We start from the raw sequence: 56,633 nt of genomic DNA, 5'->3' as shown, positions 1-56,633 counted from the left end.
GGTGGTCAGTGGCCGCCTTCGCCGTGACCCTCGCCGTCGGCGCCGTGTTCGCCGGTGCCGGCCCCGGAGCCCTCTTCGCCGTGGCCCTCGTCGCCGTGATGCTAGTTGTAGAAGGTCGGCTCGGCGTTACGTGCCACGTCCTGGCGCTCGAGCTCGGCGCCGCCGTCGACCGGGGCGTCGACGGTGGTCTGGCCGGCATCGACCCAGCGGCCGTCGGCCTCGCGCTTCTCGAACACGAACGTCAGCTCGGTCGTCAGACCCGCCGCGACCGTGTCACCGGTGTTGTCGAGCTCGACGCTGAGGCGCTTCTCGAACTCGGCGTTGGCGCCGACCGGGGTGCCGCCGCGCAGCGCCCCGTTGGGCGGGATGACGCGGTCATCGGCCTCAGCGCCCTCGATGAAGGTGACCTGCCCCTCCTCGGGGTTGATCCCCTTGAGGCGGTAGTAGACAAGCGGATCGGAGTTGGCGATGACGAACGCCAGCTCGAACGGTCCGCCGTCGCCGAAGACCGTCGATGCGTCGTTCTCGGGGTAGAGGATCTGCACGTCGCGGAGCTCGAGTTCGTCGTAGTTGACGTTCGCGCCGTTGATCGCGGGCAGCTGATTGGCGGTCTGCGAGATCTGACCCGCACCGCAGCCGGTGGTGCCGAGGGCGACGGCGATGCCGATCGCGGCAACCGCGGTCACCATGCGAGATGGCCGAACCGCCGACCGCCGCGCGGAAAGTGATAGCACTGACACCCGATCCTCCCAGGTCAAACGAAGCCGACATGCAGCGCGCGAAACCCTGCACTACGCAGCGTAGTGGGCGCGGTGCGGAAAAGTCCGGCCGGGTACCCGATTGGTCTGTCGCCGTCGCCGGCGCCACGGCCCCGCAGCGGTCGCCGGGTGGTCGTGCCCACGTCGTCCCAGGGGTCGGCGGGCGGTGCCGGGGAGCCCGGTCGACACCGTGGTGGGGCGTACCCCGCGCCAGGCCGACGGGGAGCTCCGGTGGGGTAGCGCACCCTCACCGCGCACCCCTCGCGACCTCGCAAGAGCCTGTCATGAAACCTGTTCACCGCGTTGACCTGCACCGTTGGGTGGGTGCCTCGGAACGCCCGTGCTAGACTGGCTTCACTCGAAAGGGGCAAGGAACATTGAATTTCAAAGTTGGCGACACCGTCGTTTACCCCCATCACGGTGCTGCCCGGGTCGAAGACATCGTGACCCGGACCATCAAGGGTGAGCAGATCGAATACCTTGTTCTCAAGGTTGCCGACGGTGACATGACCGTTCAGATTCCCTCGACGAAGCTCGAGTACGTGGGCGTTCGCGACGTCGTCGGGCAGGAAGGTCTCGATCAGGTCTTCCAGGTTCTGCGGGCCCCGCACACCGAGGAGCCGACCAACTGGGCGCGCCGGTTCAAGGCGAACCAGGAGAAGCTGATCTCGGGCGACATCATCAAGGTCGCCGAGATCGTCCGCGACCTCTGGCGTCGCGAACAGGATCGTGGGTTGTCGGCCGGTGAGAAGCGGATGCTGACCCGAGCCCGTCGCGTTCTGGTCGACGAGTTGTCACTCGCCCAGAACACCGACGACGAGAAGGCCACCAGCATGCTGGACGAGGTTCTCGCCGCCGCTTCCTGACCGCCGGTCGCACCTGGTTCAGGACTCTTCGTGACCCCTACGCCGGAGCTTTCCGGCGCAGAAGTCTGTGTCATCATCCCGGCCGCCGGGTCGGGAACCCGGCTCGGTGAGCCGGTGCCCAAGGCCTTCGTGGACGTGGGTGGACGGACGATCCTCGAGCGATGCGTCGACAACATCCCCGCCTCGCTGGGGGCGACCGTGGTCGTCGTGGTGCCCGCCGACCTCGTCGAGCGGGCATCGGCGTTGCTGACCGGCGTGCGCGTCGTCGCCGGTGGCGCTCACCGGTCGGATTCGGTGCGCGCCGGCATCGCCGCCGCCGGCCACGCCGGCATCCTGCTCGTGCACGACGCCGCGCGACCACTCACCCCCGCGCGGGTGTTCACCGACGTCGTCGCCGCGATCCGCGCCGGGCATCAGGCGGTCGTCCCCGCCGTTCCCGTCGTCGACACCCTCAAACAGGTCGAGCCCGGCCCGGCCGGTCTCGAACGCGTGACGCGGACCGTCGACCGCGAGGAGTTGCGCGCCGTACAGACCCCCCAGGGTTTCACCCGTGACGCCCTCCTCCGCGCGCACGCCGATGACGCCGGTATCGCGACCGACGACGCCGGCCTCGTCGAGACATGCGGAATCGATGTCCACCTCGTCCCCGGAGACCCGCTTGCCATGAAGATCACCACGCCCTGGGACCTGCGTATCGTGCGCGACATGGTCGGTGGGCGATGAGGGTCGGCATCGGTACCGATGCCCATCGCGTCGACGCGTCCGCCGAGTGCTGGATGGTCGGTCTGTATTTTCCCGACGAACCGGGGTGTGAAGGCCACTCCGACGGCGACGTCGGCGCCCACGCGCTGTGCGATGCGGTGCTGTCGGCGGCGGGTCTGGGTGACGTGGGTTCCGTGTTCGGCACCGGTCGCCCGGAGTGGGAGGGTGTCTCGGGAGTCCAGATGCTCTCGCACGTACGGACTCTCATCGAGGCCGACGGGCTCCGCGTGGTGAACGCGGCCGTACAGGTGGTGGGCAATCGGCCCAAGATCGGACCGCGCCGTGCGGAGGCGCAGCAGGTGCTGTCCGACGTGCTGGGCGGCCCGGTGTCGGTGTCGGCGACAACGACCGACGGCCTGGGCATGACCGGCCGCGGCGAGGGGATCGCCGCGGTGGCCACCGCGCTGCTGGACGCCGCGGGCTAACCCCCCGAGCTCAGCAGGATGTCGCAGGCCCGGCCGGTGGCCTCGGCCGGCGGGGTGAGACGCGCGGCGAGACCGGCCGCGCCCGCCGCCACCGCGGGATCGGTGAGGGGGGCCAGATCGTCCGGGCCGAACCGGGCGAGACGATTGCCCGCTCCGGCGCCGGCTCCGCGCAGGGCGGCCGCCCACATCGGCTGATCGGCGCTCAACCACGCGACCACCGACGGGATCCCGGCGCGCGCCACGGCCGCCGTGGTGCCGGCGCCACCGTGGTGAACGGCACCCCCGCACTGCGGCAACAGGAGCTCGTGGTCGACGGGCCCATCGATGTGCAGCAGCCGGTCGTGGTGTGGCAGCGGGTGTTCGGTGTGCCCGATGACGCGCAGGCCGCGGGCGAGCAGAGTGGACACGATGGCGGTGATCTGCTCGCTGCTGATCTTCATGCTGCCGAAACCGACATAGACGGGTGGTTCGCCTCCGCCGATCCAGTCCAGCGCGGCGGCCGTCGCGTCGTTCCCGGCCGCCATCGCACTCCGGGACGCTTTGTCGGGCAACAGGAATCCGACCAGCGGACGCTGCGCGCCCCACTCCTCGTCGAGACCGGGGAAGAGCGCGGCGTCGTAGGCCTGGATCTCCGGCACGCCCCGCGCGCGGAGTCGGCTTCCGAGTGGGCCTTTCGCGACCGGTAGGTCGAGTTCGTGGCGGAGTCGACGGTCCGCCCCGCGCACCGTCAGCCAATAGGTGCGGTCGGCGAGCAGCCACATCGCTCGCGAGACGGGCCGGGGGTAGCGGCGGTAGCGGACGTCGAGGCTCGCGTTGGGCCGCAGCGGACAGAAGTGCAACGGCACGAACGGGATTCCACGACTCTGTGCGATCGCCTCGCCGCGGTCCTGGGCGAGCGGACCGGTCACGAGCAGATCCGAGGAGTCGGCGAGCTCGCGCATCACGCGCTCGGAGGTCGCGCGCCCGTGTTCGGCGACCTCGCCGAGTGCACGCAGACGTACGCGCGGGTTCTTCGATTTGAGGCGTTCTTTCACCAGTGGGCTCGCGAGGAGCTCGGCGGTCGACGGTGCCAGCACCTCGGTCGGCAGACCCGTCGCGGCGGTCATGTCGACCAGATCCTCCGGTACGGCCAGACGTACCCCGTGTCCGCGCCGGGTGAGCTCGGCGCCGAGCGCGATCGCCGGCTGGATGTCACCCCGGCTGCCGTGGACCGCGAATGCGAACCTCATGCGCCCCAGGGCTTTCCCGAGATCCCCCAGGCGGCGAGCTCGTCGTCGACGAGGGACCGCAGGGACGCGGCGTCGGGGATGCGGACCGGGTCGAGGGAACTGACGCTGAACATCACGTGGCCGTCGTTGATCGCGAGCCAGCCGCTGACACCGCCTTTGCGGTCGCGCAACCGCACCGGGTCGCCGGTGGCGGTGATGGCCCGGATCGACAGTGCACCAGCGGTTCCGGTGCCGAGCGTCGCGAACTCGTCGGGGGCCTGGCCGACGTTCGACGCCAGGCACAGCGGTGTGGTCACCTTGGACGCCAGGCGCCGCGTGATCGACGGGCTCAGCGCCTGCAACACGACGGCTCGTTGCGCGACGGCGCCCGAGTTCGCGGCGAGTCTGCCGTAGGCGTCCTTGCATGCGGTGCGCACCGCGGTGAGGTCGTCGTAGCGCCCGGGGACGACCTCCACGAAAGCCGTTGCGCCCGAGCTGGCGTTGGCCCGCCGGTCGTCGAGCGTGCGGGAGGAGACCGGCAGCGAGACCGGGACGACGTCCCCCTCCGACACGCGGCCGCTGCGCTCGAGGATGCCGACCATCAGGGCGGCGAAGAGACTGTTGTCGGTGCCCCCGCGGGACTTCGCCGCCCCGGTGTAGTCCGCCTGCGGGATCAGGACCGTGACATTCGGCGCGGTCTCGGCGCCCGCGACGTCGGTGTCGGTGTCGGGTGTGGGCCGGCCGGTCACCCGCACGGGGGAGGGCGGCGGGGTGGACCGGCTCGCGCGCCAGATGCGCGCGGCGGTCGTGCCCGCGGTCCACAGCAGGTCCGCCGCATCGCGGACGTCGGAGACGAGGCCGGGTTCGGCGCCGGGCACGTAGTCGAGGCCGTGGATGGCCTCGATGACCGCGACCGCTCCGGTGCCGCCGTCGGCGATGACATGGGAGATGATCAGCGAGACCAGCACCGAGTCGTCGGCGGCCGCGCGGGCGACGACGAGCCGCCACGCCGGCCCGTTCTCGAAGTCGAGCGGGGCGTCCGCCTGTGCCCGCCCCCAGGCCTCCTCGTCGCCGGCCGGTACCGGTTCGGTCTGCACCGAGACCGCGCCTGCCTCCGGGGTGTACCGCCAGTACGCGCGGCCCGGTCCACGGTGTCGGGTGACGAGCCTGCTCAGGCGCCCATAACGCAACTTCTGGCCGAGTGCGGTGATGGTGTCGACGTCGACCGTGCCGGGGAACCGCCAGAGTGTCTGGTTCACGACGGGGAGGCCGAGGACGACGTCCATCCGGACGAACAGGTCGTCGTCGGCGGTCAGGCGGTCGACGGCCTCCGGTGCCGACGTGCGGTCGGGGCGGACCAGGGATGCAAAATTCATGCTTGCCTTGCCGTTGGTTGATCGGGTCAGGTGATTGCCGGTACGGACTCCGCACTCTTCACCGCAAGACGCGCACACTACCGGACGCCTCTCCGGGAAACACGAGAGGGAAACCGAGGTTCGGTAGGGGTTCTGACGATGAGATCTTTCACACCGAGTCAGGGACCAACGGGCGACTCCCGCGCGCCCAGCGGTCATTGCTACGGCAGAAAAGCGCTCCGGCGACCTCAAAACTAAGGGTCAGAGCCATACGAGCACGTTAGTCGGACCTACGGACGTTCGAGTTCGGGTTGTCGGCCGACTCTTGCCACCGCATAGCCTTCCATTCATTTTGCTCGCCAAACTATCAATCAAGGCGGATCCGGGTTACTGTCTTGACCGTTGATAAGGGCGTCCTAACCGCGTTGGTGCGATCGGCTGTGGTGTCTGGGTCTGCGGTGGTGTCGTTGAGGACGTCTACCGAGGTGCTCGAACGCGTGGCGAACACGGAGGAAGTTGTGGAATACACCGAGCTGACCGACTATTCGATGCCCGGCGGCACCGTCACCGCCTGGGAGCCGCAGGTCGACGCCACCGAGTGGCAGACGGACTCCCGACAGCTGTCCTACATGCACCTCGAACACGCCCGCCGGGCGGTCCGCGAGGGCTCGGAGTGGTACAGCCAGTGGATCGGCACCGCCTTCCGGATCGAGCATCCGCTCGACCGGGAAGCCCTCTCCCGCACCATCATCGCGTGGTATCGCCGGCACGAGGCATTCCGGACCTCGGTACGCGTCCACGAACCGGAGCATCCGCAGGGCGACCTGACCCGGATCACCATCTCGGCCGATTCGATCACCGTCCGCGAGCGCGACTTCGGGTCGGACCTGGCCGCCGACGAGGTCTCCGGCCTGGTCACCGACTACTTCAATCGCACGGTCACGCCGCTGAGCTGGCCGCACTGCATCGCCGTGACCGTGGAGCCGACCGGTGACGACACCGGGTTCCTGCTCGTGTTCGCGGCCGACCACACCGTGATGGACGCCTACACCCAGGTGTTCGCCATCCGCGAGCTCACCGCGCTCTACGCCGCCGAGGTGACCGGTGAACCCCACGCGCTGCACCAGTTCGGCAGCTACCTCGACTTCAGCGACGCCGAGCGTCGACTCGGTGAGCAGATCGACGCGAACAACGTCGCGGTCAGTCAGTGGCGGGACTTCTTCGACGACACCCCGACCGCCGTGCAGCCCGAACCCGTCCCGCGTTTCCCGCGGTTCGAGGTGCCGGCCGGGTCGCCGCGCACCATCGTGTCGGAACGCTTGCCGGACAACGGGTTCCAGGCGACCTTGTCGCACTGGCTGCTCGACGCCGCGGACACCAAGCGCTTCGACGCGGTGTGCAAGGGTGCCGGATCGTCGATGACGGCGGGGATCTACACCGCGCTGTCCATGACCTCGGCCGCGCTGTCGGGCAGTGCGGATCTGCGATTCATCGGCCCGGTGCACACCCGTAACGCCATCGAGTGGGGCGAAGCCGTCGGCTGGTTCGTCGGCATCATCCCCGTCGCGATCCGGCCCGGCCAGCCGGCGAAGTTCACCGACGCGCTGACGGCCGTGGCGGCGACCTCCGCGCAGTACAAGAGCGTGGGTGCGGCCCCGTTCGCGCCGGTGGCCGAACTCATCGGCGGCGACGTGACGCCGCCCGGCTTCGTGGTGTCCTACATCGACCTCCGTCATGCTGAGGGTGCGGCCGACTGGACACCTCGCCAGGCGCGCGTGCTGCGCAGCGCGACGCGCGACGCCGACGAGGTCTACTTCTGGATCAACCGGATTCCGACCGGGCTCAACGTGTCCGCGCGATTCCCCGCCGACGAGAACGCCGCCGCCGTCGAGGTCTTCCTCTCCACGTTCCGCGAGATCCTGACGACGATCGTCGCCGACGGTGACTGCGAGTACACCTACCGTGCGGTCGAATCCGTGCCGGCCGGAGCGCACACCGGAGGGTCGACGGCCGCACTCGGCAGCTGATGACCGGCGCCGTGCGGACCGTCTTCGCCACGCCCCGGTTCGGTGCGCCGGGCTCGGTGGTGGTCCCGCTGCGCGACCACCTGATCGGCGGTCGGACCGTCGAATGGGAACTGCGCGAAGCCGATCGAGTGGGCCGTGCCGCGCAGCAGTGGGGGAGCGGGGTCTCGTTCCTGCAGTCCGACCACCTGGCGACGATGGGCGACAAGCGGCGTCGCGGCGAGGTGCACACGGGATTCCTGCTCGCCGCCATGCGTTTCGACACCGTCCTCGACGAGGGTGCGATGGCCGCGGCGCTCACCGACTTCGTGCGTCGGCACGAAGAACTGCGCGCGCACTACCGCCCCGGACCGGACGGTCCCCAGCGGTGGGTGGCGCCGCCCGAGGAGTACGTGATCGAGGTCGCCGACACCGAATCCGTCATCGTGGCCGGGGCCGATCTCGGCACCTGGGTCGGGCGTCAGGCGTCGGAAAAGGCTCGCGCGGAACTGGTTCCGGGGTCCTGGTGGGCGGCGACCGTCGACGACGGCGGTTTCACCTTCTTCGTGGCCACGGATCACGCGCACGGCGACGGATATTCGTCGGTGCTCGCACTGACCGAGATCACCGCGCTCTACCGTGCACACTGCGCGGGGAGGACACCCACACCGCCGGCGCCGGGCGCGTTCGGCGAAGCCGTGCTCGCCGAACGGTCCGCGGCGGCCGCGCTCCCGCCCGACGACGAGCGGGTGGCGATGTGGCGAGAGGTGTTGCTGGCCAACGACGGTCGCGCACCGCGGTGCCCGCTCGACCTGGGCCTCACCGACGACGCCCCGGCCCCGGCGGTCGCGGTGGAGCAGTGGTTGCTCGATCCGGATGCGCTCGCGCGCTGCGACGCCCGACTGGACCGGACCGGCGAGGGATTCGCCGGTCTCCTGTACGCCACCCTGGCGGTGCGTCACCGCGAGATCACCGGGGAGTCGCGGTTCTTCGTCTCCACGGTGCTCGCCACCCGCGACGCCGGGACCGCGTGGACCCAGGGCTGGCTGTGCAACTTCGCCCCGATCGCAGTGGAGCTCCCCGCCGAGCCGACGCCCTTCGACGACGTGGTGCGCGCGGCCGGACGTAGCGTGCGCGCCGCGCGCCGCGCGAGTTCGGCGCCCGCACACGGGGTCCTGGCGTTGCTGGCCGCCGAAGGCGTCTTCCGGGGCCTGGACGGCAGCCCGTACATGGTGTCCTACACCGATCTGGCGCGACTACCGATCGGCGACGACCCGGCCCTGACGACGATGCAGACCTCGAGTGGCGTCGGCCCCACGCGCAACGCCAACCTGTGGTTCACGCGGACCCCCGCGGGCCTCGTCGTCCGGTGTCATCTCCCCGACAACGACGTGGCACGCACATCGGTCGCCGACCACCTCGCACGTGTCGGCGGCATCCTCGACGACTATGCGAGCGGGAGGCCCGAGCGGTGAAGCTCTCGAGTTCGGAGACCTGGGAGGTCGAGCCGGGGGAACTGATCCGATGGCTTCCGCTACCCGGCGGCTGCGCGGCGTCGTCGAGCGCGCCGGTGTCGGAGAACGAGCGATTCCACCTGGACTCGATCGCGCAGGGGCAACCCGGCTGGATCGCGCTCACGCTCGACTTCCCCGAGCGGCTCGAGCTCGCGCGCCTTGGCGAGGTGGTGTCCACCGTCATCGCGCGGCACGACGTCCTGCGCAGCCACTACGTGGCGACCGACACCGGATACCAGCGAGTGCTGCACGGCGGCGTCGACGTCAAGGAGGACTCGCACGAACCCGACGCCGGGCTCGGGCCCGCGGAGTTCGCGGCCGAACTGGCCGGACGGATCACCGCCACGTGCAACCCGTTCGAGCCGGTGCCGCACTTCCTGGCCGCCGTCCGCAGAGCGTCGAGCACGACCCTCGTCTGCGGGTTCGACCACTGCTACGTCGACGCGCGCTCGATGGCGCTGCTGTCCTCCGAGATCTGCGATCTGCTCGCCGGCGCGGCCCTCGCTCCCGCGGAGTCCGGGCTGGACGCGCTGCGTCGGGTCGCGGGCGACGAGGCGGCGGTGCCCCCCGACGACCCCCGACTGGGCGAGTGGGGACGATTCCTGGCCGCGACCGACTGGCAGGTCCCGGAGTTCCCCGTCGACCTCGGTGTCCCGGCGGGCGAATCCGTGGAGATGCGCACGATCGTCGAGACCCTGCTGCCGGGCGATACGGCGCGGGCGTTCAGTTCGGCGGTCCACCGACACGGCGGGCGGACGTACCCCGCGGTGCTCACCTGCGCGGCGATGGCCGTCAAGTCGCTCGGCGGGCCCGACGAGCTCGCCACCGTGGTGCCCACCGGCACCGGCGCGGGCCCCGGCTGTGTGGGCTGGTCGGTGGGCAACGCGCCCCTGCGGATCACCGGCGGCGACGATCTGTTCGGGGCGGCAGAGATCAACACGGCCCGGCTCGCCGCCGCCCTGCCGCTGGCCGAGATCGGGCTGACCCCGGTCTACCTCGCCTTCGGCAGCCGGCTCCGTCAGCGCCGGTCGGACGTCTTCATGATGTCCTACGTCGACTACACGCGACTGCCGAGTCCGCATCGGGGGGTACGGGCCGAACAGGTCTCCAGTGCCAAACCGACCGACACCGCGCAATGGTGGTTCTGGCGCGATGCGGACGGGATCCACGTCCGCGTGCGACATCCCGCCACCGAGCGGGCGGTCGCGGTCCTGTCCGCGACCATCGCGGAGATGAGGGCGACCGCCGCCGCCGTCGCCGCGGAGCCGGCCGGCCCGGTCGGCGTCCCCGGTGAGCGTGCGTGAGGTGCGCGCACCTGCGGCTCGGGCCGTCGGTGGCCAGGTCAGGGTCCGGTAGGATTGCCGGTCGTGACCCTGCGCCTGTATGACACCGACTCCCGAGAGGTGCGCGACTTCGTGCCGCTGCACCCAGGCCAGGCGTCGGTGTACCTGTGCGGGGCGACGGTCCAGGGAGTACCGCACATCGGACACGTCCGCAGCGGCATCGCCTTCGACATCCTGCGGCGCTGGCTGACGCACCAGGGCCTCGACGTGCTGTTCGTGCGCAACGTCACCGACATCGACGACAAGATCCTGCGGAAGGCCGCGGACGCGGGACGGCCGTGGTGGGAATGGGCGGCCACCCACGAGCGTGCGTTCGACGACGCCTACCGCGCGCTGGGGGTCCTGCCGCCGTCGGCCGAGCCGCGGGCCACGGGGTTCGTCACCCAGATGATCGAATACATGGAGCGACTGATCAGCCGCGGGCACGCCTACGTCGCCGACGGCAACGTGTACTTCGACGTCCTGAGCCTGCCGGAGTACGGGTCGCTGTCCGGACACCGGCTCGACGACGTGCATCAGGGCGAGAGCGCGGGGACCGGCAAACGCGATCCCCGCGACTTCACCCTGTGGAAGGCGGCCAAGCCCGACGAGCCGTCCTGGCCGACGCCCTGGGGCCCCGGCCGTCCCGGCTGGCACCTCGAGTGCTCGGCGATGGCCACCTCGCTGCTCGGCGCTGAGTTCGACATCCACTGCGGCGGGATGGATCTCATCTTCCCTCACCACGAGAACGAGATCGCGCAGGCACACGGTGCGGGAGATGCGTTCGCGCGCTACTGGTTACACAACGGCTGGGTCACCATGGGTGGCGAGAAGATGAGCAAGTCGCTGGGCAACGTGGTGTCGATCCCCGCGATGCTGCAACGGGTCCGGGCGGTCGAGCTCCGCTACTACCTCGGCAGCGCGCACTACCGGTCGATGCTGGAGTACTCGTCTGGCGCGCTCACCGAGGCCGCCGCCGGCTATCGGCGCGTCGAGTCGTTCGTGGCCCGGGTCGGCGCGCGCGTGGGCGAGGTGGTCGTCGGGGATGTCGACCCCGAATTCGCCGCCGCGCTCGACGACGACCTCGGCGTCCCGGCCGCACTCGCGGTCGTGCACAACGTGGTTCGGCAGGGCAACACCGCGTTGGAGTCCGGTGACGGAGCCGCCGCGCTGGCGGCGGCATCCACGGTCCGCGCGATGATGGGGATTCTGGGCGTCGACCCGCTGGACGACCGGTGGGCGGGTGCCGCCGACGAGTCGGCCACCACCTCCGCACTCGACGTGCTGGTACAGGCGGAATTGCAGCGACGCGCCGACGCGCGCGTCGCCAAGGACTGGGCGACCGCGGACGCGGTGCGGGATCGGCTGGCGCAGGCCGGTATCGAGGTCACCGACACCCCCGACGGTGCGCAATGGGCATTGAAGGGTGAGGCGTGATGGCAGGGAACTCCAAGCGCAGAGGCGCGATTCGCAAGGACGGCACCAAGAAGGGGCAGACCGTCGGCTCGGGTGGTCAGCGTCGCCGCGGCCTCGAGGCCCGTGGCGCGACACCGAAAGCAGTTGACCGGCCGTATCATCCGGCTCACAAGCGAGCCAAGGCGGCGTCGAAGTCGGCGGCCGGTCGCAGCGGGGCGCGGGCCCGGGACGAAGGTCCCGAGTATGTCCTCGGCCGCAATCCGGTTGTGGAATGCCTGCGCGCCGGCGTGCCGGCCACCGCGCTGTACATCGCCACCAACTCCGAGCCCGACGAGCGGGTCGCCGAGGCGGTGAAGATCGCCGGCGACTCGGCGATCTCCATCCTCGAGGTCGGCAAACCCGAACTCGATCGCCTGTCCACCAACGGAATGCACCAGGGCATCGCGCTGCAGGTGCCGGAGTTCGAGTACACCCACCCGGACGACCTGATGGCGGAGGCCAAGGCCAGCGGCACCCCGCCGCTGCTCGTCGCCCTCGACAACATCACCGATCCGCGCAACCTGGGCGCGGTGATCCGCTCGGTCGCGGCCTTCGGCGGGCACGGCGTGGTCATCCCCGCACGACGCAGCGCGAGCGTGACGGCCGTCGCCTGGCGGACCAGCGCCGGTGCCGCGGCGCGCCTGCCGGTCGCCCGCGCGACCAATCTGACTCGCACATTGAAGGATTGGGCCGACGCCGGGGCGCAACTGGTCGGTCTAGATGCAGACGGTGACGTCACCCTCGACGACTACGACGGCAGCGGCCCCACCGTGATCGTGGTCGGTTCGGAGGGCAAGGGGCTCTCCCGCCTCGTCCGCGAGAGCTGCGACTCGATCCTGTCCATTCCGATGGCCGGCGACGTCGAGAGCCTCAACGCCTCGGTCGCCGCGGGTGTGGTCCTCGCCGAGTTCGCCCGCCAGCGACGCGGCTAGGCAGCATCCCTCCCGGCCGGTCAGGCCGGTGGCGCGCCGATGACGATTCCGGCGGCGGTGAGTGCGTCGCGCACGGCCTGCGCGTGTCCGACCGCGCCCGGGGTGTCGCCATGGAGGCAGACCGATCCGGCGTCGACGTCGATCAGGGTTCCGTCGATCGCGCCGATCCGGCCCGTCGTGACGAGTTCGACCACCCGTCGCGCGATCTCGGCGCTGTCCGACAACACCGCGCCGTCGGTTCCGCGCGGCACGAGGGTGCCCTCCGGGGTGTAGGCGCGGTCGGCGAACGCCTCGGAGATGGTGTCGAGTCCCGCCCGTCGGGCGCGTGACAGCACCTCCGATCCCGGTAGCCCCATGACCGCCAATCCGGCGTCGACATCGCGGACCGCGGTGACCACGGCCTCGGCCTGCTGCTCGTGATGGACGATGGTGTTGTACAGCGCGCCATGCGGTTTGACGTAGGTGACGGCCCCGCCGACCGATCGGGCGAGGGCGTCGAGCGCGCCGATCTGGTACACCAGGTCGGCGACGAGGTCCGGAGTCGTCATCTCCATGAACCGGCGCCCGAAGCCGCTGCGATCGGGGTAGGACACCTGGGCGCCGATCCGGACCCCGGCGTCGACCGCGGCCCGGCAGGTGGCGAGCAACTGCGCGGGGGTGCCGGCGTGAAAGCCGCACGCCACGTTGGCGCTGGTGACGATCCCCAGCATCGCCGCGTCGTCGCCGATGCCTTCACCGAGGTCGGCGTTGAGGTCGATGCGTGCCGCGCCGGAACCCATGAGCGCATCGTAGTGGTGGCCGACCAGCGGGGACCGCCCGATCGGTGTGTGTGCGGCGGCGGGTAGACGAAGTCGTCGTTTCGTCTACGGTGGTGGGTATGGCATTACTCGACAGTAAGGTGACCATCCGTAACGGCGTGGTCGAGGGCGCCCGGGGGAAGCGGCTGCGCAAGGGGACCATCAGCTGGCGAGGCATCCCGTTCGCGGCACCGCCGGTGGCCCATCGCCGGTTCCGTGCACCGGAGCCCGCCCACGACTGGCCCGGCGTCCGCGACTGCACCAAGGTGGCCAAGGCGGCCATCCAGGAGAAGCGGTTCACGGCCATCGCACCGGGCAAGTTCGCGCCGATGGCCGAGGACTGCCTCACGCTGAACGTCTACTCGCCCGACGTCGCGTCGTCGACTCCGCGACCGGTGATGGTGTTCATCCACGGCGGTGCGTTCATCCTCGGCACGGCCGCCACCCCGCTCTACGACGGCGCCTTCCTCGCGCGTGCCCAGGACGTCGTCGTCGTCACCATCCAGTACCGGTTCGGTCCGTTCGGCTTCCTCGACCTCGGTCAGTTCGCCACCGAGGATCGTCCGTTCGACTCCAACGTCGGACTGCGTGACCAGATCGCGGCCCTGCAGTGGGTCCAGGACAACATCGAGGCGTTCGGCGGCGACGCGGAGAACGTCACGATCTTCGGCGAGAGCGCCGGCGGGTCGTCGGTGCTCTCGCTGCTGTCCGCCCCGTCGACGACCGGTCTCTATCACCAGGCCATCGCGCAGAGTCCCGCCCCGGAACTGATCGTCGAGCAGGACGCGGCGAAGATCTACGCGGACGAGTTCGTCCGGCTGTTGCGCGACCCGCAACGTCGGGCGACCTCTCTCGAACGGGACGAGCCGCCGGTCGACACGGTCCACGCCCAGCGTCTGCTCACCTCGCCCAACCCGGCGTTGCTGCTGGCGGCGGGGAACCGGCTGATGCGATTCGCCACCAAGACCGCCGGTGGTGCGATCCCGTTCGCGCCCGTCGTCGACGGCGATCTGCTGCCGCGGTCGCCGCTCGCCGCCGCCGCGGGTGGGCTCACGCAGCCGGTGCCGCTCGTGATCGGCAGCAACCGCGACGAGGGCAAGCTGTTCGCCAAACTCTGGAACGTCCTGCCCGACGCCGAACGCACCCTGATGCGCGTCGAGGACGAGGAGGTCCGGCGCGAGATCGCCTCGCACTACGAGGACGGGGACCGCGACCGCATCCGGCTGGCCGGCGACTCGATCTTCTGGGCACCGATGAGCGCCTTCGCCGACGGGCACAGCGCCGTCGCCCCGACCTACGTGTACCGCTACGACTACCAGACGAAGGTGCTCGAGGCCACGGGCTTCGGGGCCACGCACGCCACCGAGCTGTTCAGCGTGTTCGGTGCCTACCGGGCCCCGATGGGTGCCGGTCTCGCCCTTGCCGACTGGCCCGCCACCGGCCGGGTCACCAAGAACGTCCAGACCCGCTGGGGCGGGTTCGCCCGCACCGGCGACCCGGGTTTCGGCTGGCCCGCCTACACCACCGCCGACCGCAAGGTCCTCGTCCTCGACGACCCCGACCACGTCGAGGCCGACCCGGACACCCTGCGGCGCCAGGCGTGGTACCGGGTGCATTCGCCGGCCTAGGCGGCCGTCGTGCACAACGAGAGAACACTCCTCAGCATCCACATCTCTGCTCCCTGAGGTGCGAGCGAAGCGAGCCACGAAGGGCTTCGCAACGTGTCTCACCAGGCCCTTCGTGGCTCGTCGCTAACGCTCCTCACACCTCAGGGATCAAAGGGGCAATCGCTGACGCTCCTCACACCTCAGGGATCAAAGGGGCAATCGCTGACGCTCCTCACACCTCAGGGAGCAAAGGGCGCTATCGCTCCTCGCACCTCAGGGAGCAGAGGGTGCACCCCACAGACCAGCGGTTTGTTGTTCTTTCGGAGCGGGTCAGCCGAACTCCCAGACCGACGGGGGGGCGGCGGCCAGGAACGACAGGACGAGCGGGTTGAACAGCTCGGGCGATTCGACGGGCAGGATGTGGGTGCCCGGGATCACGGCCAGCCGGGCCGCCGGCAGCGTCCGCGACAGCTCGAGCGCGTGCTCGAGGCGGACGAGCCCGCGATCGCCGACCACCACCAGCGTCGGTACCTCGACGTGGGTGAATTCGCTGACCTCGCATTCCAGTTCGGCGGCGAGCATCCGGACCGCCTTGTCGAAGACTGTCTCGAAATGCTCGGGCCCGTCCGGTGACGTGGTGTCGTAGTAGATGCGCAGGTAGTCCATCGTCACCGGGTCGCGGCGAGACACCCGGGAGATGAACTCGTCGGCCATCCGGCCGGCACGGTTCAGGTATCCGCCGACGAACACCAGCCGATGGACGAGGTCCGGGCGGTCCCGGGCGACGAGCAGGGCGACGGTGCCGCCGTCGGCCCATCCCACCAGATTGGCCGGCCGGCGCACGACGGTCTCGAGATAGACGATCGTGCGTGCCACGATCCGGTCGAGGTGGAACTCGCCGGGGAGGTCGGGACTGTGACCGTGACCGGGCCGTTCGGGTACGAACACCTGCTGACCGGCGTCGAGGAAGGCGGGGATCTGCGTTCCCCACGTCGACGCCGACGCGAACAGCCCGTGGAGCAGGACCATCGGCGGGCCGTATGACTCGCCGGCGGTGAAGTGCCAGATCGTCGCGTCGGCGATGTCCACGTAGACGCCGCCGTCGACGCGTTCGCCGGCGTGAACCTGTCGCATCGCGCTCCCTCGAATCTCGCCGGACGTGTCGACCTGCAGGACATGGTCGCAGAGTCGGGTGCCGGTTCGGGGCATCGTTGGCGAATCGAGATGGCACGGATGACTCGCACCGGGCGGCCCACCGGTCCGATCGCGTGAAAATATGTGCCGAGCCGTGTCGTGGGATAGGTTCTCTTCGGGGCGCTAAGGGTCGGGACGGGGGTCACTCGAAGGGTGGCGAATGCACGTGTCCTGGAAAACCCGCGGCGAGTCGCGTTGTCGACGTAGCCGTGGGCCGGCGTTGTTGCTGGTGGGCCTGCTGTTGGCCGGCATCGCCTCGATCGGGGCGCCGTCGACACCGGCCGCGCAGGCGGCGCCGGGGGATCCGCCTGCGCCGCTGAACCTTCGCGATCTCGGTTCGTCGCCGACCATCGCGTTCCCGGGACAGCAGGGCGAGGTGAGTCTGTCCCTCGCGGTACCGCCGGATCTCGCCCCCACCGAATTGCGCGGCGTCACGCAGTATCCCGCTTTCGTCACCGGCGGCAACATCGACGTCCTGCAGGAAGGCCGGCTGATCTCGCGGACGCCGATCAATCCGGCTGTGAATTCGCCGATCTCGCTGTCGCTACGCGGCGTGCGGGTCGAACGCAACGCCGCCGACATCGTCCTGCGGACCTATCTGCGCACGGCCGGATCGTGTCTGTTCGACCCCGATTCGGGGTTGCGCATCCAGAACGCGACCGTCACATACGGTGGCCGGGAAGCCGCGCCGAACAGCGTCGCCGAGTTCCTGCCGCCGGTCCTGCGCAAGCTGACCATCTTCGTCCCCGACGACGTGCGGCCCGCCGAGGGCGCTGCGGCCGTGTCTCTCGCGACCGCCGTGATCGCGAATTACGGTGCGGCGACAGTGGAGATCGAGACGGACTCGCTGCCGCGCGGCGATGCCGCACCTGACGAGGAGATCGAACCGCTCGAGCGGCAGATCGTCATCAACTCGGCCCTGCCCGACGGACTCAGCCTGGGGCCGGGTGCAGGCTGGCCGGTGTTGCGGATCGGCGGCAGCGAGGACGACCTGGAGACCCAGGTCGAGTTCCTCACCTCTGATCTCTCGTCGATCGCCGTCAGCTCCGCGGCCGTGGCCGGACCGCCTTTTGCCGCACCGCAACTCGCGCCGGAGGTCACCACGCTCGCCGAACTGGGCGTGGGGGACCAGCGCGTCTCGGCGACCGGCTGGCCGACCATCTCGTTCGGGGTCGACCAGACGCGCCTGGGACGGCCGTCTCAGAACGTGCGAATGCAGCTGAAGGGCACCTACACCCCGATGGGCGGCCAGATCGCGGTGTCCGTCGGGGACCGGGTCATCGCCTCCTGGCCCGCCGACTCCTCCGGCAGCTACAACTCCTGGGTCGACATCCCCGCCGATCTGCTGACGCGTTTCACCGAGGTCACCGTCACCTACAACCACGGCGACGTCGGCGAGCAGTGTGGCGCGGGAGTGCGCAGTTCGCTGAGCCTGGACTCCTCCGGTGAGGTGCGATCCGAGGTCGCCGACCCACCGACACCATCCGGGTTCGCATCGTTGCCGCAGGCGTTGATGCCGCGGAACTCGTTGGCCTGGACCCGCGGTGACGTCGCCGACGTCGCCCGCGCGGTGGCGCTGATGTCGGGCCTGCAGCGACTGTCGGCGGTGCGTCTCGGAGTCGACGTCGTACCGCTCGACGACGCCATGTCGGCCTCGGCCCCCGCGGTCGTCATCGCCGCGGACGGCCAGGGATTGCCCGAGCTGTCGCTGCCGGTGACCGCCGACGGCGGCACGGTCTCGGTGCTCAATCCCGACGGCCGCCGCGCCGAGGTGCTGCTGTCGCCGACCGTGCGTTTCGGTTCGCTGCAGGTGGCCCGTGATGCCGGCCGGTCGGTGCTGGTCGCGACCTCGACGAACGACGCCGCTGATCTCGACGCCCTGCTCGACTGGCTGGCCGCCGATCCCGATCGCTGGCCGTCGCTGAACGGCGACGCCTTGTTGCAGGTGTCCGGCCAGGAGCCGGTGCTCGTGGTCGATGACGACGCGCAACAGCCGGAGTCGTCGACCGGCGACACGTCCTGGGTGGCGTTCGCGGTCGTCGGGGTCGGCAGCGTGGTGGTTGCGGCCGTCGCGGCGACCCTCATCCTGCGCCGTCGACGGCAACGGACCGCCGAGAGCTGACCGGCGTGCCCGAGGCTCCCGCGACGACCACGGCCCAGAACCCGGAACCGTCGACCCCGGATCCGGGGTCGGCCGGCACGACGAGTGCGGTCACCACACTCGTCGGGATCGTCACGCGCCGCAAACCCGAGACGCCGCACCCCGCATTCGTCGATCACCCGGAGTGGCTGGTGGCGGCCAGATGGTTGTTCCTGATCGGGTGCACGGCCCTGGGGTTCTGGAACACCATCGTCGCGATCGTCGACGAGTTGATGGCGCAGACGCTCATCCTCTACGTCCCGGTGCTGGTCGTCCTCGCGCTGATCGCCGTCATCGGGGTGTCGTGGCGCACCGTCGACGAACTGCCGATCTACGACCGGCAGACCGACGTCATCGTCGGCATCGTGGCGCTGATCCTCGCGCTGGCGATGAAGTATCTGGTCAACCCGCGCTATGCGCGCGCGTACCTCACCACCCACATGGATCTGCTCGCCCTGTGGTTGTTCGTCTTCGGCGCCGCGGTTCTGCTCTTCGGGCTGCGTCCGGTCGCCCGCTACCGGTGGGTGTGGCTGCTGTTGGTGCTCATCTTCCCGCCGCCGGTCCGCGCCGTCGTGCTGATCATGGGTGGGACGTCGCTCGCCGCCGGTTTCGTGGTGGTGCTGATGGCCGTCGCCGCGACCGCGATCGCGGTGGGTCGGACCTGGCGCCGAAAATTGGTCGCGGCGCTGCTGGCCGGTGCGGTGGGCCTGGTCGCGCTGTTCGTGCTCGACGCGCTCGGCGCGCCCCGGAACATCGTCGTGCCCTATCCGGGCCTGATCGCGGCCCTCGCGACGTCGGCCTACATGCTGGTCGACTATCGGCGGCGCGGCGGCCGGCAGTGGTCGCCGCCCGAGGCCGGCCAGATCAGTCCGCCGAAAGTCCCGTTCGTGGGCCGGCCGGGTCTGGTGGTGCTGCTCGTGGCGGTCCTGCTGGCGCTGTGCCCCACCCCGCCGGTGGGTAGCAACTACCAGAGCAATCGCTATCCGCAGCTCGGTATCGGTGAGCCGCTCGTGGTCCCGGTCGGCTGGCGGCAGGAGTCCCTGGGTGTCTACGGGTGGGTGTCACGCCTCTACGGGCCGGGGTCCGTGCTGATCCGCCAGGTCCTGGTGCAGACCCGCGGCAACCGCGCCTACGACAAGTTCGCGCGTCCCCGGCGGGTGGTCGTCGACAGCGTCGACAGCAGGCGGCCACTCGTCCTCGACGTCTACCCGGACATCTTCCGCTACGACCTGTCCAGCGAACGCACGAGCCTTCCGATCGAGGTGAACCTGTCGAACGGGGTCCGGGGTCGGGTGTGGAGTGTCGTCGACGACGAGCGCTACCTGACCTACACGGTGCTGTCCTGGCGGTGGAACAACGGCAACCGCACCCAGCAGGTCATGCTGTGGGCGGTCGACAACCACGAGCCCGAGGCCTACTTCCCGGAGCCGCGCATCACGATCCTCGCGAACATGAACTCGCTGATGACGATCCTCCTGCGGGGCAACTCGGTCCTGCTGGACACCGACCCGCAACTCAAGGACGAGGCCCTGCTCATCGGCTTGGCCGGGGAGCTCATCCGGGCCCAGCTCGGGGCCGCTCGGGGGGCCGGTGCATGAGCATCGACGAGGCCGGCCCCGGGCACGCCGCAGCCGCCGACAAGCCGGGGGTCGCGCGCAGCACGAGACCGACGCGTCCGGTGGCCGAACTGCTCGCCGACCCGGACTACCGGGCGCAGGCCCTCGAAGACGCCGTCAACCGTCTCCGCAACGCCGACGAGGACATGTCGGCCTCGGTGGCCTTCAGCCGGATTCAGAAGATCATCGGGTTCACGCTGCTCGGCATCATCGCCGTCGCGATGGTGATCGAACCGGTCGGGACCTGCGCCACCCTGGTCTCGATCGCCACGATCGGATACGTGGTGACCCTCGCCGACCGCCTGGTGATCTTCCGGCGGGGACTGGTCAACGGTGCCATCCGCGTCTCCGACGAGGACGCCCGGTCCATCCCCGACGACGAGTTGCCCGCCTACACCGTGTTCGTCCCGGCCTACGGCGAGCCGGAGGTGGTGGGTCAACTGGTGGCCGCGATGGAGACGATCGAGTACCCACGGGACAAGCTCCAGGTCCTGCTGCTGCTGGAAGAGGACGACGAGCCGACGATCGAGGCGGCGCGCGGGGTGGAGGAGAACGGGATCGTCACGGTCGTCCTGACACCCCCGGCGCAGCCGCGGACCAAACCGAAGGCCTGCAACTACGGCATGCACTTCGCCACCGGCGACATCGTCACCATCTTCGACGCCGAGGACAAACCCGACCCGCTGCAGCTGCGTCGGGCGGTGTACGTGCTGAACAACTCCGGCGACGACTCGGTGGTCTGCGTGCAGGGCAAGCTCAGCTTCCACAACGTGCGCGACAACATGCTGACCGAGTGGTTCACGGCCGACTACGGCATCTGGTTCGGCTTCCTGCTGCCGGGCATGATGGTCAGTCGCGCGCCGATCCCGTTGGGCGGCACGTCGAATCACTTCCGGCGCGATGTCCTCGACACGATCGGCGCCTGGGACCCCTACAACGTGACCGAGGACGCCGACCTCGGGGTCCGCATCGCCGACCACGGATACCGCACCCTGGTGCTCGACTCGGTCACGATGGAAGAGGCCAATGTCGATGCCATCAACTGGGTCCGCCAGCGTTCCCGTTGGTACAAGGGCTACATGCAGACGTGGCTCGTCCACATGCGGCACCCGGTCAAGCTCTGGCACATCCTCGGGCCCGTCGCGTTCGTGCGCTTCACGCTGCTGATCGCCGGGACCCCGGTGATCGCCTGCCTGAACATGGTGTTCTGGCTGATCCTGGCGCTGTGGATCGGCGGACAGCCACCGGTCGTCGCCGAGCTGTTCCCCGGACCCATCTACTACCTGTCGCTGATCTCGCTGCTGCTGGGCAACGGGGCAGCGCTGTACATGAACCTCGTCGCGATCCGCGAGGACGATCGCAGCGAACTGCTCGGTTCGGCCCTTCTCATCCCCCTGTACTGGCTGATGATGAGTGTCGCCGCCATCAAGGGCATGTGGCAGATCCTGGTCAATCCGTCGTACTGGGAGAAGACCTTTCACGGTCTGTCGACGAGCAGTTCGCCGGACACCGATCCCGACGGGCAGGAGCCGACGTGACCCGCCGTGTCCCGGCCTCGGTGCTCATCTTCCTCGCGACGTGGATCCCGTACCTCGTCATCGGGGTCTACCTCGTCAGCGAGGTGCAGCTGTTCTTCGGCGACGCGCTCTCGAGGGTGCAGTCGGCACAGAGCGTGCTGTTCAGTCGGACACCGCATCTCGCGGCGATCGGATTCATCTTCACCCCGCTGACCGCCATCGTCCAGCTGCCGCTGACCGCGCTCACCCCGTGGATCCCGGAGATGACGACGCAGGCGCTCTCGGCGGTGATCATGTCGTCGGCGTTCATGGCCGGATCGGTGGTGCAGGCGTCGGGGATCGCGCGCGACCAGGGCCTGCGTCCGCTCGTGGCAGGCACTTTCACGATCTTCTACGCGATCAATCCGATGATCGTCCTCTATGCCGCGAACGGGATGAGCGAGGCGCCGTACCTCTTCTTCTTGGCCTGGGCCACCCGTCGTCTGATCCGGTGGGTCTCCTCAGACGACGTCCACGAGCTCGTGGTGGCCGGGATCGCGCTCGGCCTGTCCTATTTCACCCGCTACGACGGCGGTGCCGCCGCATTGGCCGCGGCCTTCGTGGTCGGATGGGTGACCTACACACGCCGCGACCGCCGAAAACGGGTGTCGCGCACGCTCCTCGACATCACCCTGGTGGTGGCGCCCAGCGCCCTGGCCTTCCTCGCCTGGGCGGCGGCGGGCTGGCTCATCACGGGTGACGCGTTCGCGCAGTTCACCTCTGAATACGGCAACGCCGCGATCATCGCGCAGTCCGGCGGTAGCGGGTCGTCGACGACCGGGGATGCGATCGGGTTCTCCCTCACCGAGATCTTCATCCTCGCGCCACTGCTTCCGATACTCATTCTCGGAGTCATCGGGGTCCGTGCCCGACGTCATCGGCTTGCGGCGATGTTGCCCGCACTGCTGATCGTGGCCGTGCTGGCGTTTCAGGTCTTCGGTTACTCACGCGGTTCGACGTTCGGCTTTCTTCGGTTCTACATGACCGTGGTCCTGCTCGCCGCGGTCATCGCCCTGTTGTCTGTGCCCCTACGGCAGCAGGTTCCGATGCGTCGCGAGGGCAGGCATTCGGACATTCTGCCGCCCCGCCCCTATGCCTCGCGTTGGAGTAACAAGATCGCCGCGACGATCGTGATCGTCGTGGTCGCCACCGCGATCCCGGTCACCGCCGCCGGGATGACGTCACCCAAGTACGCGCCGCAGGAGTTCGCACTCGGATCGGTGGTCGATCCGCGCCCGGACTCGGTGGACCAGAAGTACCTCGGCGAGCAGCGCATCGTGCGGTCGTTCTCCACCGAGCGGGCGCTGGCGCAGTATCTCGACGGTCTGGACCTGCCCGACGGCGCGGTGTTGTGCGACACCGTGTACGGCTTCGCGGTGGTGGTCCAGTCCGAGCGGCCGCGCCAGTTCGTCATCCCGTCGGATCGCGACTTCGCGCAGCTGCTCAACGACCCGGTCGGCGGCGGTGTGCGCTACTTCCTCACCGTCCCACCGGAAGGTCGGGGACTCTCCGACGCGGTCAACCAGCGGTATCCGACCATCTACGAGAACGGCGCCCAGATCGGGGTTCTCGTCCTCGAGGCGCGCAACCAGGGCGCGGATCTGCCGGACTGGCGGCTGTATCAGCTGGTGTGAGCCCGAGCGGACCGTCGCACGCGGTCAGGAGGCGTACTCGCGCACCACATTCCAGGCCGGGTCATGCAACCCGATGTCGTACGTGCACTGCGCGCCGCGCGGATCCGGGACTAAGGACCACAGCAGCGTGCCGGCGACCCCGGCGTCGCGGTGGCGCGCGATGATGGTCTCGAACTGTTCGGCCCGGTTCGTGATCGAGCCACATGAGCCGGCGCGTATCCCGATCTCATTGACCACGAGCGGTTTTCCGAGCTCGCGAGCCTGCGCCAGTCGTGCGCGCAGATTGCTGCCCGCGGGCCCCGATTCGGGATCGACATCGGAGCGGTAGTCGTGGAAGTCGAGCACGTCGACGCCGGCCGAGCCCAGGACCTCGGCATAACCCGCGCCTGCGAGGCCGCACTGGTCGCCGCCCACCACTCCAGAGAAGATCGGACGGTCGGCGTCGTAGGCCCGGAGATGGGCGCCGGCGCGGTCGAAGAACGCGCGCAACACGGCCGTGGCATCGTCGGGACACGTTCGCGCCTCCCAGTTGCACGAGGCCGGACCGCATTCGCTCGCCTCGGGCTCCCCGACGAGTTCCCAGCCGGCGATCGACGGCTCGTCGTGCCAGCGGGTCACCGCGATCTCGACCCACTCCGCGTACGTCAGCCCGCCGACGATCTCCTGGCTCTGCCAACCGTCGACATAGAAGTCGCGTTCCTTGAACCGCTCGTCCTCGCAGTCGCCCGAGCCTCCGGTGAGGACCGGCAGGACCATCTGGTGATGCCGGGCCGCGGCCTGGAAGACCCGGTCGATCGGCCCGAAATCGATGAGCCCGCTGCGCTTGTCGACGGCGAAGACCGAGTACAGGTTGAATCGGGTCAGCGCGCGGGGCGGGAGTCTGTCGAAGTACCCGTCGGCATCGACCTGGGCGCCGCAGCCGCGGTTGACCGACCAGTCGGTGCTGAGCTGATACGCATTGAAACCCGCGGGCCACCAGGGTTTTCCGTCGAGTACCAGGCCGGTGGGAGTGGTCGAGGCCCGATGCGACTGGGTGATCTGGGGAGGTCCCGGATCGGGGGTGCGCGCACACCCCGCGAGGCACAGCACGACGACGGCGATCGCGGTGACGAACAACCCGACCGCCCGCTTGTGCGTGCGCCGGCGGACCACAAGGTGCAGGCTACCCGTCACCTAGGGTGTCGGTATGTCGACGGGGTTGCGCAGGGCGGGTGCGGGAGTGGCCGACGGAGGGCGGCGGCGGTGGCGCGCCGCGGCCGGCGCGCTGGCCGTCGCCGCGGTCCTGTCCGCGTGCGGGACAGACACGGTCGAGCCCGCAGCACCGGGTCCGACCACGATCGGCTCGAGCACGACGAGCCCGTCGCCCACCCCGTATTCATCGGGCCCGTACTCGCCCACCGAGAGCGCGCCGACGATCGTCTACCGCCCGCCGTACATCGAGCGGACCGAGTGGACCGACACCGACGTCGGTCCGAGCCTCTCGGTGTTCCCCACGAATTCCGGGCGCTACACCACCGACCCCGGCGCGATGGCCGCCGCGTGGGCGGAGGTCGTCGCTCTCGACCCCACCGCCGACACCCCCGGAATGCAGGCCCAGTTCGATTGCCACTGGCGGTTCGCCCGCATCGTCGAACCCGAGAAGCCCAGCTGGAACCTCGAACCCGGCCGGCCGGTCGTCGCCGAGGAGGACATGGTCGGCGCCGGCTGCAACCCCGGCTTCGCCGAGGAATGAAACGTACTGCGGTGTGAGCGAGGCGGCCCGGCAGTGGTTGTGTTCTGTCGGATCAGCGCGTGGAATGCACGCGGCGGTTGCCGATGATCCGGCACACGACGTAGATCGCGAACGAGATGATCGTGACGAAGACCGACACGGGCAGCTTGGGAGCGAGCGACATCAGCAGCCCGCCGACCGCCGCGACCTCGGCGAACACGACCGACAACACCAGCGTGCGCGTCGGATTCGACGTGACGCGGGCGGCGGCGGCGCCCGGGGTGATCATCAGCGACATCACCAGCAGCGCGCCGATGATCTGCACGCCCTGCGCGGCCGCCAGGCCCATGATGATCGCGAACACCACCGACAGGGTGCGGATGGGTACCCCCCGCGCCTGCGCGACCCGGGGATCGGTGGAGGCGAACAGCAGTGGCCGGTAGATGACGGCCAGCACGACGACGACGATGCCCGTGGTGATGGCGATCGCGACCAGGCCGTTGATGCCGACGCTCACGACCTGACCGGTCAGCAACGCGAAGCCGGTCCCGATCCGGCCGTACAAGGCCAGGAACAGGACGCCGATGCCGAGGCCGAACGCCATCACGACGCCGATCACCGAGTCGCGCTCCCGCGCCTTGTTGCCGAGGAAGCCGAACACCGCCGCGGCGATGACCGCGCCGATGACGCCGCCGAGGTTCACGCTGAACCCGATCAGCAGGGCCGCCGCGGCACCGGTCACCGACAGTTCGCTGGCGCCGTGCACCGCGAAGGACATCTGCCGGGCGACGATGAGCGGGCCCAGCAGGCCGCCCAGGAGGCCGAGCAGCACCATCGCGAGCAGTGCCTGCTGCATGAAGTCGTAACCCAGCAGGTCGATGGTGGTGGAGAAATCCCAGAGGTCGCTCAACGAACGGTCGACGGAGAGGTGGGTGACGCTCACGCCGGACCGCCTCGCCTCGCGACACCCGGTTCGCTGTCGGCGGCGCAGTGATGGGCGTCCTCGCCGCCGATCACGACCAGACGGCCGTTGACGCGCAGCACCTCGACGTCGCTGCCGTACAGCTCGCTCAACGTCTCCGTCGTCATCACCTCATGCGGCTCGCCGATGCGGAACCGGCCGTCGACGAGGTACAGGACCCGGTCGACAAAGGGCAGGATCGGGTTGATCTCGTGGGTCACGAACACGACGGCCGTCCCGGCGTCCCGGCGCCGGCGATCGATGAGGTCCACGACCACCTGCTGATTGGTCGGATCGAGACTGGCGAGCGGCTCGTCGCAGAGCAGCAGCGCGGGATCGCTCACCACCGCCTGGGCAACGCGTAGCCGTTGCTGCTCGCCGCCGGACAGGACGCCCAGCGGGGCGTCGGCGTACGGCAGGGCGTCCACCGAACCGAGCGCGGTGTCGACGAGTGCGCGTCGTCGTGCCCGGCCCCGCAGTCCGACACCCCAGCGGCCGCCGTCGACACCGAACCCGACGAGGTCCCGGCCGCGGATGGCCATCGGGTCGGCGTCGTCCTCGGCGTGCTGCTGGGGGATGTAGCCCACGGCGTCGGTGGTGGTCACGGTGCCGCGGTCGAGCGCGTACTGGTGCAACAGAACCCGCAGGAACGACGTCTTGCCGGAGCCGTTCGGCCCGAGGACCGCGACGAACTCACCCGGTTCGATCGTCAGGTCGAGGTCGTCCCAGAGAACCCGGTCGCCGAACGCGAGCCGGGCGCCGGTGAACTCCACGACCGGCCTGCCCGTGCCTGCCCCGGTCGAGTCGCCTGCCCCGGTCAATTGGAGCCGGAACCCAGCGCCGCGGTCAGGGCGTCGATCTGGGCGCCCTGCCACACGACGTAGTCGGTGACGCCGTCGGGCAGGGTCTCGGTGAACTCCACGACCGGGACGCCCGCGGAGCGCGCGACGTCGAGCATGGCCTGTGTCACCGGGTCCACGGCCTGGGTGTTGTAGATCAGCACCTTCGCCCGACGGTCGGCCAGGATGTCCTGCAGTGCCGCACGGTCGGCGGCCGCGGGTGACTGGCCCTCCTCGACGGCCTGGGTGAAACCGGCCGGCGCGATGTCGACGAGCCCGGCCTCGGTCAGCATGTAGCCCGCGAGCGGCTCGGTCTGGGCGACCTCGGTGTCGGCGTGCTGCTCCCGGATGGTGCTGAGCTTCGCGCGCAGACCGTCGATGCCGGTGGTGAAGGTCTCGGCGTTGGCGCGGTAGGACTCCGCGTTGCCCGGGTCCTTCTCGGCCAGTGCGTCGGCGACCTTGTCGGCCACCTGGGCGACGACGGGGAGGTCGTAGAAGACGTGCTCGTTCTGGTCGCCGTGCGCGTGGTCGTGAGCACCGTCGGAGTGATCGCCGGACGCGTGCTCGTCGCCGTGATCGCCACCGGCCTCGTCGGCATGCTCGTCGCTGCCGAGCAGGGCGTAGGCGTCGACCGCCGTCGCGTCCGAGTTGGCCGCCGCCTCCTCCATGTAGGAGTCGTAGTGGCCGCCGTTGAACACGAGGATGTCGGCATCGGCGATCGTCGCGGTGTCCGCTGCCGAGGGCTCGAACTCGTGCGGATCACCGTCGGCGTTGGTGTACAGCGCGGTCACCTCGGCGTTGTCGCCGGCGACCGCGGCCGCCACCGAACCCCAGACGTTCGTGGACGCGACCACGGTCGGGGGGCCGTCGGTCCCGCCGGAGTCGCTGGAGCAGGCGGACAACACCAGGGCGGCGGCGGACAGCACACCGGCCGTGGCCAGCAGGGATTTCTTCATCGACAACCTTCACGCAAATGACAATCGTTACCGAAAGCAGTCTAGGTGATCGCGGCGACGGGCGTGCAGGATGTCCGCAGGCCGGGGGACTCCTCGCCCGACACGGCGTTTCTCTATGGTGGAGACCATGACCTCGAGCCCGTCCCCGCGGCGTGTCGCGCTGATCTCCGTGCACACCTCGCCGCTGGCGCAGCCGGGCACCGGCGACGCCGGCGGGATGAACGTCTACGTCTGGCAGACCGCGACGCGGCTGGCCCGTCGGGGAGTCGAGGTCGAGATCTTCACCCGCGCGACGTCGTCGGCCGACCAGGCGTCGGTCGCCGCAGCGCCGGGGGTGACGGTGCGCAACGTCGTCGCCGGCCCGTTCGAGGGCCTCGACAAGCGCGACTTGCCCGCCCAGCTGTGTGCGTTCACGGCCGGGGTCCTGCGGGCCGAGGCCGCGCAGGCGCCCGGTCACTACGACGTCATCCACTCGCACTACTGGCTCTCCGGCCAGGTGGGGTGGCTCGCCCGCGACCGGTGGGGTGTCCCCCTGGTGCACACCGCGCACACCCTGGCCGCGGTCAAGAACGCATCGCTGGCCGACGGCGACACCGCCGAGCCGCAGCTACGGGTCATCGGGGAGCAGCAGGTGGTCGGGGAGGCCGATCGCCTGGTCGCGAACACCCAGACCGAGGCGACCGAATTGCTCTCGATGTACGGTGCCGCCGCCGACCGTATCGACGTGGTGACCCCGGGTGCCGATCTCGACTGTTACACACCGGGTTCCGTCGCGGCCGCCCGCGCGGAGCTCGGCCTGGACCCCGACGAGATGATCGTGACGTTCGTCGGGCGCATCCAACCGCTGAAGGCCCCGGACCTCCTCGTCGACGCGGTCGCGCCGCTCATCGGTGAGTCCGCCGCGACCGGGCGGAAGCTGCGGGTGCTCATCGTCGGCGGGCCGTCGGGGTCGGGGCTGCAACGGCCCACCGCGCTGATGGATCAGGTCGCCGAACTCGGGATCGCCGATTCGGTCACCTTCCTGCCGCCCCAGCCGTCGAACCGTCTGGTGCAGGTCTACCGGGCATCGGATGTGGTTGCCGTGCCCAGTCATTCGGAGAGTTTCGGACTGGTCGCGATCGAGGCGCAGGCCTGCGGGACGCCCGTCATCGCCGCGAATGTGGGTGGCCTCGGGGTGGCGGTCGACGACGGCCGGACCGGAGTGCTGGTCAACGGGCATCGGGTCGGGGACTGGACGAATGCGCTGGAAAAGCTTCTCGCGCAACCCGATCGACTCGTCGAGCTCGGACAGCACGCCCGCGCCCACGCCGAGCAGTTCTCCTGGGAACACACGGTCGATCAGCTTCTCGAGAGTTACGGCCGGGCTATGCGGTCGTTCGCCGCGCACCAGCGCCCGGCGTCGCCCGAGGTGTCCGCTACGGCCGCGGCCTCGGCGCGCCTCCGACGCCGCTGGCGTCGTCGGCGCAACCGGGTCACCGTCTGACGCTGCGCCGAAATCGCCCGCTGCGCAAGGGGTTCCCGATATCACCGACGAGAGGATGCCGTGAGTCGCAACGAGGTCGTCGACCTGCTGGAGAAGACGCTGGGCGAGAACGAGATCGCCTTCGCACGCAAGAGCGGCGGCGGGGCCGACGTCGATCACGTGGTCGTCGAGCTGCCCGGCGAACGCAAACTGAAGACCACCGTGCTGCTGACGGCGAGCGAGCACGGCGTCCGGGTGGAGGCCTTCGTGTGCCGCCGGCCCGACGAGAACCACGCCGGCGTGTACAAGTACCTGCTGAAGCGCAACCGCCGGCTGTACGGCGTCGCCTACACCATCGACAACACCGGTGACATCTACCTCGTCGGCCGGATCTCCGCCGACGGGTTGAGTTCCGGCGAGGTCGACCGGATCCTGGGGCAGGTCCTCGAGGCCGCGGACGGGGATTTCAACACCCTGCTCGAACTCGGGTTCCTGACCTCGATCCAGCGGGAGTGGGCGTGGCGGGTGTCCCGCGGCGAATCGCTGCGCAACCTGCTCGCCTTCGAGCACCTCATCGACAAGGAGTCCCTGCCGGAGGCGGGGAAGCCGCTCGAAGGCCGCTACGTACCGGGTGAGTCGGTCGTCGACGGTGCGCAGAGCGTCACCGAGGATCCGTCGACCGCCGAATCGGACGAATCGTAGACTCTCTCGAGAGAGGTCCACGTCACATCGTATCAACGTGCGTTGATACGATGTGGTCGAGAAATTCCCCAATGGAGGTGTCATGAGCTTCACGAGTCCGTTCCCCGACGTCGAGATCCCGGACGTGAGTGTGTTCGAGTTCCTGTTCGGCGCGGTGGCCGAGGAGGACCTCGCCCGTACCGCGCTGGTGGACCCGAAGTCGGGGGCGACGACCACCTATGCGCAGCTGATCTCGCAGATCGAGGCGGCGGCGGGCGCGTTGGCGTCGCGGGGGATCGGCGTGGGCGACGTGGTGGGCATCCTGTCGCCCAACATCCCGGCGTTCGCGACGGTGTTCCACGGGATTCTGCGGGCCGGCGGCACCGCGACGACGATCAACGCACTCTTCACCGGGCCCGAGATCGCCAAGCAGCTGCGGGATTCCGGCGCCAAGATGCTGGTGACCATCTCGCCGATGCTGGAGCAGGCCAAGGCCGCCGCCGACGAGGTCGGGCTGGCGGATGCCGACCTGATCGTCCTCGACGGCGAGGGCCAGGACGCCTCCGGCCACCCGAATGCGGCGGACCTCCTGGGCGCCGGACTGGCCGCACCGGAGGTGTCGTTCGATCCGGCCACGCACGTCGCGGTCCTGCCGTATTCCTCCGGTACCACCGGGAATCCGAAGGGCGTCGCGCTCTCGCATCGCAACCTGGTCGCCAATGTCGCGCAGATCCGACCGTTGCAGGGCATGGGCGCCGACGACGTGGTGATCGCGGTGCTGCCCTTCTTCCACATCTACGGGATGACGGTGCTGCTGAACGCGGCGCTGTACAACCGGGCGTCGCTGGTCGTGATGCCGCGGTTCGACCTCGTCGAGTTCCTCGAGAACATCCAGAACCACAAGGTCACCATGGCCTACATCGCACCGCCGGTGGCCGTGGCGCTGGCCAAGCACCCGATCATCGACAACTACGACCTGTCCTCGCTGCACACGATGATGTCGGGCGCGGCGCCGCTGGACGACGAGCTGGGCCAGGCCGTCGCCAAACGTCTCGACCTGCACATGCTGCAGGGCTACGGCATGAGTGAGCTGTCGCCGGTGAGTCACATCATCCCGGCCGACACACCCGGCCTGCTGGGTCAGCAGGACCCCCCGCTGTCCTCGACCGGGTGGGCGGTGCCGAACTCCGAGAACAAGATCGTCGACCCCGCATCGGGGGCGGAGATCGAGCTGCCGAGCGAGGGACTGTCCGAGCCGGGCGAGCTGTGGGTCAAGGGGCCGAACGTGATGCTGGGCTACCTCAACAACGATCAGGCGACCGCCGACACCATCGACGCCGACGGCTACCTGCACACCGGCGACATGGCGCAGGTCGATCCGACCGGCTGCGTCTACATCGTCGACCGGCTCAAGGAGCTCATCAAGTACAAGGGCTACCAGGTGCCGCCCGCCGAGCTCGAGGCGCTGCTGCTCACCAACGACAAGATCGCCGACGCCGCGGTCATCGGCGTGATCGAGGCGGAGTCGGGCGAGGAGATCCCCAAGGCCTTCGTGGTGCGCCAGCCCGATGCGGAGATCACCGCCGACGAGGTCATCGAGTTCGTGGCGTCGAAGGTGGCCCCGCACAAGAAGGTCCGGGCCGTCGAGTTCATCGAGACGATCCCCAAGTCGGCCTCGGGCAAGATCCTGCGCAAGGACCTCCGCAAGTAGTCTCTGCGGCATCCGTATGACGTTGTGCCCGGAAACCGGGCACAACGTCATACGGATTTTTGTGCGTCACGGGATCTCGTGGGGCGGGATGTCGTCGTAGGAGGCCGCTTCGGCGCCGGTTCGCTTCTGATGCCAGTAGGTGAACGCCCACAGCACGACGCCGAGCAGGAGTAGCCAGGCCGCGATCACGTACTGCTGGTTGTCGGCGCGGGCAAACGGGAGGGTGAGCGCCCCGGAGGTCACGGCGCCGAGCACCGCAACCGGCGTATAGGTGCGGAAGTGGTTGTGTCCCACGTGATCCTTGCGCAGCACCAGGACGGAGACGTTGACGACGGTGAACACCGCGAGCAGCAGCAGTGCGGTGGTGCCGCCGAGCAGTCCGACGATGGAACCCTTCGGGTCGGCGCTGACGTAGACCAGTAGGCACAGCGCGATGACGGTGGTGAACACGATCGCGGCGAACGGGGTACGGCGTCCGGGATGGACGTAGGCCAGGAACTTGGGCAGGACCCCCTGCTTGGCCATGCCGTACAGCAGCCGGCTGGCCATCATCATGTTGATCAGGGCCGTGTTGGCCACCGCGAACATCGAGATCCACGGCAACAGCTCGGTCATCGGGAAGTCCGGGGCGGCGGTCTGCACGACGTCGACGAGCGGCGTCTCGCTCTCGGCGAGCACACCCACGGGCACGATCGCGACCGCGAGGATCGCGATGAGCACGTACACCACCGCGGTGATCCCCAGACCACTGAGCATGACCTTGGGGAAGATCCTGGTCGGTTCCTTGCACTCCTCGGCCATGTTGACCGAATCCTCGAAGCCGACCAGTGCGAAGAACGCCAGCGCCGTCGCCGCCGACACCGCGATGAGGATGTTCCTCTCCTCCGGCGATTCGAAAACCACCACCGCATCCCAGTGATCGGCGTTGCCACCGAACACGAAGAACAAGGCGATGAAGATGACCAGCAGGAGACCCGTCAGCTCGACAAGGGTCAGGACCACGTTGGTGCCCACACCTTCGGCGACGCCGCGGAAGTTGATGAACATGACCAGCAGCAGGAAGCCGATCGCGATGAACAGCAGAGCGGGGTGCGTCGCATCCGGGGACTCGCCGCCGTTGATGCCGGTCAGCATGTTCACCGCGAACGCGCGCGACGCGGTGGTCGCCGAGGTGATACCCGAGCACATGACGGTGAACAGCACGATGAACGTGATGAAGTGGACCCCGAAAGCCTTGTGTACGTACAGCGCAGCGCCGGCGGCCTGGGGATACTTCGTCACCAGTTCCAGATAGGAGAACGCCGTCAGCGTCGCCACCGCGAAGGCGATCAGGAACGGCAGCCACGCCGCGCCGCCGACCTCGCCGGCGACCTGGCCGGTGAGTGCGTAGACGCCGGTGCCCAGGATGTCGCCGATGATAAAGAGCAACAACAGCTTCCAGCCCAACACGCGTTTGAGCTCGGGCTGCTTCTCCGCATTCTGGCCGGTCGCGCCGGCGTCTGTACTGGCTGTCATGCGCTAACGCTAGACCCGCCCATGGCCGTTCGCGCGGCGAATCGACCGGTTCATTACCATTTCGTCGTCGCCAGGTGCGCGCCGGGGTCCGGCCGGGGGTTCCGGCGCCGGTGAGGAGAGGGTGCGCACCGACTGTGGAAAACTATCGGCCATGAGCAACGGCACCCTGATCCTGATGCGGCACGGCGAGAGCGAATGGAATGCGTCCAACCAGTTCACCGGCTGGGTCGATGTGGCGCTCACCGACAAGGGCAGGGCCGAGGCCGAACGCGGGGGCGAGCTCCTCGTCGAGCACGACCTGCTGCCCGACGTCGTCTACACGTCGCTGCTGCGCCGCGCGATCACGACCGCGCACATCGCCCTCGACCGGGCCGACCGGCTCTGGATCCCGGTGATCCGCGACTGGCGCCTCAACGAGCGCCACTACGGCGCGCTGCAGGGCCTGAACAAGGCCGAGACCAAGGAGAAGTTCGGCGACGAGCAGTTCATGCTGTGGCGTCGCAGTTACGACACCCCGCCGCCGGCGATCGAACCCGATGCCGAATACAGCCAGGTGGGCGACGCGCGGTACGCCGATCTCCCCGAGGTGCCGCTGACCGAGTGCCTCAAGGACGTCGTCGAGCGGTTCATCCCGTACTACCTCGAGACGATCGTCGCCGACGTCCGGGCGGGGAAGAACGTGCTGCTCGCGGCACACGGCAACTCGCTGCGCGCGCTCGTCAAGCACCTCGACGGCATCTCCGACGACGACATCGCCGGACTGAACATCCCCACCGGCAACCCGCTTCGTTACGACCTCGACGACGACCTGAAACCGCTCAACCCGGGTGGTACCTACCTCGACCCCGAGGCGGCCGCCGCGGGTGCCGCCGCGGTGGCGGCCCAAGGGCAGAAGTAGTCGGCGGGGTCCGTTCGGACATCCAGACGTGACACGTTTCGCCATGGCGTCGACGGTGTGGCGCGCGCTACATTAGACGGCATGGCGGACATGGGCACCCTGCGAATCGAGCACTCACCTGCCCAGGAGCGGTACGAGGCGATCCTCGTCGCCGATTCCCAGGGCGACGACGAGATCGTCGGTTATCTCGACTACGTCTCCGAGCCCTACCAGGTGGTCATCACGCACACCGTTATCCGCGAGCAGTTCAGTGGTCACGGGTACGCGGGCCAATTGGTCCAGGCGGTCCTCGAGGACATCCGGCGCGGCGGCAAGCAGGTCGTGCCGGTCTGCTCGTACGTGCAGCGCTTCATCGAACGTCACCCCGAGTTCGCGGACATGGCGGTTCCGGTTCCGCAATGACCGGTCCGGACACGGCCGCCCCGGTACCGGGGAAGCGCGCCGCCGCGTCGGCAAGGACTCCGGCCAACTCCGCGTGAACAACTGTCGAACACCTTTGTCAGATGTGCGTTCGGTGTTGGTCGAGCCGTAAGCTGCCCCTGTGACCGCCGCAATCTTCGCCGCGACGATCGCGTTCGTACTCGCGCTCTGCCTCGGTGTCGTGATCGGTCGACGCACCCGGGACCGGGACCGGTCCCGAGGGTTCGCGTTCCTCGATCGCATCCCGCGTCGTTCCGCATCCACCGCCGCCGAATTCGTTCCCGAGGCGACCCTCGGTCCCCGTGAGGTGCCGGCCTCGGCCGAGGTCCGTGACTCCGACGTGCAGGCGACCACCGACGACGGCCGCATGACCAAGGCCGGTCTGTTGAGCATGGTCGTGCGTAACACCGAGACCGCCATCGCCGTGGTCGACGAGTTCCGCGACGTCGTGCTGTACAACCAGCGGGCCGTCGAACTCGGGCTCGTACGCGAGATGCTGCTGGCCGACCCGGTGTGGGAGGCCGTGAAGGAAGTGCTCGACACCGGCGTCGAACGGCGCTTCGAGTTCAGCCCGCCGATGTCGAGTCTCGGTTTCGTCTCTACCGGCCGGACGCCCCGGCCCAGTGTCGAGCACGTGCGCTGTCACGCGCGGATCGTCGCGCAGGACGAGGAACGCTATGTCGTCGCGTACGGACTCGACGACACCGAACACAAACGCGTGGAGGCCACCCGGCGCGACTTCGTCGCCAACGTCTCGCACGAGCTCAAGACCCCCGTCGGCGCGATCGGGCTGCTCGCCGAGGCGTTGCTCGAGTCGGCCGACGACACCGATTCGGTGCAGCACTTCGGTCGCCGCGTCGTCGGCGAGACCAAGCGCATGGGCAACATGGTGAGCGAGCTGCTGGCGTTGTCCCGACTCCAGGACGGCGTCACACCGGAGTTCACCTGCATCGATGTCGACTCGCTCATCGACGACGCGCTGACCGCGGCGACGCTCGCCGCCGAGGCGGCGGCCATCGAACTGCGCGCCGACGGTCCGATCGGCGTCATCATCCGCGGCGACCGTCCGCTGCTGCTCACCGCACTGAACAACCTCATCTCGAACGCCATCTCGTACTCGGCGTCGGACACTGTGGTCTCGATCAGCCGCCGCGTGATCAAGATCGACGGGCGGCCGATGGTCGCCATCGCGGTGACCGACCGGGGGATCGGGATCGAGCCGGAGGATCAGCAGCGGGTCTTCGAGCGGTTCTTCCGGGTCGACAAGGCCCGGTCCCGGATGACCGGCGGCACCGGACTCGGACTGGCCATCGTCAAGCACGTGGCCGCCAATCACGGCGGGACCATCAACCTGTGGAGCAAACCCGGCACCGGCTCGACCTTCACGCTGTGCATCCCGGAGGACCTGTCCGACGCCGGCTGGCCGCCGGCAGCCCAGCAGGCGCTGTCGGATCCCGATGCGCCGCCCCGCGCACTTCCCTCCGCGGAGGGTGACGACCCATCTGCCCGACCCACCGAAGGAAACAAGAGTTGACCCACGTTCTGATCGTCGAGGACGAGGAATCGCTGGCGGATCCGCTGGCCTTCCTGCTGCGCAAAGAGGGCTTCGAGGCCAGCGTCATCACCGATGGCGCGCAGGCGTTGCCGACCTTCGATCGGGTCAGTCCCGACATCGTGCTCCTCGATCTCATGCTGCCCGGGATGTCCGGAACCGAGATCTGCAAGGCCCTGCGCACCCGGTCGAACGTCCCGGTGATCATGGTGACCGCGCGCGACAGTGAGATCGACAAGGTCGTCGGCCTCGAACTCGGCGCGGACGACTATGTGACCAAGCCGTATTCGGCGCGCGAGCTGATCGCCCGCATCCGCGCGGTGCTGCGGCGCGGCGGGGAGGTGCCCGACGACGGTCTGGAGATCGGGATCCTGGAGGCCGGGCCGGTCCGGATGGACGTCGAGCGACACACCGTGTCGGTCAACGGAACGTCGATCACGCTGCCGCTCAAGGAGTTCGACCTCCTCGAGTATCTGCTGCGCAACTCCGGCCGCGTCCTGACCCGGGGTCAGCTCATCGACCGGGTGTGGGGCGTCGACTACGTCGGCGACACCAAGACACTCGACGTGCACGTCAAGCGCCTGCGCTCGAAGATCGAGCCCGACCCGGCGAATCCGAAGCACCTCATCACCGTCCGCGGCCTCGGGTACAAGCTCGAGGCGTGAGCCGGCCGGGCCGCGGCGCCCCGGGGACTACTCCGGGGGCTGCAGCTCGTATTTGACGTCGGTCTCGCGGCGCTCGGTCGCGGCCTGCGTCGCCGGGTGGATCGCGATGAGCCCCAGCCCGTTCCGGCGCCGGCAGGCCGCTGCCAGCGCCGCATAGGCGGCCTCGCCGAGCAGCGCGGTGAGCTCGGGTGCGTACGACTCCCACACCTGCTTGGCCCCGATGTGGACGTCGGGGGAACCCGAGCAGTACCACTTCAGATCGTGGCCACCCTCGCCCCAGCCACGCCGGTCGAATTCGGTGATCGTCGTCTGGAGCACCTGGGTGCCGTCGGGGCGTTCGATCCAGTCCTGCTCACGACGGATGGGCAGCTGCCAGCACACGTCGGGTTTGACCGTGAGCGGTTCGAGTCCCTTGCGCAGCGCCATCGAGTGCAGCGCGCATCCGACGCCGCCGGAGAAACCGGGTCGGTTCAGAAAGATGCACGCGCCCTTGTGGAGTCGCGTCTTCAAGGCGGGCTCGTCGTCGAGGTCGCTCTCCTCGAGGTACCCCTTCGGGCCGACCGGGTCCTTGCCGGAGCCCTTCTTGTAGAACTGCCAGTCCTCGGGCGTCAGCATCGCGACGCCGCGGGCGAGGGTCTTGCGATCGTCCTTATCGGACAGATACGCGCCGTGACTGCAGCACCCGTCGGTCTCCCGGCCCGGGAGGATGCCCTGACATGCGGGTGTGCCGAACACACACGTCCAGTGCGAGAGCAGCCAGGTGAGATCGGCCCGGATGACGTGCTCGGGGTCGGCGGGATCGGCGAATTCGTACCATTCGCGCGGAAAGTCGAGTTCGACCTCCGGCGCGGGATCGATGCGAGGCGCGGACGGCGAAATGGCGGTCACCTTTACACGGTAGCCGGGATCGGGCGATGCAGGCGGCTGCACTACCGTTGACCCGTGCGCTTAGGAGTCCTCGACGTGGGCAGCAACACAGTCCACCTCCTGGTGGTCGACGCCCATCGTGGCGGTCACCCCACCCCGATGAGTTCGACCAAGGCGGTCCTGCGCCTGGCCGAACAGATAGACGCCGACGGCCGGATGAGTGATCGCGCCGTCGCCAAGCTCATCGAGTCGATCGACGAATTCACCCACATCGCCCGGACGTCCGGTTGTGAGCAGATGATGGCGTTCGCGACGTCGGCCGTGCGCGATGCGACGAACTCCGACGACCTGCTCGACGAGATCGAGCAGCGGACCGGGGTGCGCGTGCTCGTGTTGTCGGGGCGCGACGAGGCCCGGTTGACGTCGCTGGCGGTGCGCCGCTGGCGTGGTTGGAGCGCCGGCCGCATCCTCGCTCTCGACATCGGCGGCGGCTCCCTGGAGATGTCCAACGGCGTCGACGAGGAACCCGACGTCGCGCTGTCACTGCCGCTGGGGGCCGGACGACTCACCCGCGAGTGGCTGCCCGACGATCCGCCGGACCGGCGGCGGGTCGGCGTGCTGCGCGACTGGCTCGACGCCGAGCTCCGCGCACCCGCGTCCCAGCTGCTCGCACCCGGTGCGCCGGATCTGTGCGTCGGGACGTCGAAGACCTTCCGGAGCCTGGCCCGGCTGACCGGCGCGGCGCCGTCGAGCGCCGGACCGCGGGTGCGCCGCGAACTGACGACGAGCGGGCTTCGTCAGCTCATCTCCTTCATCTCCCGCATGACCAAGGCCGATCGCGCCGAACTCGAGGGCGTCAGCTCGGATCGGGCGGGCCAGCTGGTCGCCGGAGCGCTGGTCGCCGAGGCGGCGATGCGCGCGTTGCAAGTCGATACACTGGAAATCTGTCCGTGGGCACTCCGGGAAGGTGTGATCCTGCGCCGACTCGACGCGGAGCAGGCCGACGCGCTGGAGCCGACACCGGTGCAGGGCGTTCGCGAGGGCGTCGGCTGACACCCTGGTAGACCCGGACCCAAACGTTCGAGAACGAGGACGGAGAGCCACTACATGCCGAAGGATTCGGAGCCCGAATCCCGACCCATCTCGGTGTCGGAACTTCTCGCCCGCTCGCAGGGGTCCCAGGGGGACTCGCCGGCACGTACCCGTGACGGCCGCGGCCGCCGACGCGCCGGCCGGGACGGATCGTTCTCGGTGTCCGAGCTGACCGGCGAGATCCCGAAGGTCGCCGACGCGGGAGAGGGTTCCGCGGCGCCCGCGGCCCGGCCCGAGCCCACTGCCCGGCCCGAGCCCACTGCCCGGCCCGAGCCGGCTGCCCCGCCAGCGAGCACCGCGCCTGCAAAGACGGCGGCCCCGGAGAAGGCAGCTCCGGAGAAGACTGCTGCGGAGAACGGTGCCCCGGAGCGGGACACGACCCCGCGGAACCGTCCGGCCGCGGCCGCCGCGCCGTTCCCGCGTTCGACGAACCCGGTCCCGCGCCGCCCGGCCGACGATCAGCCCGTCGTCGACCGGCCGCGCGCCGACCAGCAACACCAGGCACGGCCGGGTAACCGCACCGCCAGCGGGATGCCCGGTTACGGCCAGGGCGCCGTCCCGCCGATGTCGACGCGCGACTTCAGTTCCGAGGCGGTGGCACGTCGCCTCGGGCAGACGCCGCCGCGAGATTCCGCTCCCGTCGACCAGGAGTCGGCGAACGCCGTCACCGGCATCATCCCGGTGGTGGGTGAGAACGGGTCGGATCTTTCGGTCGTCGACTCCGACGACGTGGTCACCTACGACCTGACCGAGGTCGATGCGGGAACCGACGGCCCCCGCGAGCGCGGCGACGGCGGGTTCTCCGAGGTCATGGACTTCGACGCCTATCGCAACTTCGCCGACGTGGAGAGCGGGAACGACGGGCCGGGGGGCAAGGGCCGGTCCGGGGGCCCGGCCCGCAAGATCGGGGCGTCGAAGAAGACGGGGCCGTCGGGTGTCGTCGGGTTCGCGCGAAAGCTCTTCGGCGGCAAGAATCGGGACCGGAACGCCCCCGATCGCCACACCGACGACCACCCGGACGCACACACCGACGGCGACGAGTCGACGCACGACTGGGCAGCCACCGCGGCCGCCGCCGCGACCGCGGGTGGGACGACGGCGGCGATCGCCGCGGCGCACCCCGAGACCCATGACGCCGACGGTCGGTGGACCGGCTCGGACGAGACCGAGAGTCTCCAGACCGCAGGCCGCCCCACCGACGACCACCCGACCGAGGCCATCGAACCGATCGAGTCCACTTCCGAGGGCGACGAGGACCGGGTCGACCTGGTGAAGGAGCGCGAGCCGGAGGGTCCCGCCGAGCCCGAGGGCCCGGCGGAGTTCGATGCCCTGAACGACACCACGGACATCGACGAGACCTCCGATGACGACGCCGATCCCGACTCGGCAGCCGCCACGGCGGAGCACGCCGGCCAGGACGTCGTGCATTCGGCCGCGGACGCGGAGTCCGCCGAGCGGACCGGCACCGTCGACACACCGGCACCGGACGGTCGGGCGACCGACGACGCCGAGGAGTCGCCGGTGAAGGCCTGGCTGGTGTTGTTCGGACAGGCGATCGTCGGCCTCGCGGTCGGCGTCGGCCTGTTCTGGGGTTTCACCGAACTGTGGCGATGGAATCCGTACTTCGCGCTGGTGCTCGCGGTCCTGGTGATCTTCGGCATCGTGACGCTGTCGCATGTGGTCCGGCGCACCAAGGACCTGCCGACGACGCTGCTCGCGCTCGGCGTGGGTCTGCTGGTCACCATCGGGCCGCTGGTGTTGTTGGCCGCGTGAGCCGGTGTGAACCGATGAACCCGTCGGGAGCGGAGCGAAGCGGGCGGACCGGATGAGACCCGACCTCCCGCGTCCGTCCGCCGAGATCCCGATCGGTCTGTCGACGGCGTCGGTCTATCCCCAGAACACCGAGGCGGCCTTCGCCTACGCCGCCGAACTGGGCTTCGACGGCGTCGAGTTGATGGTGTGGGGTGACGCTCTGAGCCAGGACATCCGGCGGGTCGAGTACCTGTCGGACCACTACCAGGTTCCGGTGCTGTCGATCCACGCCCCGTGTCTGCTCATCACCCAGCGGGTGTGGGGACGCGACCCGGTCGTGAAGCTGGCCCGTGCGGTGGAGGCGGCCGAGGATCTCGGTGCGTCGACCGTCGTCGTGCATCCGCCGTTCCGGTGGCAGCGTGGCTACGTCGCCGCCTTCGACGATCTCGTCGACGAACTCGAGGCGGACAGCGGGGTCGCGGTCGCCGTTGAGAACATGTTCCCCATGCGCGCCGACCGGCTGTTCGGCGCAGGGGAGCCCTCGGTCCGGCGACTCAGCAAGCGCGGCGGTGGTCCCGGTCTGGCGGCATCGGCGTTCGGCAAGTCGATCGATCCGACCGATGACGGCTACGCGCACTACACGCTCGATCTCTCGCACACCGCGACCGCCGGCGTCGACGCCCTCGCTCTTCTCGACCGGATGGGCTCGCGCCTCAACCACCTGCATCTCGCCGACGGCAACGGTGCCGCCACCGACGAGCACCTGATCCCCGGTGACGGGGCGCAGCCTTGCGCCGAGGTGTGCCGGCGCATCGCGGCGAGCGACTTCGCCGGGGCGGTTGTGCTCGAGGTCACCACGGGGAGCGCGCGCACCAAACCCGAGCGCAGCGCGCTGCTGGCCCGTTCGCTAGATTTTGCGCGGCGGCATCTCAAACGGGAGCTGCACCCCGAGCCCACCGGCCAGTTGAGCAGCTGATTCGTCGGGGGACGGGTCTCCTCGACGAAGGCGGGACGATGACCAGCAAGATCACCCAGGTGCAGGAGCTGACCGAGGTCGACCGTGGCGGTCCGGACTCGATCACCCTGCGGGCGCACATCGACGAGACGTTCACGATCGGCCCCAAGGTGCACGGCGGCACGCTGCAGATGGTGGTCGCGAAGGCGGCCCGGACCGCGCTGACCGCGCTCACGCCGGACGGCGACCGGCTCGCCGAGTCGGCGGCCGCGATGATCCCGGTGGCGATCTCCAGCGACTACCTCACCGCTCCCGATGCCGCGGACGTCGACCTGGTGATCAGTGTGCGCAAGCGCGGACGCACCGTCACGGTCCTGTCGGTCGACGCCGTGCAACTCGGTCGGACCGTGGTGTCCTCGTCGGTGACGATGGCGCGTCCCGACAGCGGCCGGCCGCACCACTCCGGCCCCACGGTCCTCGACTCCGTGCCCGTGGAACCGTCGTCGACCGGCATCCCGCTCGACGGTTCGCCCATCGCCGAGGTCAACCACCTCGGCGCCGCCATCGACCTGGTCCTCGACTCGGAGACGTTCCCCGTCGTCCGCGGCGAGACCGGCGAGCCGCTCGTCCGCGGGTGGATTCGGCCGAAGGGCGTCGAACCCGACGAGTACTTCACGGTCCTGGTCGGAGACATCTCGCCCCCGGTCGTCATGAACCTGGCGCTGTTCGGGTGGGCGCCCACGGTGCAGCTGACCACCTACGTCCGGCGCCATCCCGCGCCCGGCTGGCTGCGTTTCGCCGCGACGAGTTCCGAGGTCGGCCCCGGGATGTTCGAGGAGGACCACCTCGTGGTGGACTCGACCGGGACCGTCGTCGCACAGTCCCGTCAGCTCGCCCTCATCCCCGCAGGAAGGTAGACATCCGTGTCCGAACGCATCGCCATCATCGGCGGAGGCAAGATCGGTGAGGCACTGCTCGCCGGTCTGATCGGTGCAGGCACCCCCACCAAGGACCTCGTCGTCGCCGAGCGGGTGGAGAGCCGCGCCGCCGAGATCGCCGAGGAGTACGGCGTGCTGGTCACCGACGTCAAGAGCGCGGCCGAGTCGGCGCAGTATGTGTTCCTGGCGATCAAGCCCGACGACGTCGACTCGATCCTGCGCATCCTCGCCTCGGCGGAGGACAATGCGGAATCCGAGCGAGTGACCGTGACCCTGGTGGCCGGCCTGCCCCTGTCGCGCTACGAGAGCGCGCTGCAGGCCGGGTCGCCCGTCATCCGGGTCATGCCCAACACCCCGATGCTCGTCAACGAGGCGATGTCGGCGGTCTCGGCCGGCCGGTACGTCGGCGACGAACAGCTGCAGGCGGTGGTCAAGATTCTGCAGACGGTCGGCCGGGTGACGGTTGTGCCGGAGAAGCAGATGGACGCGGTCACCGCGGTGTCCGGTTCCGGTCCGGCCTACGTTTTCCTGCTCGCCGAGGCGATGATCGACGCCGGCGTCGGCTTGGGGCTCACCCGTGCCCAGGCCTCGGAGATGGCGGTGCAGACCATTCGCGGCGCGGGCATCCTGCTGAGCGACTCGGGGCTGTCCGCGGTCGACCTGCGTGCGGCCGTCACCTCGCCCGGCGGAACCACCGCCGAGGCGATCCGGGAGTTCGAGGCCAACGGTCTGCGGCACGCGGTCTACCAGGCGACTCGTGCCTGCGCGGCCGCCAGCGCCCGCGGCGGACGTCGAGTGGAAGTCGAGGGTTTGGCGCAGGGACACGCCGTCACCGACACCCCATGAATTGTGGTCGAACGGCCGACAAACCCCAGCATGTTGGGGTCGAGTCACAGGAATCTCAGAAATACCGGTCTCTCACGTCGCTTTTTTCACATCTGCCACGCTAAGCTTCTTTAAGCACGTGCGTGTCTGATGTCCGCAGGAGGGGAAGCCTGCGGCCGCGACGCGTGCACCGGAGGTATGAGTGATCCATGGCACCTGCAGACACTCCTGGTGACAGGACAGGCGCAGTGAGCAACGCGGCTTCGGCGTCGCAGTTCCTCACCGTCGCCGAGGTTGCATCGTTGATGCGCGTTTCGAAGATGACCGTCTACCGTCTCGTCCACAACGGCGAACTGCCCGCGGTTCGGGTCGGACGCTCGTTCCGTGTGCACGCGAAAGCGGTCCACGACTACCTGGAGACGTCGTACTTCGACGCCGGCTGATCCGGCTTTCGCACCACGCCTGAACAGCAGTTTCTTCGAAAGGTCTCCGTGACCGGCCCACGCCGGTCACGGGGCCTTTTGCGTGTGGGCGTCCCCCGCCGCCGCTCGTCGCCCATCGCGATTTCCCGATCCGGCGTGCCGCCCGGTAGGCTCGGTGGTCGCGTACCTGGATGCGCCGGTGAGCCCTACGTGACGCACCGCCGCTCGTCGCTTCGCTCCCGGCGCCGTACCCGGCTGAAGTGCTGACCAGGGCCGAACAAGTACATCAGTGTCAATCGTGAGGAAGCGCCCCGATGGGTTCAGTGATCAAGAAGCGCCGCAAGCGCATGTCGAAGAAGAAGCACCGTAAGTTGCTGCGTCGGACCCGGGTGCAGCGTCGCAAACTCGGTAAATAGGCTTTTCTTCGGCATCAGGACCCGCTACGGCGGGTCCTTTTGTCGTCCCGGGCCTCCTCGGTGCGCCGGAACGCCCGACTGGCGATAGCCTCGGGGCATGGCCGAATCCACCTCCGCACCGCCCAGGGTGGTCCTGGTCACCGGGGCGTCGACCTTCCTCGGCGGCTACCTGGTGGCCCGTCTCGCGGCCAATCCGGACATCGAGAAGGTGCTCGCCGTGGACTCGCGGGTGCCGCGCAAGGATCTCCTCCGCCGGATGGGGCGAGCGGAGTTCCTCCGGGTGGACATCCGGCGTCCCACGATCGCGAAGGCGCTCGCCGCCTATGACGTGGACACGGTCGTCCACGCCGCGACGTCGATCGCCGACACCGCCCCGCACTCCGCTGCGATCAAGGAGTTCAACCTCGTCGGGGCGATGCAGGTGTGCGCGGCCTGCCAGCGCACACCATCGGTGAAGCGTCTCGTGCTGCGTTCCACCGCCATGGTGTACGGCGCGGGCAGCCGCGATCCGTCGCACTTCGCCGAGGAGACGCGCGCTCCCCGGGAGCCGAAGCGGGGATACGGTCGAGATCTACTCGACGTCGAGGGTTACGTCCGCGGTCTCGGCCGTCGTCGTCAGGACATCGACATCACCATCGTCCGCCCGCAGGCCATGTTGGGTCCGCGCATCACCACCCGGATGAGTTCGTACCTCTCCCTGCCGGTCGTGCCGACGGTGATCGGATTCCAGCCGCGACTGCAGTTCCTGCACGAGGAGGATGCGCTCGCGGCGATGGAGCACGTCACCCTCGCCGGGAAGGTCGGCACCTACAACATCTCGGGCGAGGGCGTGGTGACGCTCACGCAGGCGATCCGACGCGTCGGGCACATCGAACTGCCTGTTCCGAGCAGTCTGCTGGCGCCGATCGCGGGGGTGTTCCAGGACCTGCGGTCGGCGAAGCTGCGGTCGTCGCAGACGGAGTTCCTCACCTACGGCCGGGTGCTCGACACGACCCGCATGCGGACCGAACTCGGCTTCGTCCCGCGGTACACGACGCTGGAGACGTTGGACGACTTCATCGAACGCAGCGGGGTGACGCCGGTGATCGGGTCCGATTCGTGGAGATCGTTCGAGCGACGGGTCGTGTCGGCCGCCCACCAGTTGCAGTGAAATTCAGGGTCATGATGGCGGCGAAGTCGCCGTGAGCATGCGCAACGTGGGTGCAACCTCTAGACTTGGACGCCAGACCCACATCGCGCCCAGCGCTCCTACGCCGCGACTCGTTCGCCTCGGCGGTCCGAGTGCCGGCAGCAACCCGAGCCCAGACCCGGCCCGGATTTCGAACCCAGGACTCAGCTAGGGGTGAGCACTTTGGCAGGTGGCGGAGCGACAGATGCACGTACCGCGAAAGTCATTCAGCTCTACACATCGCCGACGGGTCCCGATGCCCGGGGTGTCCGGGAGTCGGGTCGCCGACGCCATCCGAGTCAGCAGGTCGGTCGTGAACGATCGAAAAGCGCGGCGGCGCAACGGGGATCGACGCTCGGACACCCCAACACCGATGGGTTCGGACGCGCGCCCGCGCAGGTGACCCCGATCAGCGACGAGATCACCCTTCCCGACGAGGTGCTGGGCGTCGAACATCGCGGTCCGTCGAAATCGAGTCCGCTGTTCAGCCTGGGCGGTCTGCGCGGCGCGGTCGCCGACACCCTCACCTCGACCGCCGGGTTCATCCGGGAACGGATGGCGGGGGAGTACGAGGTCGACGAGTTCGGATTCGATCCCCACTTCACCGAGTCGGTGTGGTTCCCGGCGATCCGGCAGGTCTACGAGAAGTGGTTCCGCGTCGAGGTCACCGGTGTGGAGAACCTGCCGCGCGAGGGAGGGGCGCTCCTGGTCGCCAACCACGCGGGCACCATCCCGGTCGACGCCGTGATCACCTCGCTGGCCGTGCGCGACAACCACCCGGAGGGCCGGTACCTGCGGGTCCTGGCCGCCGACATGGCCTTCGACACGCCGGGCGTCAGTGAGGTCGCGCGGCGGATCGGTGCGACGCTGGCGTGCAACTCCGACGCCGACCGTCTCCTGCGCGCGGGTGAGCTGACCGCGGTCTGGCCCGAGGGGTACAAGGGCATCGGCAAGCTGTACAAGGACCGCTACAAGCTCCAGCGGTTCGGCCGCGGCGGATTCGTGACGACCGCGCTGCGCAATGCTGCGCCGATCATCCCGGTGTCGATCGTCGGCTCCGAGGAGATCTACCCGATGCTCGCCGACCTCAAGCCGCTCGCCAAGATCCTCGGCCTGCCGTACTTCCCGGTGACCCCGCTGTTCCCGTGGCTCGGGCCGCTGGGCATGGTGCCGTTGCCGTCGAAGTGGCACATCCACTTCGGCCGGCCCATCGAGACCGGCTCCTACGACGAGGCGTCCGCCGACGACCCGATGGTGGTCTTCGATCTCACCGACCACGTGCGCGAAGAGATCCAGCAGACCCTCTTCCGGATGCTGAGCCGGCGCGGAAGCGTCTACTTCGGCTGAGCTCGGTGTCGCGCGGGGGCGTGGCGCGCGTTCGACGCCCGTTCCGGTCCGTCAGCTGATACTCATGGAGCATGCGTGCAGTCGTGTGCCGGCAGGGCGAGCTGACGGTCGAGGAGATCCCCACCCCGGAGCCCGGCAAGGGTCAGGTACTGCTCCGCGTTCTCCGCGCGGGCATCTGCGGTTCGGACCTGCACGCCCGGGTCCATGCCGATGCCACGGCGCAGGTGTCCGCCGAGGTCGGCTACGACGCATTCATGCGGTCCGGGCAGTCGGTGGTCATGGGACACGAGTTCGCCGGCGAGGTGGTCTCCTACGGGCCCGGTTGCCGTAAACGCTGGACTCCCGGGACCCCGGTGGTGTCGGTCCCGATGATCCGGCACGGCGCCGACGCCCACCTGACCGGACTGTCGGAGTCCGCGCCCGGCGGGTACGCCCAGTTCGTCCTGGTGTCGGAGGACATGACCTTCGAGATCCCGGAGAACCTGCCCGCCGAGCATGCTGCGCTGACCGAGCCGATGGCCGTCGCCCATCACGCGGCCCGACGCGGGGAGGTGGGACGCCGGGATGTCGCGGTCGTCGTGGGTTGCGGCCCGATCGGGCTGGCCGTCATCACGACGCTGAAGGCCGACGGAGTTCGCACGGTCATCGCGAGCGACCCGTCACCCGGCCGCCGGGTGCTGGCTCATCGCGTGGGGGCCGACATCGTCGTCGACCCGACGGTGTCGTCGCCGTTCGAGCGGTGTGCCGAGGTCGGCAAGTACATCACTCGCGCGCAGGATCTGCTGGGCGCGGCGTTCGACGCCATGCGGACGCTGCGGCGGATCCCCTTGGCGCCGTGGTCCTCGGTGTTCCGCATGGCCGACCGGCTGGGTGCCACGCCGAAGGGCCCTGTCGTCTTCGAATGTGTGGGGACGCCCGGGATGATCGAGCACGTCGTGACCGAGGCGCCGTTCCGGTCGCGGATCGTCGTGGTCGGGGTGTGCATGGAACCCGACACCTTCCGCCCGGCGATGGCGCTCAACAAGGAACACGAGTTGCGGTTCGTGTTCGCCTACGACCCCGCCGAGTTCCACGACACGCTGCACATGATGGCCGACGGCAAGGTCGACGTCGCACCGCTGATCACCGCGACGGTCGGTCTCGACGGCGTGGGAGCGGCGTTCGATGCCCTCGGCCGCGCCGAACACCACGCGAAGGTCCTCATCGACCCGATGAGTGAGGTGGACTCGCTGTAGGACCGGGGCGACACGGTGCGGTGGCCGAATCTAGTTGTCACAGTGGGTTGTTTACCGTGCGTCGAAGTCCGTCGACGGTGCGGCCCTGCCCGCTGGTTGAGCCGGCCCCGAGCCGCTAGGCGAGTCGCCCACCCCCGCTGGTTGAGCCGGCGCCCCCCTCCGCTGGTTGAGCCGGCAACGAGCCGCTAGGCGAGTCGCCGTGTCGAAACCACCTGGCGACCCGACGATCTCAGCCACCACCGACCCGGACGGCACCATACCGCAACGCCCAGCGCACATTTCGTCTACGACGATGTCATCTGCTGTGGAGACTCATCCAGGTTTTGTCGGTGGTCGGGTTTAGATTGGTTGGTAACAGCTCACCCAGCTCGGGGCGGGTGACGAAACCGGCGTCGGGGGGGCGTTGTGCGGGTGTGGACCGATCTACCGGGCGAGTACACCGCCGGGGTCGATCCTGCCCACGCCGCCGAGACCGACATGGTCATGTTGATGGCCGGCCTCGACGCCACCCGGCGCGGCGAGTCCTACCTTGCCTGGCACCGCTATCAGACGATCGCAGCGATGACCGACCGCCTGATCACCACCAGCGCGTCCGGGTTCGTCATGGACGGCCACGCCGACTGCGCGGCCCGCATCGCCCGCCAAGCCGGGGTGTCCCGCCGCCACGCCGAAACCCTCATCGACGAGGCCATCGCACTACGCGACCGGCTCCCCGAGGTAGCTGACACCCTGCGTGACGGGGTCCTGTCGCAATGGCAGATCCGGTTGGTCATCTCCCGCACCGAACTGATCCCCACCGATGACCCGATCACCCCCGCGTTGGATGCCGAGATCGCCGACACTGTGCGCCGCCGCACAGGTGTGTGGGATCGGGCCCGCCTGCGCGACATGGTCGACCGCCTGGTCTTCCGCCACGACCCCGACGCGGTACGCCAACGCCGCAAAGACGCCATGGACCAGCGTGGGGTATGGACCCACGAACTGCCCGACGGCACCGCCGAACTCACCGCCGTGATGTCGGCGGAAAACGTGCGGATCTCGGCCAAAGCCGTCGCCATCCTCGCCGACTCCGCCTGTAAGCGAGACGGCCGCACCCAGGGGATACGACGATCCGATGCGATGTTCGCGCTGTTGACCCGCACCAGCTTCGACTGCCAGTGCGACGATGAACAGCCGTGCACCGCCGACATCCCCGACCCGCAAAGTGTCCTCAACGCGGTCCGCGCTGAGGTCGTGATCCATGTGGTGACTGATGCCGCGACCCTGGCCGGGGCGCCCGGGGTGGGGTTTCTCGACGAGCACGGCATCATCAGCGATGAGCATGTCCGTGACCTCGCCGCCCGCCCCGACGCCACCCTGTCCCCGGTCACCCCCGCCCGCACCCAACCCACCTACGTCGCCGACACCGCCGATACCGACGATGCAGCACAGCGAACTGCCCATCGCCCCGCGCCGGCTAACACAGTCGAGTCGACTGTTCACGGCGGCACTGATGTCGAGGCAGCCGAACCCGGTGATGTCGGCGGGACCGGTGGCCTCGCCTCGGGCGTAGCGGTGGTGTATCCGGCAACCCATCCCGGCAACGGGTACCGGCCCACCACGGCGTGCGCCGACTTCGTACGCGTACGCGACGGCTACTGCACCGAACCCGGCTGCACCCGTTCAGCGTTCGCCTGCGATCTCGACCACGTCACCGAATACGACCACACCGACCCCGCCCGGGGTGGGGCGACGTCGAGTGAGAACCTCAACGCAAAATGTCGCCCCGGTCACCTGTTCAAGACCCACGGGGACTGGGTCGATGTGCAGTACCGCGACGACGACGGTCGCCTGGTCACCGAGTACGAGACCCCCGAAGGGGTCACTCTGCCCGGGGATGCCGAAACCCTCGAAGACACCTTCCCGAACCTTCGGCGGATCCGGTTCGAGCAAGCCGCCCAAGCCCCACCCACCCCGCGGGTGATCACCACCGACAACCCAGAGCGCACACACAGCCGACTGGACGCCAAACTGGCCCGCCGGCGACAAGAACGCGCCCGCAACAAGAAACGACGCGAGGCCGAACTCGAAGCCGACCGTCGCGACTTCCTCGAGAACCCGCCACCATTCTGACGGACTCGTCCTCTGAGATCAGCTAGATCTGGCCAAAACGGCGGAGCGCTTCCTCACGCTCGGCCTTGTGATCGACCATCGGCTCGGGATAGTCGTCGGCTTCGACGTCACCGACCCAGCGTCGGACGTACTCGCCGTCGGGATCGAACTTCTTGGCCTGCGCCTCGGGGTTGAACACCCGGAAGTACGGCGCCGCATCGGTTCCCGTACCGGCGGCCCACTGCCAGCCGTGGTTGTTCGACGCCATGTCACCGTCGATGAGCTGCTCGAGGAACCATTCCGCTCCCCACCACCACGGCAGGTGCAGGTCCTTGACGAGGAAGGACGCGGTCACCATGCGCACCCGATTGTGCATGTACCCGGTCTCCGCGAGCTGACGCATCCCGGCGTCGACGAGCGGAAAACCGGTACGCCCTGCCTTCCATGCGTCGAAACGCTCGTAGGCCTTCTTGTCGGTGTCGAGGTCGATGCCGTCGAACTGTCGATTCCAGTTGTGCCACAAGCTATGTGGCCAGTGGAACAGCACGTCGGCGTAGAAGTCGCGGAAGGCGAGTTCGCGTAGATACGCTTGCGGCCCCCTCGAGGCTCCGTCGCTGCGCTCCTTCGCACCTCGGGGAGCAGAACCAGACTTGCCGAGATCGGCGGCCATCGTGCGGGGATGGATGTTGCCGTACTTGAGATACGCCGACATCCGGCTGGTGCTGTCACCCGCGGGATCGTTGCGGCCGGAGTCGTAGTCGGCGAGACCGTCGTCGACGTACTCGGCCCACCGCTCGAGCGCCGCGTCCTCACCGGCGGGCAACGACAACCCGGTCGGCGACTTCGGTATCTTGATGCGCCCGGTCTTCGTCAGCTCGGACGGATCGACGATCTTCTTCGCAGGCACCGACGAGTCGGCGGGCGCACGCCAGCCGTGGTCACGCCACCGCTTGAAGTACGGGGTGAAGACCTTGTACGGCTCGCCGTCGTCTTTGGTGACACGACCGGGTGAGACGAGGTACGGCGACCCGGTGGCCACGAGCTCGATGTCGCCGAGCGCGTCGGCGACGGCCTCGTCGCGTCGGCGGCCGAACGGGGCGAAGTCCTCGGAGATGTGCACCCGTTCGGCGTCGACCGCCCGGGCCAGCTTCGGGATCTCGACCTCGGGTCGGCCCCGCACGACGAGCAGCTTGCCGTCGAGCTTGTCGTCCAGTTCCCGCAGGGAGTCGAACAGGAACGCGAGCCGCCGCTCGCCCGCGGACTTCTCCAGCCGCGGGTCCACCACGAAGCACACGAGGACCGACGAATCGGTCCTCGAGGCGGCCGCGGCGAGCGGCGGGAGGTCACTCAGGCGTAGATCGCGCCTGAGCCAGACCAGTTCGGTGGCGGACGTCAGCCCACTCCGAGCAGGTCGATGACGAACACGAGGGTCCGTCCCGAGAGACGGTGTCCGGCACCGGCCGAGCCGTAGGCCAGCTCGGGCGGAACCGTCAGCTGGCGGCGTCCGCCGACCTTCATCCCGGGGATGCCTTCCTGCCAGCCCGGGATCAACCGGTCCAGCGGGAAGTTGGCCGACTGGCCGCGATCCCACGACGAATCGAACTCTTCGCCCGTCTCGTAGTCGACCCCGACGTAGTGGACGTCGACGATGCCGCCGCGAGCGGCTTCCTCGCCCTCGCCGACGATGAGGTCGGAGATGGTGAGGTCGGCCGGCGGGGGTCCCGCCTGGAACTCGACCACTGGCTTCTCGGTGCTGGTCACTGGACTCTCCTTTGAGTCGGGTGTTCGGCGGTCAGGCGGTGCGTCGGAACGGTCGCTCAGCGATCGCCCATCTGCACGTAGTCGCGTTCGGTGTAGCCGGTGTAGAGCTGACGCGGACGGCCGATCTTGGTGGTCGGGTCCTCGTGCATCTCGCGCCAGTGCGCGATCCATCCCGGCAGGCGTCCCAGCGCGAACAGCACGGTGAACATGCGCGTCGGGAAGCCCATCGCACGGTAGATGACACCGGTGTAGAAATCCACGTTCGGGTACAGCTTGCGCTCGATGAAGTAGTCGTCGTTGAGGGCGACCTCTTCGAGACCCTTGGCGATGTCGAGCAGGTCGTCCTGCACGCCAAGCGATTCCAGGATCGTGTCGGCGGTCTTCTTCACGATGGCGGCGCGCGGGTCGTAGTTCTTGTAGACGCGGTGACCGAAGCCCATCAGCTTGACGCCGGCCTCCTTGTTCTTCACCCGCTTCATGAAGTCCTTGGTGTCGCCACCGTCGGCCCGGATGTCGTCGAGCATCTCGAGCACGGCCTGGTTGGCGCCGCCGTGCAGCGGGCCCCAGAGCGCGTTGATGCCGCCGGAGATCGACGTGAACAGGTTGGCCTGCGACGAGCCCACCAGGCGGACGGTCGAGGTGGAACAGTTCTGCTCGTGATCGGCATGCAGGATGAACAGCATGTCGAGGGCCTTGGCGACCTCGGGGTTGACCTCGTAGGGCTCCGCGGGGAAGCCGAAGGTCATCCGCAGGAAGTTCTCGACGAGGCTCAGCGAGTTGTCGGGATACAGGAACGGCTGTCCCGCCGACTTCTTGTACGCGTACGCCGCGATGGTCGGCAGCTTCGCGAGGAGGCGGATCGTCGACAGCTCGACCTGCTCGTCGTCCTTGGGATCGAGCGAGTCCTGGTAGTAGGCCGACAGCGCGTTGACCGCACTCGACAGCACCGGCATCGGGTGCGCGTTGCGGGGGAATCCGTCGAAGAAGCGCTTGAGATCCTCGTGCAGGAGGGTGTGGCGCTGGATCTTGGTGGTGAAGTCCTCGAGCTGCGACGGAGTCGGGAGCTCCCCGTAGATGAGCAGGTAGCTCACCTCGATGAAGGTCGACTTCTCGGCCAGCTGGTCGATCGGGATTCCGCGGTAGCGCAGGATGCCGGCGTCACCGTCGATGTAGGTGATGGCCGACTTGGTCGACGCGGTGTTCACGAAGCCACCGTCGAAGGTGGTCAGATTGGTCTCGGCCAGGAATTTGCCGAGCGCGACCGAGTCGGTGCCCTCGGTGGCCTTCAGGATCGGGAGCTCCAGCTGTCCACCGGGGTAGGTGAAGGTCGCTGAGGCCGTGTCGGACGCCTGGTCGGCTGGGACTGTTTCAGCAGACACACGAACCCCTTATTCAGATCAGAGATTTTTACAGTGACCGGGTAGGACACACAGGTACAACCTAGTCGCTTCTCAGCTCGCCCGCCCACGGAGGGTCGGCGCCGGGCCTCGAGACCGTCACCGCAGCCACGTGAGCTGCGAATTCAGCCGCTTCCCGCCACTGCTGGAGGGTCAGGGAACGCACTGCTCCGGGCGTGAGTCGACCACGCCGGTCCAGGTGATTGACGAGGCCCCCGAGCACGCTGTCCCCGGCGCCGATCGTGTCGACGACATCGACGGCCGGAGCCGGTGCGGTCACCTCACCGGCCGCGGTGCGAACGGTGATGCCCGCGGCTCCCGCCGTGGTGACCACCGCGGCGACGCCGTCGGCCAGCCAGTCTGTTGTCGAACTCCCCGCGGACCCCTTGTTGAGCCAGGCCGCGTCCTCGTCGGACAGTTTGACCACGTCCACCGACGACATCCAGCTCCGGAAGCGCCGTCGATAGGCCTCGGGGTCGGCGATGACCGCGGGCCGGATGTTCGGGTCCAACACCACGACTCGGCCCTCGGCCCGGCATCTGCGCATCAGGTTCTCGTACACCGTGGCACCGGGTTCCAGGACCAGCGAGAGGGTCCCGAAGGTCACCGCCGCGACGGTCGGCGGCAGTGCGCCGGGATCGTCGATCGCGCGATCTGCCGTGCCCTCCACGTAGAAGGAGTAGTGCGCCGAACCGTCGTCGGCGATGGTCGCCAGGGCCAACGAGGTGGGCTCGTCACGACGCTGGACCAACGCGGTTCCCACGCCGGCGGCCCGGAGTGCGTCGAGGACCGCATCGCCGTAGGTGTCGGTGGACACCGCGGACAGCAGTGAGACCGCACTCCCCAACCGTCCCAGCGTGATTGCCACATTGAACGGGCCACCACCGAGGGCGGGCTGCAACGGCGCCAGACCGCCGGCGGTCGTGTCGTGCCGGCCACCGCCCTGCTGTACGACATCGACGAGCGCCTCACCGCAGACGACGATCTCTCTCACTCTGCCTCCTCACGGCCCGCGCCGGGCACCCGCATCCGGCGTCTCGTCTCGAGTCTGCCATCGGGGCGTGGACACCTCGACGAGTTCGCGCGCCGGAACCTTGTGTCGCGCGGGGTAAGTTCGTTGGATGCACGAGCTGCCGGCGGGCCCCGACGCGGTGGTCCTCGACTTCTCGGCCGACGACTCACCGTCGGCCGCGGTACTCAGCGCGGTCGCGGCGCTCCGCGAAGCGATCCGGGGTGGTGAACTCCCCGAGGTCACCGACCTCGTGCCCAGCGCGCACACCGTCCTGGTCCAGGCCCGTCCCGGCCGCGGGCTGGACGAACTCGGTGTCCGCCGGGCGCTCCGGCGTCGGAAGCGCGCGGGCGATCCCGACATCCACAGCACCGACGAGATCGTCATCCCGGTCGTCTACGACGGTGCCGACCTCCCGGATGTCGCTGCGGCACTGGAGATGACGACCGACGAGGTGATCGGGCTGCACTGTCGCACCCGATGGCGCGTCCAGTTCATGGGCTTCGCACCGGGTTTCGGGTATCTCGTCGCCGACGACGAGGCAGCGCATCCGTTCGACGCCGTCGGCCGACGCCGGGAGGCCCGCACGAATGTTCCGGAGGGGTCGGTCGCGATTGCCGCCGGGTACAGCGCGGTGTACCCGAGGTCGAGTCCCGGCGGGTGGCAGTTGCTGGGCCGCACCCATGTTCGGCTGTGGGATGCCGGTGCCGATCCCCCCGCCCGGCTCGCTGCGGGCCGGGTGGTCCGCTTCGTCGACGCCGGACGCGACGACACATGACCTCGCTGACCGTTCTCGCGACGGGACCCCTCGCGACTGTTCAGGACCACGGCCGACCCGGCTACGCCGATCTCGGTGTCCCCGGTTCCGGCGGTGCTGATCGTGGGGCCCTCGCGCTGGCCAATCGCCTTGTGGGCAACGCGGAGTGGGCGGCAGTCGTCGAGACGACGATGGGCGGGTTCCGGGCACGCGTCGACGCCGACGTCCTGGTCGCGGTCACCGGGGCGGATACCGTGGTGCGCCACAACGGGGTCCCCGCGGGGCTCGCCGCGGCACTGGTGCTGCGCGCCGGTGACGAGCTGGCCCTCGACACCCCCGGTTGGGGGTTGCGCAACTACATCGCCGTGCGGGGTGGGATCGACGTCGAGCCCGTACTGGGTTCCCGGTCGACCGATACGCTGTCCGGGCTCGGACCGCCACCTCTCCGCACGGACGACCGTCTGCCCGTGGGCCATGCGGCGGGCGACTGGCCCACCGCTTTGTCCGCCCCCGCGGACCGCGACCACCCGCCTGTCGTCGTGCTGGAGTGCCACGAGGGTCCGCGGGCCGGGCATCTCGAGTCGCCGTCCGATCTGTTCGTCGGAACGTGGCTGGTCGGGTCCGACAGCAACCGGGTCGGGGTGCGGATCGACCGCGCGGAGGGGTCGGCGCAGCCGCTCCTCGCCCATCGCGCCGGCGCCGCCGAGCTCCGTTCGGAGGGGATCGCCCACGGGTCGGTCCAGGTCCCGCCCAGCGGCCGTCCGGTGATCTTCCTCGCCGATCACCCGGTCACCGGCGGCTACCCCGTGGTGGCGGTCCTCGCCGCGGGCGCGGTGGACCTGGCCGCGCAGCTTGTACCCGGATCGGAGATCCGATTTCGTCGGTGCTGATCGGAGATCCGATTCCGTCGATGCTGATCGCGCTGAATCCGACGTTTCGGATTCGACGGCCGCGGGAACGCATACGAGCGTCCCGATAGGAGGTACGAGCGTGAGTGATCCGTCTGTGAACGACTTGTCGACCGTGCAACTCGTCGAACGTCTGCAACAGCAGACGACGACCCTGGTGAAGACCGAACTGCAGCACGCCGTCGCGGAGATGAAGGGTAAGGGCACCCGCATCGGGGTGGGTGCGGGGATTTCCGGCGCGGGCACGCTGCTGGTGTTGTTCGGGCTCGGCACGCTGGTCGCGGCGGCCGTGCTCGGACTGGCAAACGCCGTGCCGGCGTGGCTGGCAGCGGTGATCGTCGGCGTCGTGCTGCTGGTCATCGGCGGGGCCGCCGCGGCGATCGGCGCCAAGCGCGCCAAATCCGCTGTGCCCCCGGCACCGGAGCGAACCGTCGAGAGTGTCCAGCGTGACGTGGCGACTGTGAAGGAGCACCTGTAGATGAGTGAGACACATCCCGACCAGAATCCGACCGACAATCCGCCGCCGATCGAACAACAGCGGGAGGAGCTGGCCGAGACGGTCGACGCTCTCGCGGCCAAGCTGGATGTCCCGGCACGGGTGAACGAGGCGGCGTCGAAAACCGCGCATACCGCGCAGGTGAAGGCCCAGGAGAACCAGACCGTGTTGATCGGTGCGGCCGTCGCCGCGGTGGTGGCGCTGGGCGCGTTCATCGTGATCCGCCGCCGTCGTCGCTGACCGGCCGTCGTCGCTGAGAGGCCGCCGTCGGGCGGTTGTAGTCGAGCCAAGAGCAAGGAGCTGTCATGAGTGCCGTATCGAAGGCGATGTACAAACCGATGTCCCTCGCGACCAGCGTGCTCGGCGGTATCGCCGCCGGCGCGGTGTTCGGGCAGATCTGGAAGCGGATCTCCGACGACGAGTCGGCGCCCGATCCCAAGGATCTCGAGCGCAGCAACACCGAGGTTCTCGTGGCCGCCGCGCTGCAAGGACTCGTGTTCGGTCTCGTTCGCGCCGCCGTCGACCGCGCCGGAGCGCGCGGGTACCGGGCGGTGACCCACGAGAATCCGGAGTGACTCCCGGTAGACCTCGGTTGACACCCGAGTGAGACGAACCTATCGTTTCGTCTCATGGCCGAGGTTCTGCACGCTTCCCAGGACACCTGTCCCGTCCACGCCCCGCG

At 69.0% G+C, this 56,633-nt stretch carries 51 protein-coding genes and 1 pseudogene; 37 read left to right on the top strand and 15 right to left on the bottom strand.

Annotated features, from left to right (window positions below; genetic code table 11):
• Window positions 1-5 precede the first annotated feature (5 nt).
• Window positions 6-689 (bottom strand): annotated as a pseudogene (locus tag M4D77_RS08920) (hypothetical protein).
• Between the two features lie 446 nt (window positions 690-1,135).
• Here M4D77_RS08920 and M4D77_RS08915 point away from each other — a divergent pair.
• From M4D77_RS08915 to ispF, 3 genes are read left to right on the top strand one after another with little or no spacing between them, the layout of a single operon-like run.
• Window positions 1,136-1,624 carry a CarD family transcriptional regulator gene (locus tag M4D77_RS08915; protein WP_004020903.1) on the top strand — a complete coding sequence of 163 codons (489 nt, stop codon included), beginning with the start codon at window positions 1,136-1,138 and terminating at the stop codon, window positions 1,622-1,624.
• A gap of 30 nt (window positions 1,625-1,654) precedes the next feature.
• Complete coding sequence (ispD, locus tag M4D77_RS08910; RefSeq protein WP_055475226.1) at window positions 1,655-2,347, top strand: 2-C-methyl-D-erythritol 4-phosphate cytidylyltransferase; 693 nt, start codon at window positions 1,655-1,657, stop codon at window positions 2,345-2,347.
• Window positions 2,344-2,811 (top strand): 2-C-methyl-D-erythritol 2,4-cyclodiphosphate synthase, encoded by a 468-nt coding sequence (gene ispF, locus M4D77_RS08905; RefSeq protein WP_055475225.1) that lies wholly within the window; start codon window positions 2,344-2,346, stop codon window positions 2,809-2,811. The genes ispD and ispF overlap by 4 nt, the downstream gene beginning before the upstream one ends.
• Here the strand turns inward: ispF and M4D77_RS08900 are convergent.
• Together M4D77_RS08900 and M4D77_RS08895 are read right to left on the bottom strand one after the other, a co-directional pair.
• Window positions 2,808-4,040 (bottom strand): nucleotide disphospho-sugar-binding domain-containing protein, encoded by a 1,233-nt coding sequence (locus M4D77_RS08900; protein ID WP_055475224.1) that lies wholly within the window; start codon window positions 4,038-4,040, stop codon window positions 2,808-2,810. The two genes, ispF and M4D77_RS08900, sit on opposite strands and share 4 nt — an antisense overlap.
• Window positions 4,037-5,395, bottom strand: a complete 1,359-nt coding sequence (locus M4D77_RS08895; RefSeq protein ID WP_055475223.1) for a hypothetical protein — start codon at window positions 5,393-5,395, stop codon at window positions 4,037-4,039. Before M4D77_RS08895 ends, M4D77_RS08900 begins: the two co-directional genes overlap by 4 nt.
• 497 nt (window positions 5,396-5,892) lie before the next feature.
• Here M4D77_RS08895 and M4D77_RS08890 point away from each other — a divergent pair, with 497 nt between their 5' ends.
• The 5 genes from M4D77_RS08890 (at window position 5,893) to rlmB (ending at window position 12,600) form a co-directional block, all read left to right on the top strand.
• Window positions 5,893-7,401: a condensation domain-containing protein gene (locus M4D77_RS08890; RefSeq protein ID WP_055475266.1), complete on the top strand. Its 1,509-nt coding sequence runs from the start codon at window positions 5,893-5,895 to the stop codon at window positions 7,399-7,401.
• Window positions 7,401-8,852, top strand: a complete 1,452-nt coding sequence (locus tag M4D77_RS08885) for an acyltransferase (protein ID WP_259936034.1) — start codon at window positions 7,401-7,403, stop codon at window positions 8,850-8,852. Before M4D77_RS08890 ends, M4D77_RS08885 begins: the two co-directional genes overlap by 1 nt.
• On the top strand, window positions 8,849-10,195 hold the full coding sequence (locus M4D77_RS08880; RefSeq protein ID WP_055475220.1) for a condensation protein: 1,347 nt from the start codon (window positions 8,849-8,851) through the stop codon (window positions 10,193-10,195). The genes M4D77_RS08885 and M4D77_RS08880 overlap by 4 nt, the downstream gene beginning before the upstream one ends.
• A gap of 63 nt (window positions 10,196-10,258) precedes the next feature.
• Window positions 10,259-11,650 (top strand): cysteine--tRNA ligase, encoded by a 1,392-nt coding sequence (cysS, locus tag M4D77_RS08875; RefSeq protein WP_259936033.1) that lies wholly within the window; start codon window positions 10,259-10,261, stop codon window positions 11,648-11,650.
• Window positions 11,650-12,600 carry a 23S rRNA (guanosine(2251)-2'-O)-methyltransferase RlmB gene (gene rlmB, locus M4D77_RS08870; RefSeq protein ID WP_055475218.1) on the top strand — a complete coding sequence of 317 codons (951 nt, stop codon included), beginning with the start codon at window positions 11,650-11,652 and terminating at the stop codon, window positions 12,598-12,600. Before cysS ends, rlmB begins: the two co-directional genes overlap by 1 nt.
• Before the next feature lie 20 nt (window positions 12,601-12,620).
• Here the strand turns inward: rlmB and M4D77_RS08865 are convergent, their stop codons facing one another.
• Window positions 12,621-13,379 (bottom strand): LamB/YcsF family protein, encoded by a 759-nt coding sequence (locus tag M4D77_RS08865; protein ID WP_055475217.1) that lies wholly within the window; start codon window positions 13,377-13,379, stop codon window positions 12,621-12,623.
• 98 nt (window positions 13,380-13,477) lie between these two features.
• Here M4D77_RS08865 and M4D77_RS08860 point away from each other — a divergent pair, with 98 nt between their 5' ends.
• Window positions 13,478-15,025: a carboxylesterase/lipase family protein gene (locus M4D77_RS08860; protein ID WP_259936032.1), complete on the top strand. Its 1,548-nt coding sequence runs from the start codon at window positions 13,478-13,480 to the stop codon at window positions 15,023-15,025.
• Window positions 15,026-15,334: 309 nt separating this feature from the next.
• Here M4D77_RS08860 and M4D77_RS08855 read toward each other — a convergent pair whose 3' ends face one another.
• Entirely contained in the window at window positions 15,335-16,138 is an 804-nt protein-coding gene (locus M4D77_RS08855; RefSeq protein ID WP_259936031.1) for an alpha/beta fold hydrolase, read from the bottom strand.
• A gap of 220 nt (window positions 16,139-16,358) precedes the next feature.
• Between M4D77_RS08855 and M4D77_RS08850 the strand changes: the two genes are divergently transcribed.
• From M4D77_RS08850 to M4D77_RS08835, 4 genes are read left to right on the top strand one after another with little or no spacing between them, the layout of a single operon-like run.
• Window positions 16,359-18,320: an LPXTG cell wall anchor domain-containing protein gene (locus tag M4D77_RS08850; RefSeq protein WP_211538463.1), complete on the top strand. Its 1,962-nt coding sequence runs from the start codon at window positions 16,359-16,361 to the stop codon at window positions 18,318-18,320.
• A 5-nt stretch (window positions 18,321-18,325) separates the two neighbouring features.
• Entirely contained in the window at window positions 18,326-19,936 is a 1,611-nt protein-coding gene (locus M4D77_RS08845; protein ID WP_259936030.1) for a hypothetical protein, read from the top strand.
• Window positions 19,933-21,492, top strand: coding sequence for a glycosyltransferase (locus M4D77_RS08840; RefSeq protein WP_068972197.1), 1,560 nt, complete (start codon window positions 19,933-19,935; stop codon window positions 21,490-21,492). The genes M4D77_RS08845 and M4D77_RS08840 overlap by 4 nt, the downstream gene beginning before the upstream one ends.
• Window positions 21,489-23,144 (top strand): glycosyltransferase family 39 protein, encoded by a 1,656-nt coding sequence (locus M4D77_RS08835; RefSeq protein ID WP_259936029.1) that lies wholly within the window; start codon window positions 21,489-21,491, stop codon window positions 23,142-23,144. Before M4D77_RS08840 ends, M4D77_RS08835 begins: the two co-directional genes overlap by 4 nt.
• 24 nt (window positions 23,145-23,168) lie before the next feature.
• On the opposite strand, the gene M4D77_RS08830 is transcribed toward M4D77_RS08835, so the two are convergent.
• Entirely contained in the window at window positions 23,169-24,317 is a 1,149-nt protein-coding gene (locus M4D77_RS08830; protein WP_078112999.1) for a beta-mannosidase, read from the bottom strand.
• A gap of 13 nt (window positions 24,318-24,330) precedes the next feature.
• Between M4D77_RS08830 and M4D77_RS08825 the strand changes: the two genes are divergently transcribed.
• On the top strand, window positions 24,331-24,876 hold the full coding sequence (locus tag M4D77_RS08825) for a DUF2599 domain-containing protein (RefSeq protein ID WP_065629188.1): 546 nt from the start codon (window positions 24,331-24,333) through the stop codon (window positions 24,874-24,876).
• Window positions 24,877-24,928: 52 nt separating this feature from the next.
• Here the strand turns inward: M4D77_RS08825 and M4D77_RS08820 are convergent, their stop codons facing one another.
• The 3 genes from M4D77_RS08820 to M4D77_RS08810 are packed head-to-tail and all read right to left on the bottom strand — an operon-like array spanning window position 24,929 to window position 27,611.
• On the bottom strand, window positions 24,929-25,798 hold the full coding sequence (locus tag M4D77_RS08820; RefSeq protein WP_065629189.1) for a metal ABC transporter permease: 870 nt from the start codon (window positions 25,796-25,798) through the stop codon (window positions 24,929-24,931).
• On the bottom strand, window positions 25,795-26,589 hold the full coding sequence (locus M4D77_RS08815; RefSeq protein ID WP_223259038.1) for a metal ABC transporter ATP-binding protein: 795 nt from the start codon (window positions 26,587-26,589) through the stop codon (window positions 25,795-25,797). Before M4D77_RS08815 ends, M4D77_RS08820 begins: the two co-directional genes overlap by 4 nt.
• Before the next feature lie 44 nt (window positions 26,590-26,633).
• Window positions 26,634-27,611: a metal ABC transporter solute-binding protein, Zn/Mn family gene (locus M4D77_RS08810; protein WP_259936028.1), complete on the bottom strand. Its 978-nt coding sequence runs from the start codon at window positions 27,609-27,611 to the stop codon at window positions 26,634-26,636.
• Window positions 27,612-27,738: 127 nt separating this feature from the next.
• Here M4D77_RS08810 and mshA point away from each other — a divergent pair, with 127 nt between their 5' ends.
• The 3 genes from mshA to M4D77_RS08795 all read left to right on the top strand — a co-directional run bounded on the left by mshA (window position 27,739) and on the right by M4D77_RS08795 (window position 31,465).
• Window positions 27,739-29,094, top strand: a complete 1,356-nt coding sequence (mshA, locus tag M4D77_RS08805; RefSeq protein ID WP_078113068.1) for a D-inositol-3-phosphate glycosyltransferase — start codon at window positions 27,739-27,741, stop codon at window positions 29,092-29,094.
• A gap of 60 nt (window positions 29,095-29,154) precedes the next feature.
• On the top strand, window positions 29,155-29,775 hold the full coding sequence (locus M4D77_RS08800; RefSeq protein WP_065629192.1) for a YbjN domain-containing protein: 621 nt from the start codon (window positions 29,155-29,157) through the stop codon (window positions 29,773-29,775).
• Window positions 29,776-29,857: 82 nt separating this feature from the next.
• The gene (locus M4D77_RS08795; protein ID WP_065629304.1) at window positions 29,858-31,465 is read left to right on the top strand and encodes a 4-coumarate--CoA ligase family protein; all 1,608 of its coding nucleotides are present in this window, start codon (window positions 29,858-29,860) and stop codon (window positions 31,463-31,465) included.
• 66 nt (window positions 31,466-31,531) lie between these two features.
• On the opposite strand, the gene M4D77_RS08790 is transcribed toward M4D77_RS08795, so the two are convergent.
• Window positions 31,532-32,980: an APC family permease gene (locus M4D77_RS08790; RefSeq protein ID WP_078113001.1), complete on the bottom strand. Its 1,449-nt coding sequence runs from the start codon at window positions 32,978-32,980 to the stop codon at window positions 31,532-31,534.
• A 151-nt stretch (window positions 32,981-33,131) separates the two neighbouring features.
• Here M4D77_RS08790 and M4D77_RS08785 point away from each other — a divergent pair, with 151 nt between their 5' ends.
• The 4 genes from M4D77_RS08785 to M4D77_RS08770 all read left to right on the top strand — a co-directional run bounded on the left by M4D77_RS08785 (window position 33,132) and on the right by M4D77_RS08770 (window position 36,515).
• Complete coding sequence (locus M4D77_RS08785) at window positions 33,132-33,878, top strand: phosphoglyceromutase (protein ID WP_058252630.1); 747 nt, start codon at window positions 33,132-33,134, stop codon at window positions 33,876-33,878.
• A gap of 81 nt (window positions 33,879-33,959) precedes the next feature.
• Window positions 33,960-34,280 carry a GNAT family N-acetyltransferase gene (locus tag M4D77_RS08780; RefSeq protein ID WP_058252631.1) on the top strand — a complete coding sequence of 107 codons (321 nt, stop codon included), beginning with the start codon at window positions 33,960-33,962 and terminating at the stop codon, window positions 34,278-34,280.
• 139 nt (window positions 34,281-34,419) lie between these two features.
• On the top strand, window positions 34,420-35,832 hold the full coding sequence (locus tag M4D77_RS08775; protein ID WP_247451414.1) for a cell wall metabolism sensor histidine kinase WalK: 1,413 nt from the start codon (window positions 34,420-34,422) through the stop codon (window positions 35,830-35,832).
• On the top strand, window positions 35,829-36,515 hold the full coding sequence (locus M4D77_RS08770) for a response regulator transcription factor (protein WP_058252633.1): 687 nt from the start codon (window positions 35,829-35,831) through the stop codon (window positions 36,513-36,515). Before M4D77_RS08775 ends, M4D77_RS08770 begins: the two co-directional genes overlap by 4 nt.
• A gap of 27 nt (window positions 36,516-36,542) precedes the next feature.
• Here M4D77_RS08770 and M4D77_RS08765 read toward each other — a convergent pair whose 3' ends face one another.
• Window positions 36,543-37,403: a hypothetical protein gene (locus M4D77_RS08765; protein WP_058252634.1), complete on the bottom strand. Its 861-nt coding sequence runs from the start codon at window positions 37,401-37,403 to the stop codon at window positions 36,543-36,545.
• Between the two features lie 54 nt (window positions 37,404-37,457).
• On the opposite strand from M4D77_RS08765, the gene M4D77_RS08760 reads away from it, so the two are divergent.
• The 11 genes from M4D77_RS08760 (at window position 37,458) to M4D77_RS08710 (ending at window position 49,644) form a co-directional block, all read left to right on the top strand.
• On the top strand, window positions 37,458-38,435 hold the full coding sequence (locus tag M4D77_RS08760; RefSeq protein WP_176455923.1) for a Ppx/GppA phosphatase family protein: 978 nt from the start codon (window positions 37,458-37,460) through the stop codon (window positions 38,433-38,435).
• A 54-nt stretch (window positions 38,436-38,489) separates the two neighbouring features.
• The gene (locus M4D77_RS08755; RefSeq protein ID WP_259936027.1) at window positions 38,490-40,247 is read left to right on the top strand and encodes a hypothetical protein; all 1,758 of its coding nucleotides are present in this window, start codon (window positions 38,490-38,492) and stop codon (window positions 40,245-40,247) included.
• A gap of 52 nt (window positions 40,248-40,299) precedes the next feature.
• Window positions 40,300-41,202, top strand: coding sequence for a sugar phosphate isomerase/epimerase (locus M4D77_RS08750; protein ID WP_058252637.1), 903 nt, complete (start codon window positions 40,300-40,302; stop codon window positions 41,200-41,202).
• A 38-nt stretch (window positions 41,203-41,240) separates the two neighbouring features.
• On the top strand, window positions 41,241-42,098 hold the full coding sequence (locus M4D77_RS08745; protein WP_058252638.1) for a thioesterase family protein: 858 nt from the start codon (window positions 41,241-41,243) through the stop codon (window positions 42,096-42,098).
• A 6-nt stretch (window positions 42,099-42,104) separates the two neighbouring features.
• Window positions 42,105-42,965: a pyrroline-5-carboxylate reductase gene (proC, locus tag M4D77_RS08740; protein WP_065629198.1), complete on the top strand. Its 861-nt coding sequence runs from the start codon at window positions 42,105-42,107 to the stop codon at window positions 42,963-42,965.
• A 188-nt stretch (window positions 42,966-43,153) separates the two neighbouring features.
• Window positions 43,154-43,387, top strand: a complete 234-nt coding sequence (locus M4D77_RS08735) for a helix-turn-helix domain-containing protein (RefSeq protein WP_004019963.1) — start codon at window positions 43,154-43,156, stop codon at window positions 43,385-43,387.
• Window positions 43,388-43,680: 293 nt separating this feature from the next.
• Window positions 43,681-43,782 carry a 30S ribosomal protein bS22 gene (locus M4D77_RS08730; RefSeq protein WP_003402602.1) on the top strand — a complete coding sequence of 34 codons (102 nt, stop codon included), beginning with the start codon at window positions 43,681-43,683 and terminating at the stop codon, window positions 43,780-43,782.
• A gap of 97 nt (window positions 43,783-43,879) precedes the next feature.
• Entirely contained in the window at window positions 43,880-44,932 is a 1,053-nt protein-coding gene (locus M4D77_RS08725) for an NAD-dependent epimerase/dehydratase family protein (protein WP_065629199.1), read from the top strand.
• Between the two features lie 192 nt (window positions 44,933-45,124).
• On the top strand, window positions 45,125-46,297 hold the full coding sequence (locus M4D77_RS08720; protein ID WP_189340042.1) for a lysophospholipid acyltransferase family protein: 1,173 nt from the start codon (window positions 45,125-45,127) through the stop codon (window positions 46,295-46,297).
• Window positions 46,298-46,368: 71 nt separating this feature from the next.
• On the top strand, window positions 46,369-47,532 hold the full coding sequence (locus M4D77_RS08715; protein WP_259936026.1) for a zinc-binding dehydrogenase: 1,164 nt from the start codon (window positions 46,369-46,371) through the stop codon (window positions 47,530-47,532).
• A gap of 411 nt (window positions 47,533-47,943) precedes the next feature.
• The gene (locus tag M4D77_RS08710) at window positions 47,944-49,644 is read left to right on the top strand and encodes an HNH endonuclease signature motif containing protein (protein WP_259936035.1); all 1,701 of its coding nucleotides are present in this window, start codon (window positions 47,944-47,946) and stop codon (window positions 49,642-49,644) included.
• A gap of 22 nt (window positions 49,645-49,666) precedes the next feature.
• Here the strand turns inward: M4D77_RS08710 and M4D77_RS08705 are convergent, their stop codons facing one another.
• From M4D77_RS08705 to M4D77_RS08690, 4 genes are all read right to left on the bottom strand, one after another.
• Window positions 49,667-51,001, bottom strand: a complete 1,335-nt coding sequence (locus tag M4D77_RS08705; RefSeq protein WP_065630816.1) for a deoxyribodipyrimidine photo-lyase — start codon at window positions 50,999-51,001, stop codon at window positions 49,667-49,669.
• A gap of 14 nt (window positions 51,002-51,015) precedes the next feature.
• On the bottom strand, window positions 51,016-51,384 hold the full coding sequence (locus tag M4D77_RS08700; RefSeq protein ID WP_058251588.1) for an FKBP-type peptidyl-prolyl cis-trans isomerase: 369 nt from the start codon (window positions 51,382-51,384) through the stop codon (window positions 51,016-51,018).
• Between the two features lie 56 nt (window positions 51,385-51,440).
• Window positions 51,441-52,763 (bottom strand): citrate synthase, encoded by a 1,323-nt coding sequence (locus M4D77_RS08695; protein ID WP_078113443.1) that lies wholly within the window; start codon window positions 52,761-52,763, stop codon window positions 51,441-51,443.
• 61 nt (window positions 52,764-52,824) lie between these two features.
• Complete coding sequence (locus tag M4D77_RS08690; RefSeq protein WP_159370292.1) at window positions 52,825-53,775, bottom strand: carbohydrate kinase; 951 nt, start codon at window positions 53,773-53,775, stop codon at window positions 52,825-52,827.
• Window positions 53,776-53,902: 127 nt separating this feature from the next.
• On the opposite strand from M4D77_RS08690, the gene M4D77_RS08685 reads away from it, so the two are divergent.
• The 5 genes from M4D77_RS08685 to M4D77_RS08665 all read left to right on the top strand — a co-directional run bounded on the left by M4D77_RS08685 (window position 53,903) and on the right by M4D77_RS08665 (window position 56,526).
• On the top strand, window positions 53,903-54,568 hold the full coding sequence (locus M4D77_RS08685; RefSeq protein WP_259936025.1) for an allophanate hydrolase subunit 1: 666 nt from the start codon (window positions 53,903-53,905) through the stop codon (window positions 54,566-54,568).
• A complete protein-coding gene (locus M4D77_RS08680) occupies window positions 54,565-55,437 on the top strand; it encodes a biotin-dependent carboxyltransferase family protein (protein ID WP_165630394.1) in 873 nt (290 codons plus the stop codon). Before M4D77_RS08685 ends, M4D77_RS08680 begins: the two co-directional genes overlap by 4 nt.
• Before the next feature lie 100 nt (window positions 55,438-55,537).
• Window positions 55,538-55,933, top strand: coding sequence for a phage holin family protein (locus tag M4D77_RS08675; RefSeq protein ID WP_035718303.1), 396 nt, complete (start codon window positions 55,538-55,540; stop codon window positions 55,931-55,933).
• Window positions 55,934-56,191: a DUF3618 domain-containing protein gene (locus M4D77_RS08670; RefSeq protein WP_068970279.1), complete on the top strand. Its 258-nt coding sequence runs from the start codon at window positions 55,934-55,936 to the stop codon at window positions 56,189-56,191.
• 65 nt (window positions 56,192-56,256) lie between these two features.
• Window positions 56,257-56,526, top strand: a complete 270-nt coding sequence (locus tag M4D77_RS08665) for a DUF4235 domain-containing protein (protein WP_058251595.1) — start codon at window positions 56,257-56,259, stop codon at window positions 56,524-56,526.
• Window positions 56,527-56,633: the final 107 nt, after the last annotated feature.

Origin of the sequence: Gordonia sp. p3-SID1431, assembly GCF_025143765.1 — a bacterium.
Lineage (GTDB): Bacteria > Actinomycetota > Actinomycetes > Mycobacteriales > Mycobacteriaceae > Gordonia > Gordonia hongkongensis.
This window is presented reverse-complemented; position numbering and strand designations above follow the sequence as displayed.

Excerpts from the sequence above, each read along its gene's own strand:
- M4D77_RS08795 (WP_065629304.1), top strand. The coding sequence starts at position 29,858 with ATGAGCTTCACGAGTCCGTTCCCCGACGTCGAGATCCCGGACGTGAGT.
- M4D77_RS08780 (WP_058252631.1), top strand. The coding sequence starts at position 33,960 with ATGGCGGACATGGGCACCCTGCGAATCGAGCACTCACCTGCCCAGGAG.
- M4D77_RS08840 (WP_068972197.1), top strand. The coding sequence starts at position 19,933 with ATGAGCATCGACGAGGCCGGCCCCGGGCACGCCGCAGCCGCCGACAAG.
- M4D77_RS08825 (WP_065629188.1), top strand. The coding sequence starts at position 24,331 with ATGTCGACGGGGTTGCGCAGGGCGGGTGCGGGAGTGGCCGACGGAGGG.
- M4D77_RS08725 (WP_065629199.1), top strand. The coding sequence starts at position 43,880 with ATGGCCGAATCCACCTCCGCACCGCCCAGGGTGGTCCTGGTCACCGGG.
- M4D77_RS08750 (WP_058252637.1), top strand. The coding sequence starts at position 40,300 with ATGAGACCCGACCTCCCGCGTCCGTCCGCCGAGATCCCGATCGGTCTG.
- M4D77_RS08850 (WP_211538463.1), top strand. The coding sequence starts at position 16,359 with ATGCACGTGTCCTGGAAAACCCGCGGCGAGTCGCGTTGTCGACGTAGC.
- ispF (WP_055475225.1), top strand. The coding sequence starts at position 2,344 with ATGAGGGTCGGCATCGGTACCGATGCCCATCGCGTCGACGCGTCCGCC.
- M4D77_RS08670 (WP_068970279.1), top strand. The coding sequence starts at position 55,934 with ATGAGTGAGACACATCCCGACCAGAATCCGACCGACAATCCGCCGCCG.
- M4D77_RS08855 (WP_259936031.1), bottom strand. The coding sequence starts at position 16,138 with ATGCGACAGGTTCACGCCGGCGAACGCGTCGACGGCGGCGTCTACGTG.
- M4D77_RS08810 (WP_259936028.1), bottom strand. The coding sequence starts at position 27,611 with ATGAAGAAATCCCTGCTGGCCACGGCCGGTGTGCTGTCCGCCGCCGCC.
- M4D77_RS08860 (WP_259936032.1), top strand. The coding sequence starts at position 13,478 with ATGGCATTACTCGACAGTAAGGTGACCATCCGTAACGGCGTGGTCGAG.
- M4D77_RS08755 (WP_259936027.1), top strand. The coding sequence starts at position 38,490 with ATGCCGAAGGATTCGGAGCCCGAATCCCGACCCATCTCGGTGTCGGAA.
- M4D77_RS08665 (WP_058251595.1), top strand. The coding sequence starts at position 56,257 with ATGAGTGCCGTATCGAAGGCGATGTACAAACCGATGTCCCTCGCGACC.
- M4D77_RS08895 (WP_055475223.1), bottom strand. The coding sequence starts at position 5,395 with ATGAATTTTGCATCCCTGGTCCGCCCCGACCGCACGTCGGCACCGGAG.
- M4D77_RS08745 (WP_058252638.1), top strand. The coding sequence starts at position 41,241 with ATGACCAGCAAGATCACCCAGGTGCAGGAGCTGACCGAGGTCGACCGT.
- M4D77_RS08865 (WP_055475217.1), bottom strand. The coding sequence starts at position 13,379 with ATGGGTTCCGGCGCGGCACGCATCGACCTCAACGCCGACCTCGGTGAA.
- M4D77_RS08735 (WP_004019963.1), top strand. The coding sequence starts at position 43,154 with ATGGCACCTGCAGACACTCCTGGTGACAGGACAGGCGCAGTGAGCAAC.
- M4D77_RS08715 (WP_259936026.1), top strand. The coding sequence starts at position 46,369 with ATGCGTGCAGTCGTGTGCCGGCAGGGCGAGCTGACGGTCGAGGAGATC.
- mshA (WP_078113068.1), top strand. The coding sequence starts at position 27,739 with ATGACCTCGAGCCCGTCCCCGCGGCGTGTCGCGCTGATCTCCGTGCAC.
- M4D77_RS08680 (WP_165630394.1), top strand. The coding sequence starts at position 54,565 with ATGACCTCGCTGACCGTTCTCGCGACGGGACCCCTCGCGACTGTTCAG.
- M4D77_RS08730 (WP_003402602.1), top strand. The coding sequence starts at position 43,681 with ATGGGTTCAGTGATCAAGAAGCGCCGCAAGCGCATGTCGAAGAAGAAG.
- rlmB (WP_055475218.1), top strand. The coding sequence starts at position 11,650 with ATGGCAGGGAACTCCAAGCGCAGAGGCGCGATTCGCAAGGACGGCACC.
- M4D77_RS08790 (WP_078113001.1), bottom strand. The coding sequence starts at position 32,980 with ATGACAGCCAGTACAGACGCCGGCGCGACCGGCCAGAATGCGGAGAAG.
- M4D77_RS08685 (WP_259936025.1), top strand. The coding sequence starts at position 53,903 with ATGCACGAGCTGCCGGCGGGCCCCGACGCGGTGGTCCTCGACTTCTCG.
- M4D77_RS08885 (WP_259936034.1), top strand. The coding sequence starts at position 7,401 with ATGACCGGCGCCGTGCGGACCGTCTTCGCCACGCCCCGGTTCGGTGCG.
- M4D77_RS08785 (WP_058252630.1), top strand. The coding sequence starts at position 33,132 with ATGAGCAACGGCACCCTGATCCTGATGCGGCACGGCGAGAGCGAATGG.
- M4D77_RS08900 (WP_055475224.1), bottom strand. The coding sequence starts at position 4,040 with ATGAGGTTCGCATTCGCGGTCCACGGCAGCCGGGGTGACATCCAGCCG.